A 57,671-nucleotide genomic window follows, 5' to 3' on the forward strand; every position below is an offset into this window, starting at 1 on the left:
TTGAGGTGGGAGTCTTACTGCCCGTTAAATGCGGGATAAAATAGGTGGTTTCTGATTACACAGAAACCACCTATTTCAACATTTGTTATATCAACTTCTTTACATTACTAAAATGTATTAACTAATACGAGTTTATATATTTTCACTGGATAATTGCTAATAAAAATGTGAGAGATAAGAAGGCACAAAGAGGAATATATAAAAGAGTGTCCATTTTAGCAAAAGGAGTATCCTTTTTACGTTTGAATATTCCAAAATAGTTAAACTCACCTACTACTCTAATGAAAAAAACAATCATACAAACCCATGTGCCAATTTGAATAATAACGTTTGGAACCGCAAAACTAATAACTTTCGCTTGTAGTAATAAAATTATTGCTGCTACACTTAATAGTAGCGCAATTAATAATGTCATTGCTGTACCGGGCGTAAACGTTTTTTCTCCAAATTCAGTTGGAATGACGCTATTTGTTCCCCACTTTCCTCCGAAAGCCCAGTATACATGTAAAAAGCTCACTAAGAATAATATACATACAGAAATAATTGTAAAAATAAGCATTTTGGCACCTCCATTATTTTGTTCAAGTCTCACTTTTTAAAGTATGCTACAAATTTCTTTAGAAATCTATTATCCATTCAAAGTATTAAAGAACTATATATAAAACCCCTTAATAATCTATCAATTCTACGATAAATCATTAAGGGGTTAACTAATTTTACTATGCATTATACCTATTTCTTCGACGTTCCATCCTTGTTTGTCCTTGTATAGCTTCTACTTTATGTTGCTGTTCTTGCTCTTGCTCTATCATTTGATATGTTTCAACTGGTTTATCATAATTACGCTCATAAATAGTTTCTGGCGTTTTTCGTTTTGGAGACTTTCCGCCAAACTTAAATAATTTAATCTTAAACTTTGGTAATCTAGGAATACGAATTTTAAATGTTGGCTTGTTGCGTTTCTTTTTTTGTTTAAATATATTTGTATTTTCTAAGCTAGTATCTTTTTCTTTGCGGTGCAATAGCATCGCAAGTAATCCACCAAATATAAGTCCTCCCATTAGCAACAGAAGATATGAATACTGTGTTGTCATTAAACTTGTAATACGCTCAAGAATTGCTAATGACTTTATTTCTTTTATATCCCATAACAATGCAGACCATAGTGAGAGTAAGCCTACTGTAAGCCCGTATGTACGAAAACGGAATATACATGGAATTAAAGCGATACATGCAGCGATTTTCGCGTTCGCTATTAACGAACTCATTGTAACATATTGATTCCAAATGACTAACAATAATGTAATAAATGAAGCGTATGCTATCCAGCTACATATTCGTGAGTACATCTTTTTTGCGTAATAACTACCAAAACTAGTGAAAAATAATAACCCTCCAATAAATAAAGATTGCTCTAGAGGGATTTGCTTCATAATGCCTGCAACTGGAAAGAGGCTGCTCAGTACCATTAATAGTACATCTAATTTTTTCACCATTCCCCATTCCTTTCAAATTCTTTTTCAGTTTTGTAAAGTAAATTTCATATTTTAAGGCAACTCTTCGTGATACAATAGTGGTATTTCTAAAAAACATCTTAATCCCGTATGTGAATAAAGTAAATATGAAAAAGAAAATATACATGACAAATCATATCTATATTTACATTGAAAAATGACAAATCCTGCTCATTATAACTAGCAGAATTTGTTTACTGATATTTAAATTAATAACAACGAATCTTCCTTTTCTAAGATCGTTATATCCACATCTAATTCATCATTAAATTCTTTAAATTCTCTTGCATCTATATCCGTAATATAATTTTTTATTAATTTAGCCATTTGCATCGAATACGTCTTGTGTATATTTCTTTCCGTGAGCGAGCTTGTTTTACAACACATGTAATGTATCAATTTGGCGATGTCGTCCCTCTCTTCGGGTTTTGCACCTAACGGGATAATTTCAAGTATGTACTGCTGTACAATCTCATCACACTCTAACACGTGCGCATTAGTGCTATAATACATTCCTTTTTGATCTGCAAATAAGCCACTCTCATCTATAACGTAATTATGTTCTCTAGTAATATAACTCGGTACATCAAAAGTTGTATTAATTCTTACTACTTTTAAATTTGAATATTCTTTTGAATTCGAGATTATATCGGGTAAAACATCTATATCAATGGTTTCATTTTGCAACTCTTTTATCCAATATTTTCTCATATTTGCATCTACAATAAAATAAACATCTTCATTTCGCTTTTGCGCATCTTGTAATATTTCAACTAACGTTTCGGACACGAATTGTTTAAAACGAACTCCCATATCATTCCTTTTAGATGGCTGGGGTACAACCGCATTATAATTATCTATATTTAATAATGTATGATCAATCGTGTTCCACTCTGCTTGTCCGTATAATTTATATGAAATTTCTGTCCCATTTATTTTTGAAAAAATAGGTAAGGAATCGAATTTATATATTTTCTCAATTGATAAATTTACATAAGTACCCGGTAATTCCATCTTATTCCAACTACACTTTAAGAAACCCTTTTGCTCTAACAAACTAAAAACTGCGGTTATTATTTCTTCTTTAGACACACTTTGTCCGATAAATAAATTAATAAATGTTGAAATACGTTTCGTTCGAGCGAATCCTTCACGAATAATTTGCTTCGGATCAATTTTCTCACGCCCGTCATAGTTTTTTATTGCGATTAATGCTAACGTCGTTTCATTTCGCTCTCCTGCTGTAGCGTGCACAGCTTTCACGACATCGTCAACAAGATTTGTTTTATATTTATGGCAATATTGCATGCGATATGGATTTTGTAACACTTTCTCAATATTACATCTCACTATCTTCAACAAAACTGGAGCATCTGCATTTAATAAATAAGTGGAATCATCATTCTGAGCCAGAACTATTTTACTTTCTAATAACGCTTGTTCTATCTCTATTAATATATCGTTCGACCATACTTCTAACGTAATTGTTTTTAATCCCTTTGGCGCAAATAAAGGTAATTGTTCATTTTCAGTATTAGTTAATATCTTTTCACATTCTGGAAGCAATGTGAAATATGGAAAACTTCGCTGGAATTCATTAAAAAGTTCCTCTTTATCTCTTACTCTTATACCAAATTTTATTTTTGTTCCTTGAACTTTATATATTTTTTCATTATATGGAAGTAGCACTCTTACATTCGTTCCCGCAATATACTCTTTCGGATATTGAAGAATATGATCTAACACTACTTCTCCTCCTATCTTAAAATCATCTTTTAAATTTCTATAAAGTTTAATCCACTTTATTCCTTTTTTCGCTTGTTGCACTTTTAACTTTACAAATCGCTGCTTTTTATTTTCCGATGCAAATTCAGGAGTTGAAACTAGTATTAATCCGCGTTTCCGACTCAAAAGTATAGACATATCTTTATGATTATATTGTTGATAAAATCGCCTAATCCCTATGGATACTTTCAAAAGTGGAATATTCTCGCCTCCACGAGTTATATATTCAAACCGATACACATAAGCGAAATAATCTTGTGTTTCTTCATCTATAATTGGCTCTGACATCGCTTCACAAATATTTTGTGATCGAAGTGGTGAAAAATATATTTCTTCTTCATTCTTATTATTCATACGTACAGGTTGTTCGCAAAAAACATGTGTAATTAATGCTGGAACCCATTTAGAATATGTTTCTTTATCATGTAATACTGGTAAATTACATATTAAATCATAATGCCATTCTAAACCTGGTGGATCTGTTAATTTATTCGGTTTCCAATCATGAATAACCGCATACCAACTTTGTAAAATATAGTCTAACTGTTCTTGTCTCATTGGTTCTTTTGAAACAATCCAAGGCGTATCTTCCTTTAATATATATGGATTATGCTGAATGAATAATATGTCAGAGAACATATCATACAATCTTTCATTTAAAAGTTTTAATTTGCTCGTTAATAAAAATGTTCTATAATGTATATCTACAATATCAAGCCATTCAATGGGAAAATATATATATGCTACTTTTTCATTAAAGAGGGGTTCTACTATATCATTAAATGTTAATAATTGTATTTTTTTCATACTATGAATACTTCCTCTCTTTATTAATTATCTTGATTATCAATAAAACAAAAAAAGCTCGCTAATTTTTATAAAGCCCAATCTTATTAATTTAAAACCAAGTACTTCAGAAAAAATATTTTAATCGTTTTATATGAATATAACATTACAAAAACCAACCTCATGAAAAATACCAATACTTTCTTATATTTCACGTATTACTTTTACCATATATATCCCTCCTTACATCGCCTAGTATAATACAAAACGATTATATGATAAATCGTTATATTCTGTATATATGATTTACGAAATGTTTACAGAAACTAAATATATTAAAAGGTATCGCCTCTTTATATAGCGATACCTTCACTATACTCTTTTTTAAAAAACACCTTTGACTTCTTCATTCACCGGCCATTTTTCTAATGTATATGCCATTTCCCAAAAGGAATATTCATATTGACTACTAATAATAAAGTGTTGTCTCATACGATTACGGTCTGCCTCTGTTACTTTTTCAGCGATAGTATCTAATCGTGTGATTTGCTCTTCTACTAAGGTACGGAACCAATCCGATCCATATGCAGAAATCCATTCTTGATAGATTGGTTCTTCTGGCTGACTTCCTTTTAAACGTTCACCAATTTCATAATATAGCCAATAGCAAGGTAGTATAGCGGCAATAATATCTCCTAAATGCCCCTCATAAGCAGCACGATACATATGGGATGTATACGCATATGCAGTTGGTGCTGGAACAAAATTGTCTTTTTCTTCTTTCGTAATTCCTAATTTCTTAGCAAAGTTCTTATGTAATGATAACTCAGCTTCATATGTATTTTGTGCATGATGCGCCATACGAGCCGTCGTTTCTAATTCAAGGGCCTTTGCAGCACCTAATGTTTGCACTCTTGCAAAATGACTTAAATAATATGAATCTTGGAGCACATAATAACGGAAACTAGCTAAATCTAGTGTTCCTTCTCCGAGTTTTTTCACAAACGGATGATTGAAACTCGATTCCCAAATAGAATTTACTTCATTACGTAATGACTGTGAAAAAGACACTTAAATCCCTCCAATAAATAAAAGTCTACTTTTGTAAACTATATAATAAGTACTTCTCCTGGTTTCTAGTGCTGTAAAATAAAAAAACTTTCTTTACAAGCGTAAAGAAAGTGAAATAGACATCAAAAACGTATTCGTTAATCATTATCCGTCTTCTCCACTTCCCTACGCTAGCATTAACCAGATCAGGTACTAAGAGTCTCAAAAACACTTTTGATCTCAGCCTATTATAGGCACCCCTAGTGGATAAATATATAGTTTTCGTATTCATCATAGCATACTTCTTGAAACTGTCAAACTTATTGGATTGTTCTATTAAAATAATAAACCAATCATTTTTTAAAAATTAAAATCCTTCGTTTTTCCTTACTTGTAAAGACGTTTCAACAATCATATCTAATAGCTCACTATAGCTAATTCCCGCTGCTTCTGCGCTTTTTGGCAACAAGCTTGATTTTGTCATTCCAGGTAACGTATTAACTTCCATTACATATGGAATTCCATCTTTTACAATCATATCAACTCTAGCGTAAACACTACATTTTAATGCTCTATAACAAGCAATTGACGCTTTATTTACAAGATTTTTAATTTCAGCTGGAAGTTCTATAACTTCTTCAATTGTACTAGCATCATCATATTTTGCATTGTAGTCAAAAAACTCAGCTGCATGTCGAATTGAAATGATAGGTAACTGTTTTCCATCAAAAATGGAACACGTAATCTCGTCACCTTTTATATACTTCTCAATTACTACTTCAGAATCCCATTCGAATACAGTTTCCAGCATAGAAATTAATTCATTTTTATTATAGACGATTTTTACTCCAACACTCGATCCGCCAGTGTTTGGTTTTACCACTAATGGAAAGCCTAACTTATCTAACTCTTCAAGCTTTAGATCCTCCATTTTTGTAAGTTCAATCCAATCTGGTGTTTCTACTCCTTCATAACGCAAAATCTTTTTCGAAATATTTTTGTCCATACATATACCGCTAGATAACATATTACTCCCGCTATAAGGGATACCTAAACTCTCAAGCGTACCTTGAATTGTCCCATCTTCTCCGTATTTTCCGTGTAATGCTAGCAATGCAAAATCAATGTCTTTCGCTTTTTCAATTAAATCAATTTTTTCATTTAACGTAATTGGAACTATTTCATACTTACTCTTATCTAAATGTGCAATCATTTCATTCCCAGTCATAATTGATACTTGTTTTTCAGAGGATACTCCTCCCATAATAACCCCAATTCTCATCTTCTCAACTCCAAATTTCATTTTTTAATGTATCACCAATTATTTGAATTCCGCTAACAATTTCCTTTTCTTTCAAACGTGAAAAGCCTAATCGGAAAGTGTTCGCTCCTCCTCCATCAGAGTAAAAAACATCTCCAGGAGAAAACGTAACTCCTTTCTCATAACATTTTTGTAAAAGTGTGCGGGCATGAATTTTTTCTTCCAATTCTATAAATAAATGAAGTCCACCATCTCCAGTCATTCTTTTAAACTGAATGTACTGATTACACGCCCCAACAGCTAACTCATATTTTTTCTTATAAACAGATCTTGCCTTTTTTAAATATTTTTCAAAATATCCTTCATGTAAATATTGAAACAGAACAGCTTGATCTAACGTTGATGTGTGAATGGTCCTTGCTCTTTTTACACTTTCTAAATAATGAATCAGTTCTTTGTCTGCAATGATCCAACCTACACGTAAACCAGGGAAAAGTACCTTTGAAAAGCTACTAATATAAATCACATTATTACCAGCCCCAGCAAAAGTTAATAATGGCGCTAAATGTGAACCTGAATAACGTAATTCTTCATTAAATCCGTCCTCTATAATAGGAATCTTATATTTTGAAAATAACCTCATCAATTCCGTTCTTTTCTCCGAACTCGTAACAATACCGGTTGGATTATGATAAGAAGGAATTAAATACGCGAAATCAAAATCCTTTTCACGTAAACTTTTTTCTAATTGATTTGTATCAATACCATCATCTTTCATATCCATCCCATGAACTTCAAGTCCATGTAAGCGAAAAAGCTTCAGTGCAGCATGGTGAGTTGGATTCTCACAAATAACACGCCCTGATTTCTTCGATAAAGAAGATAATACAATATCTAACCCTTCTGTAAATCCGTTTGTAATTAAAATATCTTTGTTCGAAATGTCTACACCTTTCATTTCCATGTAATGAAGTAGATAATTCATTAACGGTCGATAACCTTTTGCATATCCGTAGTTCAATACGATATTCCCTTCAATGGACATACGAGTAAGAAAAGCTCTTTTGAAATTTTCAACATCAAATAGCTTTTCGTCCGGGGCTATACTATTAAAAACAATCATTCCTTTTTCCCAGCGAACACCATGTTTCATTAAATCTAATTCATCCGCTAATGCGGTAACTGTATTGAGTTTATTTTTCCAATCTATTTCAACAGACGAAGTGTTACTTATATCCACCTTCGCAACAAAATTTCCTTTTCCTTTAACTGCATAAATTAGTCCTTCTTGTTCTAAATCCGCATAAGCAGCGAGTACTGTATTTCTGCTCACAGATAATAATTCACTCAGTTCTCGGGTTGATGGAATTTTCTGGTTCCCTAACAAATGCCCTTTCATAATCATCTTTTTCAAATAATCCTTCAATTGAATATAAACGGGACGATCTTTTACAACTTTAAAATCCTTAAACAATTCCTTACCCCCTGCAATTATTTTTGCATATTTATTTCATTCTCAAAAGGTCCACTACATATGTATTTTTTATTAATAGCGGTACGGTCTTACAAATCTTTACGATATAAGTTAATTACATCTTTTAAAGCAGCAGCTGCTGCTCCGCGTGGATTAGAAGCTCCACCAATTGTAGTGACTTGTCCCATTGTATCTGTAAAGAACGTAATTCCTTTTTCGGTACCATTTATATTTGCTAACGGGTGCTCTTTCTCTATATCACATGGTTGTACCTTTAAGTTTATCTTTCCATCATCATCTTTATATGCTGATGCAATTAATTTAATAGATTTATTTTGTTCCTTCACACTTTGAATTTGTTCTTTTGTAATGTCTTCTATTCCTTCGATATGTATGTCTTTAAGTGAATACTCTGTTCCCATTAAACTATTCGTCAAAAGTAATAATTTACATGCGCTATCCATCCCGCTAATATCTAATGATGGGTTAGTCTCCGCAATTCCTTTATTTTGTGCTTCATGCAACGCTTCTTCAAACGTTTTATCTTCTTCATACATCTTTGTAAGAATATAATTTGTTGTCCCGTTCAATATTCCTTCTATCTTTTCAATATGGCAACCTGCTAAACTTAGTTGTCCGATGTCTAATGTAGGTAACGCAGCCGCAGTTGCACCGCTATACCGAATACGTGAGCCTGAAATACGTGCTTCCTCATTCAGTTCACTCCAAGCTGTAACAAGTGCGCCTTTTGAAATAGTTACTACATCCATTTGATTTTCAATAGCTTGTTCCATGTACTGTTTCCCTGGATTTCCATTTTTAAGATTTGTAGCAGTTGATTCAACTAATACAGTACCATTTATATTAATAGTTCCACGATTCTCTGGATAATGTTCTATATATTTTTCAATTGCAGCAGTACCGCCACCATATAACAATAAATCATTAATAGACAAACCTTCCTCATTATGTATTGCAATATTTCTTCCTATCACTCCACTAACAACTAAATCAATTCCATATGTTTCATTTATATATAAATGTTTTTCGTTTAATAATTTTATAAACTCTCTTCCTACTGTCCCATACCCTGATAATACAACTTGAATTTTCATAATATCCCCCCATATTTTCTACCAAATCCCTCTTTCAATATAATATAAAGCGCCCTCGAATTCCATCGAGAGCGCTTTATTATTATCTATTTCGGTAACCGTGATAATTTTTCTGCAATTGTTTTATAAAACTCTTGAATATTAGAAAAACCTAATGTGTCTGAAACGCTTAATCCTACCATATCGAGATGGTCCCAATTCACTTTCGTTTCGATATGATTCCATTTTCCAATCTGTAAAGACTTATTATCATTTACAGCAATATTAGACGAAGGCGCAATCATAGAGTTTGTATTTACTACACCATCATTTTGCCACCAAGACGCATCAATTAATGGTCGGTTTTCTTCATACCTTGTATAGGAGCCTAAGAAAAATGCATTTCCCATTAATACTTTATTCATCGTAATATGGGGTAGATGCAAACCTGTTAAAGGCGTTGCTTGCGAAGCATGCCCACTATACGATAAGTAATACACATCTGATTGTGTTTTTACCCAATTGTTCAATTCATTTGCTCCATCAGTACTTAAATCCCATTGACTTATATCTTTTGTATTTTTCCAAATTGAACTATTTAGAATACGATCAGTATATTGCAAAAAGGGCTCTCCGGCACTCTTCTTAATACCCCATTGATCCAATTTAAAATCATATAATGATAGATTATTATTCCCTCCCATACTCGCAGCCGCAATAAGTAATTCTTTAACAAACGGTAACAGACGACTTCCATCCGCAAGTGTTGTACCATTATGAGGAGTTGCTAATGTTGTAACGCTATGAACATATGATTTTCCACCTTCAAATAAAGGTGAGATATTCATATTCGGATGATTTTTCACATAATTCTTTTCTTCAAAACTTCCTTCTTTTAACAACTGAACTAAAGTTCTCGTTGTTTGTCCACCCATGCTATGTCCAATTAGGTGAACTTTATTTGATTCACTCCAATTCGGTGCAAACCAGCTATAAGTTCGACCAAAACGATTATGTCCATGTTTTTCTGAATGTGCTGTCCCATAATCTACTGTTCCCCCCTTAATTTGCGCATATAATTCACATGCTCGGTCCCAGTTACTAGAAACAGGTCCCACAGCAGCTGTATGTACCGTATAACCATTTCGTTTTAAATCTTCCTGAATATCATTAGAACCACCCCAATATTTTATCCCTAGCATTTCCTCCCTACCCCATCCCGCGAATCCATTTACTAAAACGATAGGATAATTATTTTGTGGCCTCTCTTCAGCGTAAGTTGTTTTCGCTGTGAATGAACAAACAGCCACTAATGCGAAAAAACATATTTTAAAGAATAACTTCCCCATACTTTCTGCCCCCTAATAAAACGTTTACATTTTATTGTGAAAACAATCCACACAATTAGTTATTAACTTATACATAATGTAAAATATTTTATATACATTGTATATGTAGAAAACATACACAAATGTTGATAAATATTATTCCAAGTATGCATTTACTTTTTACAATACAACTTGTAAATCTGATTATTTGAATTTATAATTAAATATAGTTTCCTCATGTTAAACAAATCTATAAATTATAAGAAAGCTATCTTCATTACATAAAAAGGAGGAAAAGCAATATGCAAATAGGATTAAATATAAATACATTATCTCAACCTACTAAAATTACTCCCTCTAGTCTTGAGCATAATAATCTCTCTTCTACTAAAATTGAAGAAAAAAAATCAAATGATCCAATCAAATTTGATATTCGTTCATCTGAAAAAGAAATGAAACAACCTGAGCATAAATTTAACGAATTAGATTTATGGAAGATGTTGAAAGATAAAGGTGTTCCTTTGTGGATTATTCTTGAAATGCTACAAAAATCCCGTAAAGAAAAGGAAGCTCAAAATAGTTCGACTCAACAATCAAATGTGATTGAAGAAACGAGTGAGACCCGATTAAATGAAGTCATGTAAACTAAGCTATCTGAATAGTCTATAACTAAAAAGAGTTCAAGGCTGATAAGGTTTCTATCATCCTTGAACTCTTTTTTAAGATTTTTCTCCAATCGTTACAAATTGAACTGATGCCTCTCCCTCAAAATCTTTAATTAGCTTTCTTACTTTTACATTTTCGTTAATCAATGTATTATCTGTCGACATTTTAGGTTTTTCATCACCTAAAGATTTTTTTAGATGAAGAAGTTGCATTTTCGTTTCATTAGCTTTTATTTCTTTATATACACTATTTTTCGCTACAATCACATACTGCTGCGTTGGATAATTACGTGTGTTACCAATCCAGGCGTCACTATCATATTTAACAAAAATGTCTTTTCCTTCTAATTCAATACCTGCCTTAATCTTATCGTCTTCATTTGTATACAAAAGCGCGCCTTCTTTTGGGAAATTCGATAACGTATCTATAGGTCTAAAATCAGATCCATTTTCTCGTTTACGAAAAACCTTTGCTTTAATCAATGCTTGTGCTGTTGATTCATTTAAAATTAATGCTTGTGCTGTTCCAAATATACCAGTTTTCACAGGAAACACTTCTTTTTCTTTTGTGATTTCTTGATAACGATTAATAATTGGTAAAACATTATTTTCATCTCCAATGATTAATACACCGTTTGCTGGAAATGTGTTTTCTTTTTTAGAACATGCACTAAAGCTTATTATAAGTATTATAGTCAACATAAAAATAGTTAAAGTTCTTTTCATCACGGTTCCTTTCATAATTCAAATTGTTTTTCACATACTTTTTTGGAATCATACTAGTTGAAATACTTTATTGTTCCATAGTCTTATAAAGCTTTTGTAGATAACGCCAACGAGTTATGAAGAAATATAAAACTTGTATACATATAAATGAAATTAAAATAATGATAGAGCTATTTATAATAGAAAAATCGACTAATTGTTGTAATGCCATAAAAGCAACTACAGTATGAATCACTGCAACGACAATTGGTAAGAAGAACATTAATAATAACTGTCTCGTTACAACCTTTTTCAACTCTCGTTTACTTAATCCCATTTTCGAAATCATTTTATATTGCTGTTGATCGCGATCCAAATCTGTATATAATCGGAAATAGATAAAACTAGCAGCGAATGTGAAGAAGACTATTCCGACTAAAACACTTGCCATAAGTAATAATCCATTCGTTTGCTTTGCACTTAACAACTCTATTGTTAAAGCTCTGAATTCGAGATGTATTTCTCTCGGATCTTTATCGAATATATTTTTTAATTGGTTTGAAATCTCTTTCGTTTTTATCCAATCATCTACAACAAATCCATATGTACGAAAGTTAATGTCTACACCATCATTACCATCTTCACCAATAGGATGACTAATAAGCGGAATGCCATCATATACATGATCTTGAACAGCAATATAAATCCCATTTGTATCATGTGGTAAAACTAAATTATCTACAGTTTTTTTCACATGAAACGTCTTTGTCCAATCTCCTTGAATGACTTCAATATTCTTTTTATAATCACCATTTTTAAATTCTTGTTTTTGTGATACCATTCCAGGGATTAATAACATTTCATCTTCTTTTTCAATCGTTTCTTGTTGATACCCGAGCGCCCTCGCAAGCTCGTTATATTCACTTAACTTCATTACATATACATTACTTTCTGTATAAATATATGAAGATGAAGCCATTCGATACGGAATATTAGCATCAGCAAGATGTTTTTTTATAATAGAGAGGTGTTTATCTGCTATTTTGTTTTTATCAGGAGCTGTATACAGAAATGTATACGGATTTGTCATCCTTACCAAATCTTTATTTCCAAGAGCGGCTGTCGTACCAATTGCTGTAAATGCAACCGCTGAAATAATAGATACTATAAAAAACATCGTTGCATTATCTTTCATACGATAAATCAATTCTGAAAATGTTAATATATTTGTTCTCTTTAAAAAGAACGAATCACTCCTTTTAGCAAGATGCAATATATAAACGCTACACTGTGTATATAAAAAATACGTTCCTATAATTACTAGAAGTACACCCATTCCGAGCGTAATAAAATTATAGTTTGAGATAAAGCGGAATACTGAAAAATACCCATATCCTATACTAATTAAAGAAAATAGCGATAATAAAATTGAAGCTTTCGGTTCTGGCTTTGGCTTCGCCTCTGCTTGAATAAGTTCTACAAGTTCTGTTACTTTTACCATTTTAAAAGTAACAAGCGACACAATTAAAAATAATAAAAGAAATGTAATGACTGTTAAAAGTAGCGCTTGTACCGGTATATAGAAAGATAAGCCATTACTAATCATTAATACACTTGCACTTATCAATAAAACTAGTTTAGAAAATACGAGTCCAATGAGAATCCCTATGCAAATTGAACCAAATCCAATTAACATATTTTCAATTAATAATAATTTCTTAAGTTGTCTCATTGACATACCTTGCATCATTAATATGCCAAATTCTTTCTTACGTGTTTTTAAAAATGAACTTACTGAATATAGAATGAAGAAAAATGAAAATACAAAAATCAATCCTTGAGAAAAGGTAAATCCTAACGTACCAAATGCACTTATTGTTGCACTTGTCGATTTTAACTCCCCTTGTAAATCAGGATGGAATAATAAAAGAGCATACGTAAAGAAAATCATAATAGAAAATGCACTACTTAAGAAATGGGCAGCGTATATACGCTTATTACGAAAAATATTATTAAATGCGAATTGACGAAAAGTCATGCCTTTTCCCTCCTAACAAAGAAAGGACATCCATAATCTTTTGATAAAAAGTTTGCCTACTTTCACCACAATATATTTCATTATAGAGTTGACCATCTTTAATAAAAATTACTCTGCTGCAAAAACTCGCTGCATACGGATCATGTGTAACTAACATCATCGTTGCTTTTTCTTCTTTATTTAGAGTATCTAGCATCTCCATTACATCATTTGAAGATTTAGAGTCTAAATTTCCTGTTGGTTCATCTGCAAGTAATAATTGTGGTTTATGAATAATCGCACGAGCGATTGCTACTCTTTGAGCTTGCCCCCCTGATATTTCAAACGTTCTTTTACTCAATATATCTGTAATACTTAATTTCTCAGCAATGTCCTCAACTCGTTTGTTCATTTCCTGCACAGAAACACCATCTAATGTCATTGGCAATACGATATTTTCCTTTACTGTAAGTGTGCTAAGTAAATTAAATGATTGAAAAACAAATCCTAATTGTTTCCTACGGAATAAAGCTAAATTATCTGATGTTAATTGGAAAGGATTTGTACCATTTATTAATATTTCTCCCGAGGTTGGGGAATCAATCGTAGATACCATATTTAATAACGTTGTTTTCCCACTACCTGATGGCCCCATAACCCCTACAAATTCACCTTCTTGAATTGATAAATCAATATCTACCAATGCTTTAAAAGGTACTTTTCCTTTATATACTTTACTAATACTTTTTGCATGTAAAATTTCCATTTATATTCTCCCTTCATTTGTACCGCTCACTTTAAAGTGTAAATGAATTGTTTTATAGCTCATATTGATTCATCTTTCATTTATCTTACACGCTTGTAAGATTTCTAAAAAAACAGATAACAAATCTATTTTCAAACTATAATTACGTATAACTATCTTATAATATTTGCATAGTGGCATAAAATACAATGTTACTTCTAATCTTCATTATATTAATGAAAAAAGACCGATTGCTTTATCGGTCTTTTTACTTTCAAATATCATATTTTTAACTACTGCCTTTAGTTGAAACATATTTAAGTAACCTTTGTAATACTATTTCACTTGATAATAACCTCTGCAAAAAACTGAGTTCTTCGGTTTAATTGCAATTAAAAATGAATTGTAAATATCTGAGGCGGAAATAAATGTGTTTATCCAACATACAAATAATATGATTGATTTCATATTTCCTGATATATAAAACGACATAACGGCAGGGACTACCGATAATACAATAATGGGCAAACTCATAAAGACCCAAAATCTCGCTTTGGACAATATTGTATTTGTATTTAGCCAAAAAAATATTCCAGTACATGTTAAGCTAATATCACCTTTGTTTCTTATGACCAAAATATGTAGACATTCGTGAATGATGAAGACAAAGATACCAATTATGATGAGATAAAATATATTAATATGAGTAAAACCTACTCCAAAGAAATAAGGTATCAAAAAAATGATGATCTGAAGTAGATATACAAACTTCATATAATGTTTTTGATACCAATTATTCTTAATAAAAGGAGTCCATTCTGAAAAATCCATACTTATCTGTGGCAATTGACGAAACCAAATTATAATATGCGTTCCCCTCCCTCATTTAAACTATTTCATATCTTAAAACTTTTAATCCAATAACACTCAACTGTTAGTTTTATATGTAAACCTTCGCTCACCTTCACTTTTTCCGTACGTTCTTCTAATTGAGCTTAAAATGATTCATTTGTAGGATAATTTGAGTAAGAAAGTGGTGTTTTCATAATTAAATGCATTCGACAAAATTATCCAAATTCCTTTTCATATATGATTTTTTAAAATGATTATGACATTGACAGCTTGATGCCCTTGTTTTTAGTGAAAAGCAAATCCATCAAGAATCCATTTCAATCGTCGCATTGATATGTTAACTAGTACGCTGAATGTAAAAAAGCTCAGAGCTTCAGCTCTAAGCTTTTTTATAATTGCATTATAGCTCCTTTTATAGTGCAATATTTTTTATCCACTTTGATTTACTCAATAAATAATGATTATATAATTGGTTTTCTATCGTTTGTTGACTCATATAAGTAAACCCGCATTTTTCAATAACTTTATTTGATGGTACGTTGTTAATTAAAGCAATTGCATTAAGGACATCTACATTTGTATTTTCAAACAAATAGTCAATCAATCCCTTAGTCGCTTTAGTAGCGTACCCATTATTTTGATACTCGCTTGAAATGGCGTACATAATTTCTCTATTCGGTGAAGGTAGTTCTTCTTTAATACCTGTACAGCACCAACCAATAAACTCATGAGTATCCTTAATAAATACTCCTAGTTTTAAAAAGTGTCCATCTATACTCGGATGATTTTTAGCTGCCATTAGAAATGCTTTATTAGAAGGTATTTCATAATTTGTAACCCAATCAATCCTTTGTTCTTTCGTTGATTTCCAGTCTGGCAAAAACTTTTCTATTTCCGGTTGATTCGATATTTTATAAATACTCTCCGCATCTTTGATGGTAAACTCTTGTAAGTAAATATCACCACAATCTATTGTAAATAACTTAGTCAAGTTTCCTTCTCCCATGTTAATCCTCCTTAATCTTGTATAAAAATCGGTAATTATAGATACCTCCTAGCTAGAAGATACCCATAATTACATTAAAGCGCCTTTATTTGCTTAGTAAGTTCTATAAATCGTTCGTCAAGTTCTTTATATTCTTTGTCGTTAGAAGTTAAAAAGCTTAATTTACCTAATACTTCTTGTCTCTCTGTCTCTAACGTTAAACGTAGCTCTTCAATTTCATCTCTTGTTTTAGTAGACTTCTCTAATTGCTTTTGTATCGTATTATTTGAAAACACGAGTTTCGTGTTAGTTGTTTTCTCCAGAAAATATCGATCGTGAGAAACGATAACTAGTGTTCCATTATACTCAGCTAATGTATTTTCAAGCTGTTCACGTGAAGGAAGGTCAAGGTGATTCGTCGGTTCATCTAAAATAAGTACATCTTTTTCATCTAAAATATAAGTCATTAGCTTACATTTTACTCGTTCCCCCATACTCATATGCTGAATCGGCTCTTTCCATTGAGCAGCTTGGAACCCTAAATGTTTCATTAAATTTTGGACTTTTCCTCTTTCTTCAAAAGTTTCTTTAAAAAATAAATCTTCTGGTGTTTTATCAAGTGGTAAATCAAATACTTCTTGTGTTAAATAACCGATGTTTGCAGATGGTGAAATCCATACTTCTCCTTGAGCAGTTTCCGTTCCCATAATCATCTTCAGTAATGTTGTTTTCCCGCTACCGTTTGGGCCAATAATCGCAACCTTCTCACCGTGCTGGATTGTAAAATTAACGTTTTCAAATAATGTTCGTCTATTAAATTTTTTCCGCAATTGTTTCACTTCTAAGAAGCGTTTTCCTACTTTTTTATTCGCTTGAATAGAGAACTCAACTGAATACTCTTCTTTAACACGTTCTATTTTCGTTTTCTCAAGCTCTTTTTCGAGACGTTTTCGTTTTGACTTAACTTGTGCATCCATTCGCTTCGCTTTCACACGATAAAATTCTTTAACTCCTTCTTGTTTTGTAGACTGTGCATGTGCCTTTTGTGACCATGAACTTAATTCTTTTATATGAGTTTCTACTTGTTCTATCTTTTTTTGTTGTTTTTCATATTCACGCTGCTGCGTCATTCGTTTTTGCTCACGCACTTTCATATAACTCGTATAATTACCGCTATGTTCAATTAATTTCTTATCCTCAATTGACCATATTTTTGTTGCGACAACATCTAAAAAATATCGATCATGTGATACTACAATAACTGTACCTTTCATATTTTTTATTTGTTTAATGAGAAATTCCGTACTCATCTCATCTAAATGATTTGTCGGTTCGTCTAATATTAGGACATTAGGATTTTCGGCAAAACCTTTTGCTAGTCGAACTTTCAGTTTTTCACCACCACTTAACGTAATAAAATCGTTCGTTGGAACGCCCCATTTTGCAAGAAGTTCTGCTTCTTTTGCAATCACATCATTACTAATAAAAGATTCTTTTTCTTGTTCAACATATGCTGTTGTCATATTCATTTGCTGCCATTCAACAGTGCCTTTTGATGGCTCAATCTTCCCATTTATTAATTGAAGTAAAGTTGATTTACCAGCACCATTTTTACCAATTAATCCGATAACTTCCCCTTGTTTTACTGTAACATTCATTTTTTCTAATAAAGTATTTTCCATTATTTCAACATAAACATCATTTAATTTTAATAATTCTTTCATATTACCGATCCCTTTCATTAAGGGAGAACAAAAAAATCCTCCCAAATTAATTTGGCAGGATTAGTCGTTACATTATTTATACCCAAATAAGCTATTACGCGTAATAAATAGCAATACCGTTGTATGGAAATTGGGCAGACTAATCCTATTTTTTATAAATTGAAATTTATTGAATTTCAACATTTAAAAATAAGATTAGTTAATCATCGTCCACCCATCATTCCTTTCCGTCATTAGTAACCATATTGTACCATACTAGTACTGTATGAGTAAATGCAATTATATGTGCTGTTATAAAGATCACTTTTTTTAGGTCTATTTATCATTTCTACACTTCATATCGATTAAGCACAAACAACATTTGTTGTAATACTGGCTTTATATTTCCCTACCAGTAAACTTCTAAGCACTCCCTCTTATATAATTTTTATATAAATTTATCATTAATCATATATTATACATATTAAATTTCAGTTCTTATAATAAAGATATCATTTTTAAGGGGGGATTCTACAATGGAATTTAGTAAACTAGGATACAGTGGATTAACTGTAAGCAAGATTGCATATGGGAATTGGATAAACCATGGTGGAAAAGTAGATGAGGATACTGCAAATGATTGTGTGAAAACCGCACTAGATGTCGGTATTACAACGTTCGATACTGCTGATGTTTATTCGGACACTATAGCTGAGGAAGTCCTTGGCCGATCTTTGCAAGGTATACGCCGAGAAAGTATAGAACTATGTACAAAAGTGTGCCATCCGACTGGGGCTGGAAAAAATGATAGAGGCTTATCACGAAAGCATATTTTAGAAAATTGTAATGCATCTTTACGTCGATTACAAACAGACTACATCGATGTCTATTATGCACATAGATTTGATACAACAACTCCTCTTGAAGAAACGATGTTAGCTTTCTCAGATCTTGTAAGACAAGGAAAAGTTCTTTATATTGGTGTAAGTGAATGGACATCAGAACAAATCACCCGCGGTTCAGCACTTGCACGAGAATTGAAAATTCCACTCATTGCTAGCCAACCTCAATACTCGATATTGTGGCGAGTTATCGAAACTGATGTGATACCAACATGTCAACTTGAGGGACTTGGTCAAGTTGTATGGTCTCCCCTCGCACAAGGGATTCTCACTGGAAAATATCAACCTGGTAAACCAATCCCCACTCAATCACGTGCTAATTCAGATGCTGGTAAACCATTTTTCCACAAACTCGTGCAACGTTGGATGAGTGATGATGTACTCACTGCTATCCAGAAACTCAATCCCATCGCGCAAGAAAATAATCTTACCCTACCTCAACTCGCAGTTGCATGGGTACTACAAAATCCAGCTGTTTCCTCTGCGATTATCGGCGCTTCAAATCCGGAGCAAATAAGAGAAAATGCAGTAGCTGCTGGTGTTAAATTGCAACCTGAAATTATGGATCAAATTGATAGTGTACTAAAAGGTTTCATTGAGTACGATCCAAGCAAAACAGGCTGAAACATCAGTAATATACTTAATGAAAAGCATAAAAATAACTTTGTCGTCCTAATTTAATATAAAAGTTTCCCTTTCAAAATTCCCACTGCCCATCCCATCAAGATGGGCTTTTTCTCTTTAAATTCAAATTATGAAGTCGTATAAACCTCTCTAACAACTGTTAAGAAGTGCTCTAACACTACAGACTTTTCATCTTGTCTCCATCCAACATATAAATTTATTTTCGGTGTGTTTTCTTGAATTTCTTTATACATGACTCCCGATTTTTTATAACTTTCCACCGATGATGGAACGACAGAAATCCCTATTCCTGCAGCAACTAAATTCACAATCGTTTGCATTTGAATCGCTTCTTGAACAATATTTAAACTTACTCCATGTTCCCAAAAGTAACTAATAATTAAATCATAAAAGTTTGTACCAAAATGACGGGGAAATAAAATAAATGGTTCATCAACTAATGATTTGATTGAAATGTTAGGTAACGAAACCAAAGGGTGATCTTGATGCAAAACCAATTTTAAACATTCCTCAGAACAAACTTCGGAAGCTAATATTTCATTGTTCTGCTTGGAACGAATAAATCCAATATGAATTTGTTTTTCATAGAGTGCTTTTATTTGCTGGTCTGTTGTCATCTCGCGTAATATGAGCTGTATTTTAGGAAAACGTTCTCGAAATTTTTTTAATATATTTATAACAGTTTCTATAGAATCGACAAAACCAATTATTAAATGTCCTATCTTCCCTTCATCCGCAAGCTGTGTTTCTTTAATGATTCTATCTACTTGAAGCAACGTTTGCCGTGCACCTTCTAAAAATATTTTCCCCGCGCTGGTAAGTTCAACCATTCTTTTTGTTCGATGAAAAAGTTGAACCCCTAATTCTTCTTCTAATTTACGAATTTCTTGACTTAAAGGTGGTTGAGTCATCCTAAGCCGCTCTGCTGCACGACTAAAGTTTAATTCTTCTGCCAGCGTTATGAAATATCTCATTTTCCGAATATCCATTTCAATACACCTCTTTCATTAACTAGTAAAAAAGGATTCTCTTTTAATACTAAAAAGCATTAATGTATCTAGTATTTCTTTTATTTTTAACAAGATCGTTTTGCTTCACTTATGTAAATAATCTTTCATTCCGGAATTTTATCAACGGTATAAAACAGGGCTAAAAAACTTATCTCAAAAGTTCTTTAGCCTGAATCACTTTTTACACATTACAAAATTTAATTCGTACAACGGTACCTTTACCAACTTTTGAATGTATCTCTACACTATGTCCTAATTGTTTTGTAATTTCATATACAAGATATAGTCCCATTCCAGTTGATTCTTTAAAATCTCTACCGTTTTCTCCTGTAAAGAAAGGTTTAAATACTCTTGGTAAGTCTTGCTTCGGTATCCCTACGCCACTATCGATAATTTCAAGTACAACTGTATTACCTTCCTTACATGCTTTTACTTTAATCTTTTCTCTACTGCCTGATGAATATTTAATTGCATTCGATATAATTTGTCCAATTAAAAATTGTAACCATTTCGCATCACTTTCTACAATAATACCCTTATCAATTTCAAGCTCTGGATATACAAAATTCCGGATAAAGAAGCGTTTATGTTCATGTACAGAATCATTCACTATTTTATGTAATTGTACTCTTTCAACATAAAAATCTTGTGTAAATGCTTCTAAACGTGCGACATACAGAGCCATCTCTAACCCCTTTTTCAATCTATCTGTTTCCTCATTAATACTTTCAAAACGCGAATCCACTTCATCCTGTGTAATTAATTCTATTACAGATAAAGGTGTTTTCATTTGATGAATCCACTGATTCATAAAGGTTAAATGATCATTATTTTTTCTCTCTTGTAATTGCAGCTGATTTTGATAATGGCGATATTGCACCTCGAGCAGATCTTGGAGAGCAGTAGATAAAACTGTAAAATCAGATTTTTGAACAGATTCATCCAAAGATTGCATCGGATTTGCTAACCGTTCATAAAAAGATCGATGTGTAAAATAACGAAATAATATATAACTTACCATAAAAAAAGCACCTAAGAACATTGCATATAATGCCGTTGTAATATGATTATGCCCATCAAACCAATATACAAGGAATATGGCTAGGAGTTGGAAAACAGTAAAACATATAAGTGGTATATGATCACGTATAAATAGCCTTATCATTTTTCCATACCATTTCCCCAAGTAAAATGCAGTCTATATCCAACACTACGAATCGTTTCAATTGCTCCTTCAATATGTAACGTTTTTAACTTTTTACGTACACGTGTTGTATTTACACTTAATGTATTATCATCAACATAGGATTCACTATCCCATAATTTATTAAGTAACACTTCTCTACTCACAACGCGCGGATAATTTTTCATTAACATTTCTAATAAAATGGCTTCGTTTCTCGTTATATCAATCTCTTGGTTTCTAAGTTTTAATACAAGTCTTTCGGGATATAAACAAAGACCTTGTTGCTCAACCATTCGTTCTTCTAGTTTCGGTGCATAATCTCCATAAGCACGTCTTAAATGACTGCGAATTTTCGCCATTACAACTTCATAATGGAAAGGCTTCGGAATAAAATCATCGCCACCATTTTCTAACGCCATAACTTGATCCATAGTACCTTCACGGGCCGAGATAAATAAAATCGGACATGTAGAAACCGCACGAATTTGACGACACCAATAGTATCCATCAAAACTTGGTAAATTAATATCTAATAAAACTAACTCTGGTTGTTCTTCTAAAAATATGTCTAACACATTTTGAAAATCCGATACAATAATTCCTTGGTAACCATATTTCGCAACATAAGTTGATAATAGCTCCGCAATTTTCATATCATCTTCTACAATCATAATTTTAATCATTTTTTAACTCCTTTTCGATCCACAATCTCATATACAATTATACAAAATAAATACTATCTCTTTTCATTAAATCCGTAAATTAAAAAAGGATGCTTTTATACCAAAGTATCCTTTTTCTATTTTTTCTTATTTAATATGAAATTTAATCAAAGTAAATCCCAGTTTCTCCACATAATCCATCCCTAGTTCCATCCGCGCCGTTTTCAACGGATCCACAACTTGGCAAACTTTTAAATTACCTGCTGCTGATAATAAAAGAGTTGCATCAGCTTTAGGCATTTCTAATTCTTCATGTAAAAATGTCACCATATTATGTACGGCGCGACTAGCTGCATCATCTAACAATTTCTCTGAAGCAATCGTCATTATTTTTTCTTTTTGGATAGCCATTGGTAGTGGCCATTTCTTTCCTTTTATAGTTTGAACTGTTACAGTTACCTCTCCAGCAACTTCCACCCCACTAACACCAATTTCGCCATCACCCATTACAGCGTGTAAATCACCTAATGCTAAAAGAGCACCTGGAACATTTACAGGTAATAATAATGTTGTTCCTTCTTTTATCTCTTTACAATCCATATTCCCGCCGTGATCATGTGGAGTGCCACATGAAATACTCTCTTCTTTCGGTGCAGTACCAATTACACCAATCATTGGATTAATTGGAATTTGTAGTTCATTTGAAAATACAACATGTTTATTATGTATTGGGACAATTTTCACAGTATTTTCATTTAGCTCATCACCCATTACACCAAGGTTCACACCTGTAGTTAAAACACCCTGCTCTGCAATTTTAATATTTTCAATCGTTACGACTAATATATCACCAGGTTCTGCGTCTTTAATATATACAGGTCCAGTCGCTGGATTAATTCGATTCCAATCTAGTTCTTGAAACACAACATCTTCAGAATCAATTTGATTTTCAAAGCAGTCGTACGTTTCAAATATAATCCTGCTCCCAGGCTCTACTTCCATACATGGCTCATTATGTGGAGACATTGCGTAAATGATATGGTCTTTATGAATACGATGCATAGTACCTCTCCTTTTTCATTTTTATCTTCTATATAATAATTAGCTTTTAACCGTATAAGCTCCTTTTTAAAATTAGTAGTAATTTTAAAGAAAAAAGCACTTAGCTCATTTTGAAACATACACTCTTTACTATAACAGGTAAAGAAAGGTGGTATCACTATGCCCCTTATTCCATACAACGAAAGTGACGTTGAATTACTTGCACGTTTAATACGTGCTGAAGCTGAAGGCGAAGGTCGACAAGGAGAACAACTTGTTGGATGTGTTGTAGTAAACCGTGTATTTTGTGATTGCTTAGATTTCAAACAGATCCGTACAGTACGCGATGCTGTGTATCAAAGCCCTGGCGGATTTGAAGCGGTTCAATACGGATACTTTTATCAACGTGCTCGTGACTCAGAAAAAGAAATCGCAAGACGAGTTTTACAAGGTGAATGGCGCTGGCCAGCAAGATGGGCTCTTTGGTATTTTCGTCCAGTCGGAGCTTGCCCGCCCGAGTGGTATAATCAGCCGTTTGCTGGGCAATTTAAAAGCCATTGTTTTTATGAACCGAATGGGGATGAATGTCCAAAAATGTATTCAAGGTAGAGATATATTTAGCAACGCAAGTACTTATCTTTATAAGTACTTGCGTTGTTTTTGTATCTGACTCTAGAAATCTAATAATGAGACAAATTTTTCAACTCCGACAACATGTATAAGTAGTGGTATACGCGCCACTTGATTGATTCATAATGAGCCTATATATAATAATAAACAATTGTTTTTGATTTTCTTTCATTATTTTTTTATTTTCATGATGACAAATTGGATACAATTGTTCCATTAGGTTAGAATGATCGTTATTAGAACGAAGTACTTCACAAACTTCTACTACCCATTTTTTCTGCCTATCTTCTAATGTATTATAAAACTCTGTATTTTTCTCTTGATTTACCGTAATCAATTTTTCAGATTGAAAGTTTCTTATCCAATACTCTGCACGATTACATATCGCAATCATTTCAGGTAATGCATAACTCCTATCTATCTTTTCTAATATACCTTGTAAAATAGTTGAATCAAAATTTAATAACGGTAAAGTTCCTGCTACTTGATTAAACTTTGGATATTCTTTAAATCGACTATCTACTCTAGAAAGTTTAATTGCATCAAATAAATCTTCATTTTTGAGCGTTTTATTTTCATAACTGTCCTTCAATCGTTCATACTCTGTATAATTTCGAATCACATCTTCATCCAGTCCGATATGAAAAGCTGCGCCTGGCTTATATTTTGCAAACATAAAAAGAATCACTTCTGGTAAATACACTTTTAATAAGTCGTTAGGTGTAATACTATTCCCTGAAGAACTGGACATTTTTTCATGATTACCTTTAATTCCAATGAAATCATAAGCAACGTAATGAGGAGCCTCACGATTGAATACTTTCCTTGCAATTTCTTTAGATACATTATAACTACCCGTTTCCGATGAATGGTCTCTTCCACCTGGCTCGAAAATAACATCCTCTATCATCCATCTCATTGGCCAATCGATTTTCCAATTCAGTTTCATTTTATTTGTATTTAATACTGATAATTCATTTTGATTTCCACATTCACATTTATACCTTACTGTTTTTAATACTTCATCAAAATGTATAATAGTTGTTGCATCTTTCCCGCATCTCTCGCAATATAACGTAACTGGATAAAAGTTTTCTCTATCTTCCTCGCGGTGTACGCCTGTTTTAAAATCCATTAAAATATCATATATTTCTTTTCTTTTATACAGAGACTCTAATATGTTTCCGTTATACCTTCCCCTTCTATACTCAGCGTGTTGATAAATGAATTCCACTTCAATCCCAAATGCTTGGAGCGATTTCTCAAATTCTTTTTCAAAATGCTCTGCATATGAATTATGACCCCCAAACGGATCTGGAATATCACAGTATGGCAAACCAATATACCTTGCAAAAGATGGATCAATATTTTTTGGGACTTTTCTGAACCTGTCGTAATCATCCCATGAAAATATAAAACGAGTCTTTTTCCCTAAATCTTGAAGCGCCCTAACAACGAAATAAGTCGTTACTATTTCACGAAAGTTCCCAATATGAACCGAACCAGATGGACTAATTCCAGATGCACAAACAAAAGTTTCTTTGTTTGGATGTTTTCTAATTAATTCATGTGCTACTTCATACGCCCAATGCATATGTTACTCACCTCAATTGTATTTTTGTTTTCACATTTTCATTTTTATGCAATAAAAAAACTCCCACCCCCAAGATTATTCATCTTGAGGACGAGAGTTATTAGCTTCGCGATACCACCTCAGTTTGTTAATACGTCACCATATTAACCTCTTCAGGTACGGCAAAATATGCTTATACCCTATCTCTATAACGGGAGAACCCGTCGCACCATCCCTAAATAAATTAGTTCCTTGCGCAGCTCCAAGTCTTTTTTCATTAAGATGTTTACCGCTCCTTCTCAGCTACCGAAGCTCTCTGTATGTATTCTTTCTTAACTACTCTTCTCTTCAACGCCAATTTATATATAAGTTTTTTTCATATGATAATTTATAACATATGTTTTGTCAAATTTTTCTGAACAAAAATTGATAACACATATTTTCCCTTATCTAAAAAAATTTTTTATTGCTTCTAATTGAATTTTGTGGCTACACTCATCACAACAATATGCCCCTTTCGGTTTCTCTTTAAATCGCTTATACTTTTCACTTCCTTCATATACTCGAAATACATTTTTACAAGAAAAACAACAGATCTCATAAAACATCATATGTCTATTTCTCCCCACAGTTATATGCTATTTTCAAGTTACTTGAGAAGGTCTTCTTTTTTCATAGTACATCTTTATTCCAATCTAACAAAAGGTTTACCTCCATTTTTATCGAACTTTATATGTATCTTTTAATAAATCGAGGTGAAACATAGTGTACAGAAGTATTGAATTAGTCGTAGATGCTAAGGCTTGTTTAGGTGAAGGGCCTTGCTGGAATGAGAAGAAACAAATATTATATTGGGTTGATATTATCGAGAAGAAGTTATACCTTTATAATCCTGCTAATAATACGAACAGAGTGATAACCCTCGACCAGCAAATTGGTTGTGTTGTTCCATATTTAGATAATGTAGTACTTTTAGCTATGGAAAGAGGCTTTTATTCTCTTAATCTAAATACAGAAAAGCTTACACATATTTATGACCCCGAACCAAATTTATTAAAAAATCGTTTTAATGACGGGAAATGCGACCCAGCTGGTCGTTTTTGGGCAGGTACTACTGACTTATATGGTATAAGTGGGGCCGGTTCCTTGTATTGTTTGAATAATAATTACAGCGTAGAGAAAAAAGTTTCGCATGTAAATACTTCAAACGGACTAGCATGGTCCCCTGACTATACATACCTTTATTTTATTGATACACCTACTAAAAAAGTAGTTCGTTATCATTATGACATACAGACTGGTGTAATTAGCAATCCAACAGATGTTATCACCTTCCCTGAAAATGACGGTCTACCCGATGGTATGACAATTGATGAAGAAGGTTGTTTATGGGTTGCGCATTGGGGAGGTTCGAAAATTACTAGATGGAATCCCTTGACTGGAGAAAAAATATTAAGCATTCCGATCCCTGCGTTATATGTAACATCGTGTACATTTGGAGGATCTAATTTAACCGATTTATATATCACAACAGCCAGAACAAGAATGACGGATGAGGAATTAAAACAGTATCCACATGCTGGTGGTATATTTCGAATTCAAACGAACGTTAAAGGTTGTCCAACATATTCATTTCGCTGTGAAAACATTGGAGCTGAAACACTATGACCAGAATCGATTACATAAGACAAGAAGAGAAAAAATATCATGATTTATGCTATGAACAATACAAATTATTCGAAGCAGGATCATGGCTTTATAAACCTGTTAAAACAGTTTTGGATTTGATGGATTATTTTGAAGGACAGAACCCCCTGCAAGTACTTGACCTTGGCTCTGGTGTTGGTAGAAACAGTATTCCAATTGCACAAAAAATCATGAATACTGGCGGCACTGTTACTTGTGTTGATTTACTTGATTCGGCTTTAACGAAGTTACAAGTTTATAGTAAAGAATATGGTGTATTTGAAGTAATAAAAGCGGAGCAATCAGCAATCGAAAATTACTATATTCCTCCTAATAGTTATGACTACATCGTTGCAGTATCAAGCTTAGAGCATGTCAAATCTGAAGAAGATTTTAAAAAAGTACTTCATGCTATAAAAAACGGAACAAAGAGTGGCGGTATTATTTGTTTAATTGTCAACTCTAACATTCGGGAAGTAGACTTAGAAACAGGAGAAGAACTAGATGCGTTAATTGAAATTAACCTAACGACTGAAGAAATGTTGCATGTACTAAAAAAGATATATAGAGATTGGGAAGAAATAAAGGTTGAAATAAAAACCTTAGCATATAATATAGTTCGTAATGAAGAGCACATTCAACTTAAAACAAATGCGATTACTTTTGTCGTCCGTAAATGATATATATAAAAGAACTAATAATGATAAATAATCATTACTAGTTCTTTTGTATTTGTCTCACTAACTCCATATTTATTGAACTAAGCTACTAATTATCTCTGTTTTGTTCTATTATATTTATCTGTGATAATACCTCAAAAAACAAGTCTGGTTGATCTAACATAATTCTATGCCCAGCATTAGGTATTAAAAATAATTGTTTATACGGAGCTTTTATTTTTGGAAAGTATTCTTGAGCAATAACATATGGTGCTTGCCAGTCATCTTCACCTAAAATATAATAGATTGGCACTTCATAGTCTGCTAATTCAGTCATTAAATTAAAGTCTTGTAAATATTCAAGAATTTTTCTATTCACTTTTAGAATGTTAGAAAGTGCCAAAAGATCTGATAACTTAAAGATAGGACTTTTAAATGCAGTTATAAATACAGGAAATCACTTTTACCTGCTAATCCGTATTTCCCTTGAAGTTTTCGTATTTTCATACATTTCTTTAAAAACTCATTATCAAATGTTATCTTTTCACCCGGATAATCTCCAATAACTTCAAGTTTTTTTAAAGACTTTTTATCATTCGCCTTTTTAATTAATCCTTTCATTTTCTTATAAGCAACACGCTCATTTTCAAGCATTGAAATAACTGGTGCAACATTAATAAAATAAGTAAGTTCTTCAGGATACTGTTTTACAAACACACTTCCTAATACAGTACCCCATGACCGTCCCAGTAAAACTATCTTTTCTTTATTATATTTCCTCTTTAAGTATTGAATAATTTCATATAAATCCTTTATCATGGAATCGATTGCAGGATATTTATCACGATTTTTTATAAAGGTCTTTCCCGCGCCACGTTGATCCCATCTCTTCTAATCTATCTTGAAAAGCATGTGCAAAAAGAGATTCAACACTGCCAGGTCCACCATGTAAATATAATAAAACTGGGTTATCATACTTTTTACCTGAATGAAATAAATATTGATTAGCATCGTTAATAGGTACATACTCTTCCCCTATATTAATTTCAAATTGTAGCGGATGAAACAAAATTTATTTATCAATACTTTTTATTTGGAATGACAATAAGTATATCTTTAGGGACTGTTTATGTAATTTTGCACAAAAATTTTTATCTTTTAGATAAGAGAATCTTCTTCTAATATAAACAGCATCCATGCAACCTTATGTTTAATATACACACAGAGCTATTCTTTATATGTTAATTACCTTTAAATGAAATGGAGAGAAAACTATGAGCGAGAAAATTTTCAAAATAAATGGTATTGATATATGTACAGAAAGCTTTGGTAACCCTAATGACCCAACAACTTTATTAATTATGGGGGCTACATGCTCAATGGTTTATTGGGATGAAGAATTTTGTGAACGGTTGGCTAGTACAGGAAGATTTGTCATTCGCTATGATAACCGTGATGTTGGGCGCTCTTTTACATATGAGCCTGGGACTTCCAATTACACTGTAGCAGACATGGCTGAAGATGCCATTGGGGTACTCGATGCGTATCATATTGACAAGGCACACCTTTTGGGCATGTCATTAGGAGGTATGATTGCTCAAATCGCTGTAGTAAAACATCCTGACAGAATTTTAACATTAACCCTATTAGCGACGAGTGTTATTGGATCTGATAATAACACTCGCGATTTACCTCCAATGGACGAAAGAATTTTAACACATCATGCTAATAGCGTAAATATAGACTGGACAAATCAAAATGATGTCGCAGAATACTTAGTTTCAGGCTCTAGTCTACTCTGTGGATCAAAACGTCTATTTGATAAACAAAGGGTTTATCAACAAGTAAAACAAGAAATAGAGCGAGCTAATAATTTATTAAGTATGTTTAATCATGCTCTTCTTAAAGGTGATGATTCGTATGAAGGTGTACTTCAATTGATACAAGTACCTACATTAGTAATTCACGGTACAGACGATACCGCACTACCATTTGAACATGGTCTCGCACTTATTAATGAAATTCCGAATTCAAAACTATTAACCCTTGAAGGTGCAGGACATGAGATTCATTCTGATGACTGGGATGAAATTATTAAAGCACATTCAAAACTATAGAATAAAAACACCTATTAAAAGTGACGCAAATTACATTGCGTCACTTTTTTATGCAATAAAAACAAAAACCCATCACTGCATCCGTATGTATAGTGATGGGCTATACCTATGATTTTCTATGTTTAAAAGAATGGGCAATCTAATTGATCAACAGATTCCCACGATTTTTTTTTTATACTTTCAGTAGATTTATTGTTATCAACTGGTATATTTTTAAAAGGATTCACTTCAACCTTTAATAGCGGCGAAGGATCAGCATACAAAGAAAAAACATAGCTGTTAGTCAAAGTTTTTGACACATCAATATCTCCTACCTGCTTAAATAATTGCTGGGCTGCAAAGAAAAAGAAATTAGTTGGGTTGGACTGTTTATTAAGCCAAGCAATCATTTCAGGCGATACTGATTTATTAATATTAAGTTTCACTCGATCACCACGTTTATATCGCCTAGATCGCATACTTCCACCAACTAACTTATCGTTAAGTTTGTAAACCCTAACTCTTTTTGCTTATGCTCTCTATACTTTGGCGAACATGTATATACTAATAACCCACGTGCATTTGTAAATAACGGGTTATCTACAAAAATTACATTTTTCAAGCGTCCTTTTTGTTTTAAAATCATTTTCAAGCTATTTTTAATAATAACTGCGCCCCCACCATAAATAAATACATATGGATCGTCTTTCATATCATCAATTTTGTTAATAATATCTGTTGCGACACGTGCTGCTAAACCTAAAAGTGCTGGTTGCGATTCCTCAACTAGCAATGGATTTCTTGGGTGTTTTTCACTCAAATAAATTTGATTAAATTCTGTAATACTATCAATCGTTTTCGTAGGGTACTTCCTATTCCATCTCGTAATGATTTGTAGTAAAGTTTCTTTTACGCCGTATGATAATCCCTTACTTAATTGCGGTCTAAAGTTTACACCTAACGAAACAACCTCTTCTGTCGTCCCCGCGCCAATATCAAATGATAATAATGTTTTATCTACAAAATCAATTTCAGACACTTTATTTTGTTCACATTCGATTTTATGTTTCACTACATTTCCTTCTTCATCGTATACAATGCCCCACGTTCCAGACGCGCCTTCAGGTAGGCACTTACAGAACTCAATAGAAACATTAATTGTAACATCGCGTCCGTTCGGATAATGAAAAACAACCTTATGATTTCCCATATAACGTTTCGCATTTTCAGCAGCAATTTCTTGTGTAATTAGTTGCATAGGAAGAGCAACAGATAAATCATAACGAATATTAATATGACTTGAAGTTGGACTTTGACGCATAGCGCTTATAGCTAAACCCGAAAGGATTGTAATAACCATTAATTCATCAGTCGATTTATTTGATTTTTTCTCCACTTCAGTACCTTTTAATTGATCTTCAATCACTTTTTCTCCAACGATGTACCGTACGTTATTTAGCATTAGCGATGGAGAACTAATGGTCACATCAATATGATTCTCTAATTCGGTTAATGAAACATCTTCCTCATCCAACAATCCTGTAGGCTCACCTATATATAAAGAATAAATACTCGGAATAAAAATAGGGTCCTGCCCTTTCACCATTAACTTCAAACCGTTATTTCCTGCATCTGCACCAGCTTTCAAAAGAATAGACATAACTACCCCCTAATTTAATCTGACATCCCTTCCAAATATATGCGAGCCTATTCTTTTACATTCAAATGTAATGTAATTTTTTATTTATCATAAAAACAAAATATTATATGCTTACATATCTTGTGTAAAAAGTGTTTGACATGAAAGTTTCCCAATTTTATACTATAGTTGTAAAGAGTTTTTTACATTCGTGGAGGTGCAATCATTTATTGAATACTAAAAAAACTATTTTTATAATCATTGTTTTAGCGTTAATTGCAATACTTGTACATGGCACATACAAATACATAACTGAAGGTTCAATTTTAGGCGGGACGATTTTCGCTACTTCTTTAATACTTAGTAATTTAATTAATCATATTACATGGGGAGATCCAAACGGAGTATCAGAAGAAAGTCAAGATGAGATGGGCCAACAAATTACATATAAAAGCTTTAAAATCTCGTATTTTGTGCTTGTAGTTGTAATGTTCCTTATATTACTCTTCTCGGAAGGGTTTTCTATGGGGGCTAATTTAGATGGGGTTAGAAACCTTCCTCTTTTTATCGCACTTTGCTCTTCATTCTTTATTTATCCTATCGTTGAACTCATTATCGCAAAACAATATAAATAAAAAGATGAGGTTTTCTAAATAAAGAAAACCTCATCTTTTTATATTTACATCTCCTCAGCTATTGCTTTTAACTTATTCACAGTACGCCAGTTCCTTACTGTAGCTGGCGTATGAAATCTTTGAAATTGATTCATTAATTTAGAATTCCGTATGCTTTTCTTAAATAATAAATACACTACTCTTCCTTCGATTTGGAATTCTTCTATTTCACTTTTATACATAAGTAACTGCTTACTATCTTCTTCAGAAAGTGGATTAGCTAAAAAGGCCACATGTACACTTTCACCTTCTAACAGTGAATTGGTTTCGTAAGGACACTTTTTAATAATATTAATTAATTCATCATTTGTTCTTAACATGACTGGAACATCGAAATCAAAAACGTTCTTAATTTCACTTTCAATACGTTCGTTTAAATAACTTATATCTTCCTCTGATTCAAACACTACATTCCCACTTTGAATATATGTTTTCACTTGTTTTACACCAATTGATTCAAACATTTTTTTCAAATCTGCCATTTTGATTACTTTATGTCCACCTACGTTTATTCCCCGCAGTAGTGCAATATAAATTGTCATATGATTCCCCCTCACGTATTTAAGTGCATAACAATCGGTTTGTTTTGCACCTTCATATTTCTCGGCTACTGGCTTTAATTCTTCTAACATATCATGCATGGACAATATCTCAAACAAAAAAGCTTACTGCATGATTTTTCAAGGGTAAGCTTTTTAAATTATTTGGTTATCGGTAAATGTAAAAATTAATTGTTGTCCAATCGGTCCCATTCTTCTATACCCTTTATCTTGAAACCCAACTTTTTCATATAACTTTTGCACTGGAATATTCTTTTTATTTACAGCAAGTATAACTTCATTTTTAATTGGATAATAATATTTTACAAAGTCTTGTAATAAAGCCAATGATTTTTTAGAATATCCTTTTCTTTGTTTATTGTGATTAATAGAAAAAGAAGTTAAAAATATGGCATCATTATTATCTGTGAACTCCTGTACTATATCACCAGTTTGTAATACGAATACACCGACAGGTACTCCGTTATAGTCTAAAATAACAACTACATTTTTAGTACGATCATTTTTTTGCTTTCTCCAGTAATTCTCCTGGATTCGATGTGAATTGAACTTGTTCACTTGGTAAAGTAAATGCTTGTATGTTCATGCTTAACTCTCCCATTCCTTCAAGTTATTAACTTAAACCTTGCTGTGTTTTGGAATGAACCTTTCCATCCAAAAATGTAATCTCAACAAATGATTTTGGATCGCTACCTTTCCAAGCAAAAATTTGTTTAATTTGTGTAGAATCTTCTTCCCCTTCTTCTATGAGTAACTCCCCTTCAAAACCGATTAAATCTTTCACTTCTAAATAAGTCATTCCTTCATTAATATTTGAAAAATGATTTATATTAATGGGCTCTTTCTTTATATTTTCCGTTATAGTAGAAGAAGTAGCAGTTTTCTTCTTCACTTCTTTCTTCTGTTCATACGCTGTCATACTAAAACCTATGCATAAACTACAAAATATGAGTGTGCTTTTTTTCATCATAACGGTTGTCCCTCCCCTCATTATTAAACCATATTTTCCCCGGAAAATAAACTGAATATTTAATTTTATAAAGAACATCCCGTACAGTTTAGTACGGGATGTTCACTATTTTTTCAAATGATTATTTGATTGATCTTCTTGTTCTTTTTTTAGTTCTTGTTCTTCATTTTTTGGTAATTGTTTATTGTTATCTTTAATCGGATTCGTTTCTCTATTTTCAATTAGATCGTTTGGAACTTGTGGCATTACTCGGCCAACAATTGCTGCTAATTCATCAAGTATACCTTGACCAGTTTTACCTTTTTTAATTTGCTTACCTATTTGTTTTAATCGTTCATACGTATCAACATCTGCTACAACAACGGCATTAGCACCATTTGGGTCATTCTTCAAACTTTCTGCAACAGAATACTTAATTGACTCAACACGAGTTCGATCAAGTTTCGCCTTCACATCAATACCTACAACTGCATACTTACCAACTACTACCGCTGTCGCATCGTTTACACCAGGTATACTTGCAGCTAATGATGCTAAATGATCAGCTGCTTTTTCATTCGGCTTATTTGATTTGTTTGTATAATTAACATTTTTCATCGAGACATTTTTTTGTTCTGGCTTTTCATTAGGGTTATCTTTTTTTCCAATGCTACAGCCAGTAATAACGAAGCAAAGCATTAACATATATATAAGGATTTTCATTATTTTCACCACTTTATCATAAATGTTTAATCATAAATTTTTTCAACAGCTTGCATCTTCTTCACTTTTTCTTCTGCACCGCTATTTGCGTTAATAAAAATTTGGTACGTATCTTTCCCTAAAGTACCAACAAACTCATAGCAAAGTACTTCATTATGCAAGTCATTTACTACTAAAGCTTTTCGCTCTTCCATTACTTTTACATCTGGATTAATTTTCTTCCTTGCCTCAGCAGCAGTTAGCTTCGCACTTGGTATTGTTCGTTTTTGATGTGATGCTAAATATTCCTTCGCTGAAAACCCAACAATCGATCCATCATCTAAAGCAATTTTCATTTGAATTGCTTCTGGATACATACGCACTCCGTTTTCATTTACAACGTACGTAAACACACCAATATTATCATATTGAGAACTATCAAATAGCTCCATATTTGTAAATTTGTGATCCTTTAAAAATGTTAACCCTTTACTTCCAGCATCATTTAAACTAATTTTTTGTTCTTTAATTTCTCGGTTATTCATTACCCAAATTGGATATCCACCTTTCTCGGTAATATCCATATAAAACTCATTATTTGTCGCTGGGTCTTGAATCTTTACACTATAAAATGATTCTTTTGCACCTTTTCCGCTTTTCTCAACTTCTACTTTTTCATTACCTTTTAAATTTAAAAATGATCTAGCAATTTTTTCAGCTTCTTCTTTCGAAATTGCTTTCCCTTCTGCTTCAAATCCGCCCTTTTTCTTCTTTTGTGCACTTGTAAAAGTTGGTCCGAAATTAGTAGACGAATATGATGTTACATTCTTTTCTACGGTATTTAATCCATCGATAATTGTGTTATCTGCTGGATCTCGATTTGACGCAAGAGCCATTTCTACATCCATCCAGCGCAGATTGTTTTTCAAAACAAGATGTTGCACTTTTCTTAGTTCATCTTGTATATTGCCTGCATTTGAATATAAGGTTTGCAATGTTTTATACTCTTGATCATTTAACGGTTCTTTTTCTAAATCACGAATCGCTGCACGGTAGCTGAAATCACCGATATTCGCTAAAAATTCTTCCGTTTTATTAAATGGCATTAATGTTAATGGTAGTTGCCCTACATCAGAACGAGCTTCAGATGTTAAACGCCATACATCTGCTAACGCTGGTGATAAAGATGAACGTGAATTCATCGCAAGTGTTGTCCCAATTTTATCGTGTAATAAGTCAACCTCATACGCTAAATCATGAAACGCACGCTGATAACTGTTTTCAGCTCTAATTAATACTGCATTTTTCTCTTGATGCTCTTTATAGCCCCAATATCCCGTTCCAACTACCCCTACTGTTAACAATACAATAATAATACCTCGTAACATGTTTCCACCTCCGCTCTATTTACAGAAAATATGTTTACCGATTTTTTTAATTTGTGGACGAGACCAAATCCATTTACTTGTCGCGGTATCTGGGTTGAAATAATATAATGCATTTCCTGTAGGATCCCAGCCATTGATCGCATCTAGTACAGCTTTTTTCGCTGTTTCATTTGGTGTTAAATATATTTGTCCATCTGCTACTGCTGTAAAGGCTCTCGGTTCAAAGATTACTCCTGAAATAGTATTTGGGAATGATGCACTTGTGACGCGGTTTAAAATAACCGCAGCTACTGCTACTTGTCCTAAATACGGCTCTCCACGTGATTCTCCGTATACAGCATTTGCCATTAGCTGTATATCATTTTGAGAATAACCGTTTGGAACATTTGTCCCTGTACTTTTTGGTGGCTTATTTTCTTGTGTACCTCCACCGCTATTCCCTTTATTAGTTGTAGTACCTTTATTAGCAGTCGATTTTTCATACTTCGTTGCTTTTACAAGCATTTGCTTCGTTTTAGCACCCGCTAACCCATCAACAGGTAATCCGAATTTTTCTTGAAAATTCCGAAGTGCCCAATATGTACCCCATCCGAAAACACCATCTACTTTCCCTGTATAAAATCCGTTATTTTTCAAACGAGATTGCAGTTCAATGACGTCTTCTCCAGATGCTCCTCTTTGAATCACTTGATTAGAAAAAGCTTCTACATTTTTCATTTGTATACTACTTACCATTACAGATAGCCCGATAAAGACCAGCAAAATCACTATCTTAAAAACAGCTTTTTGACGCATGTATTTCCCTCCTTAATTACGGAAATGATTTCATGGTTATGTTTTGTAAAACACTCGCTTTTATGTAAAGAAGACAAAAAAAGCCAAACTTATATGCTTAAAGAAATATGTAAACAATATACAAAAAGAATAAAGGAGCTTATTTATGAAGCAATTCATTACACGTACAGCATTTATAATTTTTTTAATCACAACTTGTGCAAATATATATACTGGTCCATCTATTGTTCACGCACAACCACCATATGCAAAATGGGGTAAACTGGCCGTTGAAAAAACGAAAGAACAATATCCAAAAGCAGAGATTATTGATTACCTTCATATAGGTAGAAAACCAAAAACTGTACAAATAACAGTGGAAAAGTTTAAATTGTGGCTACGTGAGGATGGAAAAGAATATGGTGTTTTTGTTGATGTAGAGTTTGATACGAAAACAGAGAAGTTTCTAAAGATGTCCTTTCATAAAACAAATCGGTAAAACAAAGAAACCTCTATCTTTAATACAGACAGAGGTTTCTTTATATACAAAATCTTTAATAAGGAGGATTGTTTTTTATCTTCAACGACCGATTTCCTAACATTTTTACCAACCCACATATAGCCCCAATGACAACAGCTATTCCGATACTATATAAAAGCACTCTACCATAGCCACCTATTCTCGGATCTAAAAACGGATATGGGTACCAATTCACAAATGGACCACGTATTAAGCTATATACAACATATAAAAGCGGGAAAACAAGCCAACTCGCAGCCTGTTTCCATGTAATCGTCTTCGTTGGTGGATTTATAACCCAATCTAATATCATTGCAATCGGCATGATGTAATGAAGCACGGTATTTACCCACGGTATCGGTGTTTGAAGTGACTCTTCTAATCCTCTTAATAACAAAAAATAAATGAGTCCTGTTGTTAGTATGTATACTGTTGCCGCACCGCGAAGAACTCCAAACTGCTCCGAACGTCCGAATGTGGCTGTTCCAAAACTGCTTAAAAGTAGAATTATCGCCACTAAAATATTACTTTCAATTGTGAAGAAACTAAAAAAGTTAACTGGATTGAACGGTTTCACTTGTGCCCTTGTAACAAATTGAGTAATAAGTGCACTAAACGCTAGAAGACTTAAAAACAGCCTATAAATCGCTATCATTTTCGCACTTTTCATAACGCATATCCCTCCTCTTCTTATTTATGATTGGAATTCTCTTTTATATGCTCAATTAATAACTTTAATGGTACGAGTCCACGTTTGGGCATGTGACTACTAATAACAGCTACGAGCTCTAACTGCGGAATGATAATAATGTATTGCCCTCCGTACCCCATAGCAAAATATATACAATACGGTATGTGAAATCTTTCGTTATTTAATACCCACCAGTGATATCCATATGCTCCGACGTGTTCATACGTTTCAAATAGTGCCTCCCTTGAATCTTCTAACCATTTCGATGATACAATTTCATTCCCCTGCCAATATCCATTCTGCAAACATAATTTTCCGACCTTTAATAAATCTATAGATTTCATTTTTATGCCGAATCCGCCGACATATACACCTTGCGGGTCTTGTTGCCACTCGTATTCCTTAATGTCTAGCGGCCCAAATAAATATTTTTTGGCAAACTGCTCTGTCGACATACCAGTTTCTTCTTGGATAATATAACTAAGTAAATGTGAAGAACCTGAATTATAATTCATTTTTGTACCCATTTCTTCAATGAGCGGCTTTTCTATAATGAATTGTATCCAGTCTTCTGAATCCACAAAGTCATTTGGAAAAACGACCCCATTCCCAAACTCTTTCCACTCTTCTCCTGTTGTCATCGTTAATAAATGATAAAGCGTTAATTCTCTCTTTTCCTCTGGCACATTTGGAATCCATGTTGTAATTGGTGTATGTATATCGTTTATTAACCCTTTATCAATTGCGATACCAATTAATATAGATACGATACTTTTTGTAATTGAATTAATTTTATATAAGTCATGTGCACAGTCTATCGTTTTATAGTATTCAGTCGTTAATTCCCCCTTTTGATAAACAAGGAATGTATTAACTTTTTTCTTTTTAAATTTATTTTCTAGTTGTTCGAAATTCAAAGAATCTTCCTCCATCTTAATGATCATTTGATTATTTAGTATTTGTGGTTTATACAATTTTATATTTCTTTCTCTATTAAAACACATGCTTTTATTGTATGTTTAAATTTAGAAAGGAGATTTTATATGATGACAAATAAATTAAACCAAATCATCAAAAAATATAGTTATCCTAGTATAAATGGCGTGTATTTACGCCCTGGCCTCTATTCAAACAATGACACAAATCCAAACATATTTCTTGTCGGATATAATCCAGCTACTCCAATTCATATAGACGATTTGAAGCAAAGTGCATATCAAAACTTAATTTTATCCCATAAAAACTTTATCTCTTATTATGAAGCACTACGAGTAAAGAAAGGTAAAAGAAAACAATCTCCAACTCGGAAAAGAATTAATGATTTGGTTACAAAAGTTTTTACAGAAACAAATGAAGTAATGTTCGAAACTAATATTTTCTCTTATCCAACATCAAAAGAAAAAGAATTGCGAGCATTACCTAAAGACGTCATAGAAGAAGTGAAACAACCATTTATTGAGATGTTACATACAATACAACCCTCTATAATCCTAGTACACGGAAAAAGAGCATTTATAAACCTAATTTCAATATTACAAAACTTAAATTTCCTTTCAAAAGATTTCATTTTTCAGAAGCAACCTACATTTGAATTCTTATATCCTAATTCAAATAAAACTTGTACAATCATTCCTTACCGCCATTTAAGCCGAATTGAAAACCAGTCTTATCAACAATTTCAAAAATGTCTAATACACGAAATTAACTATAAAAAATAAAACCTGACAGCTTTAGTAGCTATCAGGTTTTATTTTTTATAACTTAGTTCGAACGCTCCAAAGCTCTGGGAAGAAACGTTGATCAAGCACTCGCTTTAAATAAGATACACCAGAAGATCCACCTGTTCCCATTTTATGACCAATAATACGTTCTACCGTTTTCATATGACGGAAACGCCATTGTTGTAGCCAATCTTCAATGTCAATTAATTTCTCTGCAAGCTGATATAAATCCCAATATTTCTTAACGTCCGCATATACTTCTATCCAAGCCGCTTCTACAGTTGCATCCTCTTCGTAAGGCTGTGTAATATCACGATTTAACACATCTTTATGAATTGGGAAACCTTCTTTAACAAGCGCTTGTATCGCAACGTCATACAAACTTGGCGCATGAAGCGCTTTATGAAGACGAGCATGTAATTCTGGATCTTTTTCATAAATTTTTAACGCATGTGGTGTTTTATAGCCAAGTGCATACTCAATCATTCGATATTGATACGATTGAAAACCTGAGGCCTGACCAAGTGAATCGCGAAACTCAATATATTCTGATGGCGTTAATGTCGCAAGAATATCCCAAGATTGAATAATTTGTGACTGAATTTTTGATACACGTGCTAACATTTTAAATGCTGGTGCCAATTTATCATTTTTAATAGATTCAATTGCTGCGTTCAATTCGTGTAAAATAAGCTTCATCCAAAGTTCACTCGCTTGGTGAATGACGATAAATAACATTTCATCATGATGATCGGACAATCTCTTTTGAGAAGATAGTAAACTATCTAATTGTAAATACTCTCCATACGTCATATTTTCCTTAAAGTCCGTGTGAATCCCTTTTTCCATAATTACTTTTTCGTTTTCTTTCATATTAGTCAAACGCCCCTTTTAACATTTCTATTTATATTGGTCTAATAACAGCGCGAACTGGACTTCCATCTGCATCTGTTAATGCAAGTGGTAATGCAATAAGTTCGTAATCGCCATCTACTACGTCATCTAGTACGACATTTTCTAAAATATGAATTCCGTGTTTAAATAATTGATGATGCGCTGCTAGTTCTTTATCATCTAAAGGATCAACAGAAGGTACATCTACCCCAATTAAACGAATACCTTTACTTGAAAGAAAAGGGGCAATATCGGCACGTAAATACGGGATTTCGTCTGGAAACTCTTGCGCTTTACCGTGTGAGGATGTACGTAATAATAATCGTTCTACACCTTCTAAATTAATAGTTTCTAATTCCTTTTTACCGATACTCTCCAACCCTGAAACATCGATAATTCGTACTGCACCTACATATACGTCTATATCTAGATCTAACACCTTCTTACCGTCATTATCGAAATGAAAAGGTGCATCAATATGAGTACCAGTATGAATACTCATCGTTAACTTTCCGACATTGACTGAACCACTGTCTTCTTTTGACCATGAAACTTCATACGAGAACGGTGTATCCCCTGGCCACGTTGCGATATCATTATTTAGTGGTTGCGAAATATCAATCCACTGCGATGTTTTCATGCTTATGCCACAACCTCTCGCTTATTTTCAAACTTTTTATATTCTTCTTCTTTCATAATTTCCTTTAAAATTTGTACAGAGTTCCATACTTCCTCATACGTATTGTATAAAGCAACCGGTGCAAGTCTAACTCCATTCGGAGCTCTAAAATCAGGAATCACTCCATTTGCTTTTAACGCTTTACATATACGTGCCGCCTCAGCATGTTCTAAATAAATATGCCCGCCTCGTTTTTCATCCTCTAGCGGATTTCCAATTGTAAATCCAAAATCTTTTAATTCATATTTAATTAAATTAAGCATGTATCTCGTAATATGTAATGATTTTTCACGTAACCTTTCAATGCCAGCTTCTTTAAAAATTTCAAGTGAACCGATTAACGGCGCCGTACTTAATACGTGAGGTGTCCCTATTTGATAAGCTCCAGCATGGTCTGCCGCAGTTAATGAATGTTCCATATCAAACTGCTTATCTTTTCTAGAACTAAACCAACCGGATAATCCTGGCAGTCTATTAAAATGTTTTTTATTCACATATAATCCTGCAACTCCACCAGGCCCTGCGTTTAAATATTTATAATTACACCATACAGCGAAATCAACATCCCATTCTTTAAAATGATGCGGAATGGAGCCTATTGAATGACATAAGTCAAAACCGATATGAATACCACGTTTATGTGCTTCTGTTGTTAATCGCTTCATATCAAGAATTTGTCCGCTTCTATATAGTACAGAAGGCAATAAAATTAAAGCGATATCATCAGTCATCGCATGTATAATATCTTCTTCTAAAAGTGTTCTACCATCTCTACTTTTCACTTGAATTAGATGCTCATCTGGATCTAATCCTTTTAAACGAATTTGACTTTGAAGCGCGTATATATCTGACGGGAACGTTAATTCATCCGCAAGAATTTTTGTACGAATCCCTTTCGGTTCATAGAAGGTTGCGATTACTTGATGAATATTCGTCGTCGTGGAACCGGTTACAATTGTCTCTTCTGGTAAAGATCCAATAAGAGGTGCAGTCAATTCCCCTAGCTTTTCTGATAAGAAGAACCAAGGATGTTCTCCTTCAGTCCATCCATCAATTCCATATTCTTTCCATGAATCTAGCAAAGTAAGTAGCGATTTCTCTGCCCTTTTTGAAAGTAAACCTAATGAGTTCCCATCTAAATATATTGTTCCTTCTTTTTTATAAAATTCAGTTTGAAAATCTTTCAGTTCATCATGTTTATCACATTCAAGCGCATACTCATAAGTTGGTTGAAATGGTTCTTTATACATGGTGTCACCTTCTTTTAATTTTCTTTTTATTCTAACTAATTGAAATATATCATTTAAGTTGATATAACGTCAATGATATTATGTCAGTTGACTTTATATACAAATTTCTTTTACAATACAATTATATTTTCAGATATTTCAGTATAAAGAGGTGATTCTTTGAAAAACTCTGCTCTTTCAACAAGAAAACACCGCTCCTTAGAAACCAAAAAGAAACTATTACATTCCGGTTTCACAATCTTTATAAATAACGGATTTCAGAAAACGACAATCACGCAAATTATTAAACATGCGAAAACTGGTTACGGAACTGCATATGTATACTTTAAAAACAAAGATGATCTCCTTATCATTTTGATGGAAGATGTTATGAATCGCTTTTATGATATTGCTGAACGTTCGTTCACACCTAACACAAAGTCCGAAGCTCAACAAATGATACAAAATCAAGTGCGTGCCTTTTTGCAGCTGGCGGAAGAAGAACGGGCTATTTTGCAAGTTGTGGAAGAAGCAATAGGGTTATCAAAAGAGATACGTCAAAAATGGGATGAGATTCGCGAACGCTTTATAAAAAGTATTACCCAGGATATTACTTACTCTCAAGAAAATAAATTGGCACACCCTGAATTAAATAAAGAGATTGTAGCACACGCTTGGTTTGCGATGAATGAAATGTTTCTTTGGGCAATTGTGCAAAATGATAAAAAACTAGATTTAGAAGAAGTTGTACATACGTTGACAATGATGTATACGACAGGGCTATATAAATAGCACACCCCTTATTAATAAGGGGTGCTATTTTACATCTATAAAAATATTTTATCGGGATACGATAATGCTAATGGTGGCTTTTCAGATAAGGGGAAATATTGTAGTTTTAAGGTTTCTTCATCTATCGCTTTCAACTCTCCCCCGACAACTTCACACTCAAATACAATAACAATATATTCTACTTGATCTCCATTCGAATATGTATGACGAAATTCTTTCCCTCCAAATACCCCTTTTTCCTTTTTCACTTTTACTTTCAATCCTGTTTCTTCCCACACTTCTCTAACAACCGCTTCTTCTGGTGTTTCTCCTGGTTCGATTGCCCCTGCTGGCAAACTCCAGTATTCTCCTCCAGGATATTGAAATAAGATTTCCCCCTGCTCGTTTTTAATAACAGCAGCTATACTCGGCATAAAAATTAGTTCAGATCCTAATTTTTCACGAAGTCTTTTATAATATAATGACATCGGCATTTGATTTTCTCTCCTTTGATAAATACTGAAATTTTTAATGAGAAACCTTCAAAAAAATAAACCAATACTCAATATGTTAAGTAATGGTTTATTTAAAATATTTTATGAACGATATAATGATACAAAATAGAGATGTAAGTAAAAGCAAAAGCCCCATATTCTTATTCTCTTTTTCATCCTTCTTAACGTTTTGTATCCCCATACTAGCAAGCATAAAACCTAATAGTAATTGTAAAATGAGTATACTTTGCTTTGAATCATCATTCCAACTATAAATGGAATAGCCCAATACAATAATTGCGAGTATGAAGGTGATAATTCTAATCATAAGAACACACCCTGTTTTATTCTATTGTTTTAACCTACTGACAATTCCAACAATAAACTTATACTCATCTCTACTTTTTCTTACTTTCTTAAAACCTTCTTTCGTATCAAAAATAAAACACGTTTTTCGAAACCAAACTCGTACATATAAAGACTCAAAGTAAATGGGTTTTACAATTCCTCGTTCCTCAAATTCAGTCCCATCCTTATTCTCCGTTTCCGTCCGAACGAACCATCTATTTCCGATCCCAACTTCAATATACTTCACTTACTAACCTCCTTTAGGGAATCTTTTTTCTAACTATTCTATTATTTCCCTGGTAAGCGCACATTCCGACAGAAATTGAGCACATAAAGAAAAAGTAGATTACAAAAATCTACTTTTATAGCCTAAATTTTTGCATTCGCTTATAAAACGTACTCCGAGGCACATCTAATAACTTTGCAGCTAAAGATACATTCCCATTCGTCTTTTGTAATGCTTCAATCATGCTATCGCACTGTATTTTTTCACGAAAATTCAGCGTATGCTCCTCTTTATTTTCAGCTTGCAACTCAAGTTGTTTTTGCTTTCCCATCATCGTTTGTAATAAAAATGATATTTGTTTTTCGCATATTTCCCGTCCTTGCGACAAAATGTAAATACGTTCTAGTATATTTAATAATTCCCTTATATTTCCTGACCATTTATGCTGTGAAAATTGATTACAAATAACAACTTGTTTATCACTATCAATTACATCTAAAGTGCGGTGAATTAAATGTAGTTCGTTTTGATGTATTTGAATGCTACACTCACGTTCAATCGTATAGGCAATTGAAGCAAGCATATACGGATGTAACAACTCAACCGAACATGAGAAATAGCGTTTTCAACACAATTAGAAAGACAACACAACTATTTTATTACTTTGAATATCTTAATGAATTTCTTTATATTTTTTAAATAAAACTATATTTTGTATTATTGATCCTAGTAAAATACAAAACCAAAACCACTTTATCGGATTGTTATTAAAAAAGAATATTACTACCGCGACCATAAATAAAATAGTAGATGCTAGGCTAATATATAATTTCATTTTAATTCCCACTAAAATTCCTCCTCTACCTCTTTACAGTACATCGTAACTCCTCATTTTTCATCTCTAATATATACTCGTTTAAAACATATTCTTTCCCGCCATGTTTTTCATACCATTCATGTATTCTTTTCACGTGCACCTCATCATTTTTAATTTCCGCTTCAATTTCTACATAATCTTCATAACTATCATATTCCCATATAGCAAACACTTCAGTCGTACCATCATTGTTATCTTTCATCCAACGCCCAATTAAACGGGAACCATATTTTAATTGATTCGGTAAATTTGTATCATTGAAATGGTTATTAAAAATTTCGATAAATTTATTTTTCACTTTATAATATTTTCTTCTGTAAAACATATTTCTTCACCTCTTTTATGAGAAGTATCATTAAATCTGCCCATGATAACCGTATTGTAATACTTACCGTCCGACAGCCTCTTATCATTTTTTAGAACGCCCTCTACTCCAAATACAAACTTTTCATAAAGCTGAATAGCTTTCTCGTTTGTTTCTAACACTTGTAACACTATCTTTTTTACTTCATTTGTGTCAACCCAACTAATTGATTCTTGTAAAAATTCCTTACCAATCCTGTATCCCCAAAACTCTTTTAAAATACAAACACCAAACTCTACTTTATGAGACAATCTGTTTAAATCGGATCCCTCACATCTTGAAAATCCAACGATACGGTTATGCACTTCCGCAACTAAAAAGAGATTTTTTGTTTTTTCACTATCCGTTTCTATTATTCCCTGAAATCCTTTCGTATCTATAAATCCCTCACCTTGTTCCCTATCCATATTTTCAGTTTCTCCGTCGATTTGTACTCTTATTTTCGATAACTGTTCTGCATCTTGCTTTATTGCAGAGCGAATCGTATACTCAAGTCCATTTATACTAAACTTTTGCTCTTTTATAATCATAGTAAACTCCTTTTGTTATATAGTAGATTGAGCTATTACTATTTTATTACCCTGCCTCTCTAACTCTTGAATTACTTCTTTACGAGCTTCTTCATCTGTTATAATAAGATCAATTTCTTTAAGGGATTCCCCTTTTATAAAACAATCAATTCCAAGTTTATTATGGGGTGCTAAACAAATATTTTTTCGAGCAATTTTGCTTACTGTTTTTCCGAAATAAGCAACTTCCGGTGTTGCAGTACTTATACCCTTTAATGAAATGCCGCCACCTGTAGAGAAATAAAGATCAATAGTAAAACTATTAATCAATTCTGAGGCAAGTGTATCCGTCATATTTCCTGAAGGCTTTACCTTGCCACCAATTAAATATGTATCAATGTTCTTACATTCCCGCAACTTACAAGCTATTTCGATTGAATTCGTAATAACTGTAAATGATATTTCGGGTAAAAATTTTAACATGGCGTAATGAATAGTAGCGCCGCCAATAAATATTGCATAACCTTCTTGTATATATGAAGCTGCGATTTTCGCAATTGCGTCTTCATATATAGAACTATTACTACAACGTTTAGATGGTGTCTCCGCTAAGTTCCTCACTCGAGCAAACTCTACTGCCCCTCCATGCGTTCTTTTTAATAAACCATCCTTCTCCATAATAGACAAATCTCTTCTTATAGAATCGATAGACATATCGAATATTTCAGCAAGATCTTTTGCGATTACTCTTCCATCTTTCTTAAGTAGCTCTAAAATTTTCTCTCTACGCTCTTCAGTGAACATGTTATCACCTCTCGCTATCTAAGATTCAGAAAATTAGCATTTATGTTTAATTATATGCAGTTATTTTCTGCTTTACAATATTTCTCATTCTTATTCCTTCTGCTTTATGCAAGTTTTTTCTAATATTCTTTAAATTATTATGTTCAATAATACGAATTCTAGATAAATGCATATTTGCATATTCCACAAAAAGACTTCCATTTATTTTCCTTATGATGTAAAATTATTCCTATGCTTTACTTTTTAATACAGAAAGGAATTACTATGAAATCTTTAATTAAAGTAACTTGTACAGCACTATTATTTACAGGGATAATGGCAGGATGTAATGCAAGTGCAACACCAAAACAAGAAAAGAGCGCTCTCGAAAAGAACGCAATGCACTATGGGGAAATTGTTAAAAACGAATACTATAGAGCAACAGTTGAAAATGCAAAATTTGAAAAAATAGACAAAGAGTGGCGCCTTACAACTCGTGTTATGATTAATAATGTTCGAGCCGACGGACAAACTATTGACCTTTCAGAAATAAAATATTTCATAAAAGATGAAAAAACTGGTCAAAAATATGAAGGTGAAGTTCATCCAGTAGATGATGAGAAATATAAAAATGTTCCACTCGAATTCTCTTTAACTACTGACGTTGTATTTGAAATGAAAACTTCGCCTAAAGACTTAAATAACATGTATTTGTATATAGATAGTAAAGCTGCTCCATTAACAAATACATATTGGAAGCTTGATAATTTAGTATCTAAATAAAAAGACCAGTCATTTAAGACTGTTCTTTTTATACTCCCCCTTAAAATCCAATTTAAAGATACCACATTCTTTTTATTATTTTTTTATCGTGTCAAACATTTGCAATGCACCATACAGGATTATTCCTTTTCAATCTGTAAATCTTCTGCACAAATCGTTACTTCCAAAAACGGACAATCATATAAAACACCCAATTCAAATCCATCTCCATTAAGATCTAATTCATGATAAAGCCACCAAGCACCTTCAAAATTTTTCGGCATAGAACATTTCTTCACACCTGTAAAAGTTACTTGAAGTTTATCGAAATCGCTAAAAGTACCACTACAATCCAAAATTATGGTTAATACATCTTTTGATTTCCACTCCAATGAAAGAATCACACTATCATGTAGAGAGAACTCGTGTAATTGAACGACATTTGGTGGGAGATTTTTCTTAATAGAATTAAAGTGCTTTATGTATGATTGATCTAAATGAGTCATTCTTTTCTCATAATCATCTGTCCACTCTTGCATAAGTTTCTTTAATTTATCCGATGGGTATTCCGAATTAATTGTATTGTTATGAATATACGGGTGTAGTGATACAGTAAGAAACTTTAATAAATCTTCTTTCCTTTCTTCTACATCATCTTTTAAACTTTGTATATAATCCTGCTCCATCTCTTCCCATTCTTCCATTGATTCTATGAAATTTACAAATCCTGAAACTTGCATTTCTTTATACCAATCTTTTGTGAAATATTTCAATGAAATCTCTCCTAAAATATATTTATATCCAGAAAAAGAAGTTAATCTATTTAATATATCATTCTAATAAATGTTTTTTTAAAAGGAAATGTACAGTTGATAATATTCCGTTTAGAATGATTACAACAACAAAGAACAAGAATAAATATTACTTCAGCGAGTGAAATCAAAAAGTAACGAAGCATTTCGATTAAACTATAAACCTTGGTTTAATAGGTTTTCTCTTTCCTTTAAAAATAAAAAGTGGACAAAACGAGACAGCTGTCTCGTTTTGTCCACTTTTGTTCACTCTGTTAGAGAATCCTTACCTTATTCACTATCAAAACTCTTCTGTAATTTCCGAATGTAAATAATTTGACCTATATGATAAGCATTATGAGTAGTTACATTACTTATCACTTCCCACCACTTCGCACATACAGGAAATCCAATTACATCACTTTCAACCTTGTCTTCATTTATGAGATTTTGCCATTGTAACAATTTCTCTAGTAGTTTTTCTCTTAACTCTTCAAATGTTTGATTATCTGAAAGCATAAAACTTTTGTCATTATCACCGATAGCGGGCACGGCATTAACATTTGATTCTTTATACCTTGTTTGCCACGTCGAGTTCCAATACAGTAAATGTTGTACAATTTCAGCTATACTATTACTCTCTTCATTCGGCTTCCAGAAAGCTTCTCTCTCAGATAAATCTTTTACTGCATCTGAAAATGGAATATACCAACTCGGATCATTCGCATTTGCTAATAACTGATCTGCTAATATATCTTTCACATGGACCATTTTTCTTCCCCCGTTTCATTAATTTATATAATGCTTACTTCTCTATATACGCTGAGTCCACAAAATTCCCTTTTTAGAACCATTTCCATACATATGCAAATAAAGAATTTGAAAACACTTAATCCGTATATAGCCCCATAGAATATAGGAATAACACAAATTTCTATCATAACGAATATATGTATAGAAACTATATGTAAGAGTAATAGATTTTCTCCTTATTACTCGTTATGATAAAAGAAAAAGAAAGCGAGCGGACAATGAATAAAAAAATTGCGGTTATTACAGGAGCATCAAGTGGATTCGGACTATTAACAACTCTTGAATTAGCAAAAAAAGATTATTTTGTTATCGCTACTATGCGAAATATTGATAAACAAATAAACTTAATATCTCAAGCTACTGTACTTAACTTACAACATAATATAAAAGTACAACAATTAGATGTAACAGACCAAAATTCCATACATAGCTTCCAATTATTTTTAGAAGAAATAAACAGAGTAGATCTGCTCATAAATAATGCAGGATATGCAAATGGTGGCTTTGTAGAAGAAATTCCAACTGAAGAATACCGTAAACAATTTGAAACGAACCTTTTCGGAGCTATATCAATCACGCAACTCGTCTTACCTTATATGCGTAAACAAAAAAGCGGAAAAATCATTAATATAAGCAGCATTAGCGGACAAGTTGGATTCCCTGGTCTATCCCCTTATGTTTCTTCAAAATATGCATTAGAAGGCTGGAGTGAATCTCTTCGCTTAGAAGTAAAACCATTCGGGATAGATGTCGCATTAATTGAACCTGGTTCTTATAACACAAACATATGGGAAGTAGGCAAACAATTAGCTGAAAACAAATCTAATACAACCTCTCCTTACAAAGAATATATGGATAAAATACAAAAACATATTAATAGCGGCAGTGATACATTTGGTAATCCGATAGATGTAGCTAATAAAATCGTTGAAATTGCCGAAGCAAAACATACTACATTACGATACCCAATCGGAAAAGGGGTAAAATTTATGATCTTCGCGAAGAAGATTCTTCCGTGGAGATTGTGGGAGTTTCTTGTTTTGAGGAGTTTTAGAAAGATGTAAATAAAAAGAGTAGCCATCAAAATAAATAATGGTAGCTACTCTTTTTAAACTTTTATCATTGAAAGTTATTCCAATATCACTATGTGTAAAGAGGATCAAAATAAAATAACATTGAAACCATAAAAATAAATGCAAAAAATCCGATTATAGAAAGAATATATTCTTTTGTCTCTCTGTTATATTTCCACTCCATCCATACGCGTATTAGGGATGTTGTTCCGCAATAAGTAAGTACAGCAATTCCTATATTAGCATTTTCTGCTTTGAACAGATAAATAAAACTTACTATAAGATATACGATAAACAGACCTATTTCCAATTTTACATGTAGGCTATTTACATGCTTATATATCCAAGAATTCCCCTTCGGCATATTCAATTTTTTTCTTAAAAACTTTTCTATAAAGTATCCAGCAATAATTAGTCCTATAGCTATAATCCAAATAGTAGAGTTGCCCAATGCTTTCCCTCCTATTTATTTATATTTTCGAAACAAAGTTGACTATATTATTTTTATTATTCTCTAAATAATTTATTATCCCCCTTAATTCCACATTTTCTCCAAAATAGATTAAATCCAATAGCTATAAAAGAAAAGATTAAGTATAATTCCTGTAATTATTAATGTTGGAACCGTTCCTAAAGAAATCACATATTCCCTCGATTCTTTATCGAATTTCCACTCCATATATGATTGAAAGCAGTATAGAGTTATTAAAAATAAAATAGGTAAATTACTAATATATATGGGATTTAAAAAAGAACATATCATCGTAACAATTATATAAGAAATGATGATAGCTCTAGTTCCCCATTTATGAGACTTGTTTACATATTTACTATTCCATCCTGTTTGTTTCGGTATATTTAGTTTTTTTCTCACTACATTTTCCAAAACAACTAAGAATATGATCCATAATACCAATACAATTCCTTTCACTAAAACCAGTGATGTCTCCTCCTTTACCTTTTCTCCGGCTGATCACTCGGATACGTAGTATTTCCTTTATTTTCAACATCCCAACTAATAATTGTCGCACTATCTCGCCCTAATTGGTGATGAACGTGTTCTAAAACATTGTGAACATTTTCTTTAAGCTCTATATTATTTCTATTCATATCATTATACAGATTTAATGGCGTTTCATAACCACGTTCCCCGCATTCTAATACCCCATCTGTCACCATCACAATTCGATTCTTTCCAGTACGTAATTCACGAATACCCGATGAATAACAAGGAACGGGTAAATCAAATGTGTTTACATTTCCAATCCATTCGTAAAAATGACGTTGATTCAATGCAAATTGTCCTAATTTATGTAACTCTTCATGCAATACATAAACTAGACAATCGCCAATAGATAGCCACCATATATAATTTTCTTTTCTTACACATATTAAACAAGCTGTCTCACCTTTAATTTTTTTACATTCTTCTTTAAATGACTGTGATTGAAAAACTGTAAGTATATGATTTTCAACAGATCGAAATACTGTTTCAATTGATTCATTCATAATCACTTTTATATTTTCATATTCTTTTTCGATTGTATTTACTACTAGATCAACACTTTCTGCGCTATTATGTCCATCTAATATTGCCGTAAATTCCCAATCACCATTTGACCAAACTAACGCACCATCTTCATTCTTTTTCGCTCCAGCACTTATATTCCCGCCGTATTTACCAAGTACAATGTCACCATATTGCTTAACTGACACTTCTCCTAAACACATTTCCGTATTTCCAACCCATGAATATTGTGTATTATTTGTTGTATACATACTTATTTACCATATACTTTCGTATTCTTTCGCATAGTTTTTTAATTTCCTCTGAGTCACCATGCGGTGCACCTGCCCATTCCGCTACTTCAGTTGGTGACCAATATTCTTTTGGTGTATTCGGATAACGCGGGATAATGTGCATATGCATATGAGGTACACCATTGCCTGAAACGAAAGTGTAAATATGTTCTGCGTCTTCACACTCTTTCAACGCCTTACTTACTCTACTTGTTATCAGTCCGAACGCTTTCGCTTCTTCATCTGTTAGCTCAGCAAGGCCAGGTACATGCCTCTTTATATCTATCATTACATAACCAAGATATGTTTCTTCGTCATCCCAATGGACATGTCCAACGTATACAAGATCATCTTCATAAATTGCCCCGCCTGAAACTGCTATGTTTCCTTCATGTTTTTGACAAATGAAGCAGTTTTCATCTGCTTGATTATTTATTGACATACCCATCCCTCTTTCCTTAAATTTACATTATATAATATCATAAAAATAAGATTTATAGTTTGATTTTTCAGTAAAATGCTCCGAAAAATAAGATTGTTTGTCCTTTTTATATCTTAATAATCTATATTAAAAGGACAATCTATTTCTGATTTCTATATAAAACTATCCCCATTCCAACTGCAATCCCTATTGCAATTCCTATTACTAGATTGTCTGCAAATAAACCGGGAGCTAATCCAATAAAGATACCTATACCGATTCCTGTTGCCATTGCCTCATTACTTTTTTATTACTAGCCAATAAAAATCCCCCTTTGTTCATGGCTATCAATAATATTAATGAATACCATAGAGGCTAAATTAACAACATTTCCACTCATACACAACTTTGTTATAGCTAAACTCGCTAATACATCCAAATAATTATAATAATACAAACTAATTGCAGTTATAATACTACTTATCCATAGTCTTTACAATATCCTCTTCTAATGAAATTTTTTTATAAGTCACCATTAAATATGTATAGGCATTTACTATAAGAAAGATCTGTAATTCATTTAAGGAGGAACAATTCATATGCATCCTCATTGGAATCCAAATTTAAATCAGCAATATGTTTATCCCCCCCACACTACGAGGAATACACTTCATCATGATTCTCAATACATGATGCAACGCATTGCAAGCCTTGAGAGCCAATTAGCAAAATTAATCTCTTTAATCGAAGAAAATAATCATTTAATTAAATCAATGGAACAACAGCAAAACCAAGTTTGTGCACCAGCTGGAGGTTCAGTTATCGTTCGGATGTAATCTTTCCGAACATAATTAAAAACACACTTTGAAGTATAAAGTGTGTTTTCTTTTTTATTTTCTTTTTTGATGAAACCCTTGTGTAATTCGGTCTAATACAATCGCAATTACTACAATAGCTAGTCCAGCTTCAAATCCCATTCCGATATTTACTTGTGTAACGGAGCGGTAAACATCGACTCCAAGTCCTGGTGCCCCTACAAGCGAAGCCGTTACAACCATTGATAACGAAAGCATAATACTTTGGTTCACTCCAGCCATTATCGTACCCGTTGCGAGTGGTAATTGTACTTTAAATAATTTTTGTGATGCGGTAGAGCCAAATGCATTTGCTGCTTCAATTAAATCTTCTGGAACTTGTCTAATTCCTAAGTCTGTAAATCTGATTGTCGGTGGCATTGCGAAAATAACGGAAGCAATAATACCCGGCACAACGCCTACTCCAAAAAATGTTATTGCGGGAATGAGATATACGAATGCCGGCATTGTTTGCATAAAATCTAATGTCGGTTTTAAAAATTTTGAAAAACGTTCATTTTGTGATGCTAAAATACCAATTGGAATGCCGACTATAATGGAAATAATAACTGAAGTGAGAACGAGCGCTAATGTTTGCATCGTTTGTCCCCAATAATTAATGTTTAAAATGAACAATAAACCGATAAGAGTAAAAATGACTAAAGATACTTTTTTCGTTGTGTACCAAATGAGGAAACATACGATAATAATCATCAATATGGATGGTATTATTGTTAAAAAATTAGTGAGTAAATCAACGAATCCGCCAATAATATAGGAGAACCCTCGGAACAACCCTTCAAAGTGATCATATAAACTCGCAACAAATGTATCAACCCATTCGCCTAATGGAATACGTGGAATTTTATTCATCGTCTTTCACCTCTTCCTCGATATTACCTGCAAGAGCTTGAATGACACTTTCACGTTTAATAATTCCTCTTAACCTTTTCTTTTCATCAATTACTGGTAATGGAAATTTCATCTCCGCCATTTTTGCATACGTTTCTTCAAGTAAAGTATCTAAATAAACGTGCGGAATATCATTAAGTAATAAATCAGCAATTGGCCACTGTTTTTGCACAGCTTTACTAGCATCATCCGCTGTTAAAATACCTAAAAACTCATACTTTTTGTTCACAACATATACAGTAGAAACACCCGCATTTCTCATAATTTGTAGAGCTACACGAGGCCCACGGTCGATTAATAACGTTTCTGGTCTTTTTAAAATCGATTCTGCCGTAATGACTTTTCCTAAATTAACATCTGCGACAAATCTCTCTACAAATTCATTCGCAGGGCTCATCATTATTTCTTCTGGTGTTCCAATTTGAACTACTTCTCCATCTTTCATTAATGCAATTCGATCACCAATTCGAAGGGCTTCATCTAAGTCATGCGTAATAAAAATGATTGTTTTCTCCATTTTATCTTGTAACTCTAACAATTCATCTTGCATTTCTTTTCGAATAAGCGGATCTAACGCACTAAACGACTCGTCCATTAATAAAACATCCGGATCATTCGTTAACGCCCTTGCAATTCCAACACGTTGCTGCATACCACCACTAAGTTGACTAGGATAATTATCTTTATGATGTTCAAGTCCTACTAACTTCAACGATTCTAACGCTTTATTTTCTCGTTCTTCTACTGGAACTCCTTGTATTTCTAAACCATACGCAACGTTTTGTATAACTGTACGATGCGGAAATAAAGCGAACTTTTGAAATACCATGCTCATCTTCGTTCTTCTCACTCTTCGCAATTCTTCTTTTCCCATCGTTGCAATGTCTTCACCATCTATGTATATATGACCTGCTGTGGGTTTGATTAATTGATTTAGCATTCGAACTAACGTTGATTTTCCGCTACCGGATAATCCCATTATGACAAATATTTCTCCCGTATACACATCGAATGTTGCCTTTTTCACACCAACATTCATTCCCGTTTCTTTTAATATTTCAGATTTACTCTTTCCTTCCTTTAATAAAGCAACCGCTCTTTGAGGATTTTTCCCGAAAACTTTTGTTACGTTCTCGACACGTACTTTCGTATTTTTCATACAGCTACTCCTTTCCTACCCATCTATTCACATAGTGTTGCGATTTTACAAATAAATATTACATAAAAATGACATTCATAAGTTTCCTTTAAAATTCTCGTTTCCGTTCATAATAAGAGTGTTCACTTATAGATTTATTTATATGAGTTAAGGTTTCATAGGAGGTTTTTTAATGCGAAAAAAAATATGGATATTAAGTCTTTTATTATTTATTAGTATGATTTTCACTTCTTGTAATGCAACAAATGCAAATTCGAAAGGAAAAATTAAACTTGGTGTAACAAGTTGGAAAGAAAATATTGCAACCGCAAATATGTGGAAAGTTTTATTAGAAGAAAAAGGTTATAAAGTAGAGCTTATGTATTTAGAAAAAGCTGCGATTTGGACTGGAGTCGCTCGCGGTGATGTTGATGCTAATTTAGAAGTATGGCTTCCTGTTACGGATAAACCATTAAACGATCGTTATAAAAATGACATTGTCTTAAAATCAAAATGGTATGAAGGTACTGGACTTGGTCTAGTTGTTCCTTCTTATGTGAAAAACGTTAACAGTATTGAAGATTTAAATGCGCATAAAGACGAGTTAGAAAATAAAATTGTCGGGATTGAACCTGGCAGTAGTCTTATGAATTTAACGAATAAAGCAATGAAGGAATATGATATAAAACTAAAACTTGTCCAATCTTCAGAAGCTGCGATGATGAGCGAACTAAAAAAGGCATATACGAAAAAGAAACTAATCGCTGTTACGCTTTGGAATCCACATTGGGGTTTTTCAGAATTTGACTTGAAATATTTAAAAGACCCTAAGAAAGTATATGGTGAAAAAGATGACATTTATTACTCAGTTCGTAAAGGTTTCGAAAAAGATCATCCTGATATTGTGAAATACTTTGATAAATGGAAAATGAACGATGAGCAGCTTGGTACGTTAATGGTCATGTTAAATAAAACGAAAGACCCAGAAGAAGCTGCACGAAAATGGATTAAAAAAAATCAAACATTAGTTGATGGATGGATAAAAGATTAAAAAGCAGGCTAGAGAATAAATTATAATCTCTAGCCTGCTTTATTTTATTTTTTCGTAACGACATCATCTAAAATCCCGTATTCCTTCGCTTCTTCTGCAGTCATAAAATAATCTCTTTCTGTATCATGTGCTACTCTTTCAATTGGTTGCCCTGTTTTTTCTGCAATCATTTTATTAATATCACGCTTTAACTTTAATATTCTTTTTGCTGTAATTTCAATTTCCGTCGCTTGCCCTTTCGCACCACCGAGCGGTTGATGAATCATGATTTCACTATTAGGTAACGCAAAGCGTTTTCCTTTTGCACCTGATAATAATAATAGTGCACCAAATGATGCCGCTAAGCCCATACAAAGCGTTTGCACATCTGGTTTAATAAGATTCATCGTATCTAATATTGCAAATCCCGCTGTCGTTGAACCACCTGGACTATTGATATACAGGAATATATCCTTTTCTGCATCTTCCGCTTCTAAAAACAATAATTGTGCTACGACACTACTTGCAACTTGATCGTTAATTTCAGAACCAATCATAATAATTCGGTCTTTTAATAACCTTGAATATATATCATAGGAGCGCTCTCCTAACTTCGTTTGTTCTACTACGTAAGGAATTGCATTCATTATAAATCCCTCCATCTATTTTATGCCGCACTAAGCATACAACTGTAAGAAGAAGTTTTTTTCATATTGAATAATAACACCGGTTGTATTGATGGTAACTTAGTGAAATCTATTGTTGGGAGAAGTTTTGTCAACAATTCAGGTCTTTCTTCACGAATAGAAGTTACAACGACTTCAACATCATCCGTGTACTCCACTATTTCAATGCCTTCTTCACTTACAGTTTTCAGCCTATTTCTACTCCTAAATAACGATGCTTTAACCGCACCTTCTGATACAGAGCATATTTTTGCAATATCCGCGATACTATACTGAAAAACATCCTTTAATAATAAAATTACGGATTGTTGCACATTTAGCGAAAATAGTACTTTTCCTACCATCTCATGCAAATCTGCAATCTTTTCATGTGGTTCTTCAAATGTAATTTTCTCTTCCATTTTCTCTTGAACTGACTTTACTTTTACTTGGTCTAGCCACCGGTTTCTAGCTATTTTATATAGAAGCGTCATACAAATATCTTTATCACTATACTTTTGAAGAACTTTACATACTGCTTCTTGGGCGAGATCTTCTCCATCCCA

64 protein-coding genes, 4 pseudogenes, 1 riboswitch and 1 other annotated feature (1 of these 70 running past the window's edge) are annotated in these 57,671 nt (G+C 32.9%); of the genes and pseudogenes, 14 read left to right on the forward strand and 54 right to left on the reverse strand.

All coding sequences use genetic code 11. The annotated features are described in order from the left end of the window. Positions 1-142 precede the first annotated feature (142 nt). From VK90_RS04875 to VK90_RS04910, 8 genes are all read right to left on the reverse strand, one after another. Positions 143-559, reverse strand: a complete 417-nt coding sequence (locus VK90_RS04875; protein WP_025149125.1) for a DUF3995 domain-containing protein — start codon at positions 557-559, stop codon at positions 143-145. Positions 560-719: 160 nt separating this feature from the next. Further along, entirely contained in the window at positions 720-1,493 is a 774-nt protein-coding gene (locus VK90_RS04880) for a DUF3959 family protein (RefSeq protein WP_048371243.1), read from the reverse strand. A 225-nt stretch (positions 1,494-1,718) separates the two neighbouring features. Further along, positions 1,719-4,106, reverse strand: coding sequence for an RNaseH domain-containing protein (locus VK90_RS04885; RefSeq protein WP_048370848.1), 2,388 nt, complete (start codon positions 4,104-4,106; stop codon positions 1,719-1,721). A gap of 363 nt (positions 4,107-4,469) precedes the next feature. Next, a complete protein-coding gene (gene tenA / locus VK90_RS04890) occupies positions 4,470-5,156 on the reverse strand; it encodes a thiaminase II (RefSeq protein ID WP_048370850.1) in 687 nt (228 codons plus the stop codon). Positions 5,157-5,301: 145 nt separating this feature from the next. Then, positions 5,302-5,407, reverse strand: a riboswitch (TPP riboswitch). 95 nt (positions 5,408-5,502) lie between these two features. Then, complete coding sequence (locus VK90_RS04895) at positions 5,503-6,417, reverse strand: D-alanine--D-alanine ligase (protein WP_048371245.1); 915 nt, start codon at positions 6,415-6,417, stop codon at positions 5,503-5,505. Positions 6,418-6,421: 4 nt separating this feature from the next. Continuing rightward, positions 6,422-7,870: a MocR-like pyridoxine biosynthesis transcription factor PdxR gene (pdxR, locus tag VK90_RS04900; RefSeq protein ID WP_048370852.1), complete on the reverse strand. Its 1,449-nt coding sequence runs from the start codon at positions 7,868-7,870 to the stop codon at positions 6,422-6,424. Positions 7,871-7,959: 89 nt separating this feature from the next. After that, positions 7,960-8,985, reverse strand: coding sequence for a homoserine dehydrogenase (locus VK90_RS04905; protein ID WP_048370854.1), 1,026 nt, complete (start codon positions 8,983-8,985; stop codon positions 7,960-7,962). Between the two features lie 86 nt (positions 8,986-9,071). Next, the gene (locus VK90_RS04910) at positions 9,072-10,313 is read right to left on the reverse strand and encodes an esterase/lipase family protein (RefSeq protein WP_048370855.1); all 1,242 of its coding nucleotides are present in this window, start codon (positions 10,311-10,313) and stop codon (positions 9,072-9,074) included. Positions 10,314-10,594: 281 nt separating this feature from the next. Between VK90_RS04910 and VK90_RS04915 the strand changes: the two genes are divergently transcribed. After that, positions 10,595-10,936 (forward strand): DUF3914 domain-containing protein, encoded by a 342-nt coding sequence (locus VK90_RS04915; RefSeq protein ID WP_048370856.1) that lies wholly within the window; start codon positions 10,595-10,597, stop codon positions 10,934-10,936. A gap of 75 nt (positions 10,937-11,011) precedes the next feature. Here VK90_RS04915 and VK90_RS04920 read toward each other — a convergent pair whose 3' ends face one another. The 6 genes from VK90_RS04920 to abc-f form a co-directional block, all read right to left on the reverse strand. Beyond that, positions 11,012-11,683, reverse strand: a complete 672-nt coding sequence (locus tag VK90_RS04920) for a lipoprotein BA_5634 family protein (protein WP_048370858.1) — start codon at positions 11,681-11,683, stop codon at positions 11,012-11,014. Between the two features lie 67 nt (positions 11,684-11,750). Further along, on the reverse strand, positions 11,751-13,700 hold the full coding sequence (locus VK90_RS04925; RefSeq protein WP_048370860.1) for an ABC transporter permease: 1,950 nt from the start codon (positions 13,698-13,700) through the stop codon (positions 11,751-11,753). Next, entirely contained in the window at positions 13,675-14,445 is a 771-nt protein-coding gene (locus VK90_RS04930) for an ABC transporter ATP-binding protein (protein ID WP_048370862.1), read from the reverse strand. The genes VK90_RS04925 and VK90_RS04930 overlap by 26 nt, the downstream gene beginning before the upstream one ends. A gap of 315 nt (positions 14,446-14,760) precedes the next feature. After that, complete coding sequence (locus VK90_RS04935; protein ID WP_048371246.1) at positions 14,761-15,255, reverse strand: DUF3267 domain-containing protein; 495 nt, start codon at positions 15,253-15,255, stop codon at positions 14,761-14,763. Between the two features lie 433 nt (positions 15,256-15,688). Beyond that, on the reverse strand, positions 15,689-16,282 hold the full coding sequence (locus VK90_RS04940; protein ID WP_048370864.1) for a GNAT family N-acetyltransferase: 594 nt from the start codon (positions 16,280-16,282) through the stop codon (positions 15,689-15,691). Between the two features lie 74 nt (positions 16,283-16,356). Next, a complete protein-coding gene (gene abc-f / locus VK90_RS04945; protein WP_048371248.1) occupies positions 16,357-17,985 on the reverse strand; it encodes a ribosomal protection-like ABC-F family protein in 1,629 nt (542 codons plus the stop codon). Between the two features lie 515 nt (positions 17,986-18,500). Between abc-f and VK90_RS04950 the strand changes: the two genes are divergently transcribed. Continuing rightward, complete coding sequence (locus VK90_RS04950) at positions 18,501-19,490, forward strand: aldo/keto reductase family protein (protein ID WP_002172210.1); 990 nt, start codon at positions 18,501-18,503, stop codon at positions 19,488-19,490. Between the two features lie 128 nt (positions 19,491-19,618). On the opposite strand, the gene VK90_RS04955 is transcribed toward VK90_RS04950, so the two are convergent. The 4 genes from VK90_RS04955 to VK90_RS04970 all read right to left on the reverse strand — a co-directional run bounded on the left by VK90_RS04955 (position 19,619) and on the right by VK90_RS04970 (position 23,431). Next, entirely contained in the window at positions 19,619-20,500 is an 882-nt protein-coding gene (locus tag VK90_RS04955; RefSeq protein WP_048370868.1) for a LysR substrate-binding domain-containing protein, read from the reverse strand. Between the two features lie 202 nt (positions 20,501-20,702). Next, the gene (locus VK90_RS04960; RefSeq protein ID WP_048370871.1) at positions 20,703-21,686 is read right to left on the reverse strand and encodes a sensor histidine kinase; all 984 of its coding nucleotides are present in this window, start codon (positions 21,684-21,686) and stop codon (positions 20,703-20,705) included. Next, positions 21,683-22,390, reverse strand: coding sequence for a response regulator transcription factor (locus VK90_RS04965; protein ID WP_048370873.1), 708 nt, complete (start codon positions 22,388-22,390; stop codon positions 21,683-21,685). Before VK90_RS04965 ends, VK90_RS04960 begins: the two co-directional genes overlap by 4 nt. 126 nt (positions 22,391-22,516) lie before the next feature. Next, positions 22,517-23,431, reverse strand: coding sequence for an acetamidase/formamidase family protein (locus tag VK90_RS04970; protein WP_048370875.1), 915 nt, complete (start codon positions 23,429-23,431; stop codon positions 22,517-22,519). Positions 23,432-23,590: 159 nt separating this feature from the next. Between VK90_RS04970 and VK90_RS04975 the strand changes: the two genes are divergently transcribed. Then, a complete protein-coding gene (locus VK90_RS04975) occupies positions 23,591-24,019 on the forward strand; it encodes a cell wall hydrolase (protein ID WP_002172215.1) in 429 nt (142 codons plus the stop codon). Positions 24,020-24,082: 63 nt separating this feature from the next. Here the strand turns inward: VK90_RS04975 and lysS are convergent. Both lysS and VK90_RS28045 read right to left on the reverse strand, forming a co-directional pair. Beyond that, positions 24,083-25,634: pseudogene (gene lysS / locus VK90_RS04980) on the reverse strand (lysine--tRNA ligase). A gap of 83 nt (positions 25,635-25,717) precedes the next feature. Continuing rightward, positions 25,718-25,974: a binding site (T-box leader), on the reverse strand. An 85-nt stretch (positions 25,975-26,059) separates the two neighbouring features. Beyond that, on the reverse strand, positions 26,060-26,224 hold the full coding sequence (locus VK90_RS28045; RefSeq protein WP_156185359.1) for a DUF2197 domain-containing protein: 165 nt from the start codon (positions 26,222-26,224) through the stop codon (positions 26,060-26,062). Between the two features lie 154 nt (positions 26,225-26,378). On the opposite strand from VK90_RS28045, the gene VK90_RS04985 reads away from it, so the two are divergent. Together VK90_RS04985 and VK90_RS04990 are read left to right on the forward strand one after the other, a co-directional pair. Beyond that, positions 26,379-27,281, forward strand: a complete 903-nt coding sequence (locus VK90_RS04985; RefSeq protein WP_048370878.1) for an SMP-30/gluconolactonase/LRE family protein — start codon at positions 26,379-26,381, stop codon at positions 27,279-27,281. Further along, positions 27,278-27,979: a class I SAM-dependent methyltransferase gene (locus VK90_RS04990; protein ID WP_048370880.1), complete on the forward strand. Its 702-nt coding sequence runs from the start codon at positions 27,278-27,280 to the stop codon at positions 27,977-27,979. Before VK90_RS04985 ends, VK90_RS04990 begins: the two co-directional genes overlap by 4 nt. An 88-nt stretch (positions 27,980-28,067) precedes the next feature. Here VK90_RS04990 and VK90_RS30500 read toward each other — a convergent pair whose 3' ends face one another. From VK90_RS30500 to VK90_RS30510, 3 genes are all read right to left on the reverse strand, one after another. Next, complete coding sequence (locus VK90_RS30500; RefSeq protein ID WP_231595825.1) at positions 28,068-28,295, reverse strand: alpha/beta fold hydrolase; 228 nt, start codon at positions 28,293-28,295, stop codon at positions 28,068-28,070. A 104-nt stretch (positions 28,296-28,399) separates the two neighbouring features. After that, positions 28,400-28,813, reverse strand: coding sequence for an alpha/beta fold hydrolase (locus VK90_RS30505; protein ID WP_331457083.1), 414 nt, complete (start codon positions 28,811-28,813; stop codon positions 28,400-28,402). Further along, the gene (locus VK90_RS30510) at positions 28,800-29,027 is read right to left on the reverse strand and encodes a hypothetical protein (RefSeq protein ID WP_231595826.1); all 228 of its coding nucleotides are present in this window, start codon (positions 29,025-29,027) and stop codon (positions 28,800-28,802) included. Before VK90_RS30510 ends, VK90_RS30505 begins: the two co-directional genes overlap by 14 nt. A 205-nt stretch (positions 29,028-29,232) precedes the next feature. Between VK90_RS30510 and VK90_RS05000 the strand changes: the two genes are divergently transcribed. Then, a complete protein-coding gene (locus VK90_RS05000; protein ID WP_048370883.1) occupies positions 29,233-30,075 on the forward strand; it encodes an alpha/beta fold hydrolase in 843 nt (280 codons plus the stop codon). A gap of 122 nt (positions 30,076-30,197) precedes the next feature. On the opposite strand, the gene VK90_RS05005 is transcribed toward VK90_RS05000, so the two are convergent. After that, positions 30,198-30,533, reverse strand: a complete 336-nt coding sequence (locus VK90_RS05005) for a hypothetical protein (RefSeq protein ID WP_048370885.1) — start codon at positions 30,531-30,533, stop codon at positions 30,198-30,200. A gap of 11 nt (positions 30,534-30,544) precedes the next feature. Beyond that, complete coding sequence (locus VK90_RS05010) at positions 30,545-31,714, reverse strand: ParM/StbA family protein (RefSeq protein ID WP_048370887.1); 1,170 nt, start codon at positions 31,712-31,714, stop codon at positions 30,545-30,547. A 209-nt stretch (positions 31,715-31,923) separates the two neighbouring features. Here VK90_RS05010 and VK90_RS05015 point away from each other — a divergent pair, with 209 nt between their 5' ends. After that, positions 31,924-32,328: a hypothetical protein gene (locus VK90_RS05015; protein ID WP_048370890.1), complete on the forward strand. Its 405-nt coding sequence runs from the start codon at positions 31,924-31,926 to the stop codon at positions 32,326-32,328. Between the two features lie 44 nt (positions 32,329-32,372). Here the strand turns inward: VK90_RS05015 and VK90_RS05020 are convergent, their stop codons facing one another. From VK90_RS05020 to sleB, 6 genes and pseudogenes are all read right to left on the reverse strand, one after another. Then, positions 32,373-32,909 (reverse strand): DUF1697 domain-containing protein, encoded by a 537-nt coding sequence (locus tag VK90_RS05020; RefSeq protein WP_048371249.1) that lies wholly within the window; start codon positions 32,907-32,909, stop codon positions 32,373-32,375. 158 nt (positions 32,910-33,067) lie between these two features. After that, a pseudogene (locus VK90_RS05025) lies at positions 33,068-33,528 on the reverse strand (GNAT family N-acetyltransferase). A 12-nt stretch (positions 33,529-33,540) separates the two neighbouring features. Next, positions 33,541-33,897 (reverse strand): hypothetical protein, encoded by a 357-nt coding sequence (locus VK90_RS05030; RefSeq protein WP_048370892.1) that lies wholly within the window; start codon positions 33,895-33,897, stop codon positions 33,541-33,543. A 105-nt stretch (positions 33,898-34,002) separates the two neighbouring features. Beyond that, positions 34,003-34,599, reverse strand: a complete 597-nt coding sequence (locus VK90_RS05035; protein ID WP_048370893.1) for a YhcN/YlaJ family sporulation lipoprotein — start codon at positions 34,597-34,599, stop codon at positions 34,003-34,005. A gap of 26 nt (positions 34,600-34,625) precedes the next feature. Further along, positions 34,626-35,966 carry a germination protein YpeB gene (ypeB, locus tag VK90_RS05040; RefSeq protein ID WP_048370895.1) on the reverse strand — a complete coding sequence of 447 codons (1,341 nt, stop codon included), beginning with the start codon at positions 35,964-35,966 and terminating at the stop codon, positions 34,626-34,628. Between the two features lie 15 nt (positions 35,967-35,981). Then, positions 35,982-36,761, reverse strand: coding sequence for a spore cortex-lytic enzyme (gene sleB, locus VK90_RS05045; protein WP_048370897.1), 780 nt, complete (start codon positions 36,759-36,761; stop codon positions 35,982-35,984). Between the two features lie 145 nt (positions 36,762-36,906). Between sleB and VK90_RS05050 the strand changes: the two genes are divergently transcribed. Further along, the gene (locus VK90_RS05050; protein WP_048370899.1) at positions 36,907-37,239 is read left to right on the forward strand and encodes a DUF3889 domain-containing protein; all 333 of its coding nucleotides are present in this window, start codon (positions 36,907-36,909) and stop codon (positions 37,237-37,239) included. Between the two features lie 55 nt (positions 37,240-37,294). Here VK90_RS05050 and VK90_RS05055 read toward each other — a convergent pair whose 3' ends face one another. Further along, positions 37,295-37,930 (reverse strand): Pr6Pr family membrane protein, encoded by a 636-nt coding sequence (locus VK90_RS05055; RefSeq protein WP_048370901.1) that lies wholly within the window; start codon positions 37,928-37,930, stop codon positions 37,295-37,297. Between the two features lie 20 nt (positions 37,931-37,950). Continuing rightward, positions 37,951-38,868 (reverse strand): serine hydrolase domain-containing protein, encoded by a 918-nt coding sequence (locus VK90_RS05060; protein WP_048370903.1) that lies wholly within the window; start codon positions 38,866-38,868, stop codon positions 37,951-37,953. A 126-nt stretch (positions 38,869-38,994) separates the two neighbouring features. Between VK90_RS05060 and VK90_RS05065 the strand changes: the two genes are divergently transcribed. Next, entirely contained in the window at positions 38,995-39,669 is a 675-nt protein-coding gene (locus tag VK90_RS05065) for a hypothetical protein (protein ID WP_048370905.1), read from the forward strand. Positions 39,670-39,705: 36 nt separating this feature from the next. Here the strand turns inward: VK90_RS05065 and kynA are convergent, their stop codons facing one another. The 3 genes from kynA to kynU are packed head-to-tail and all read right to left on the reverse strand — an operon-like array spanning position 39,706 to position 42,495. Beyond that, positions 39,706-40,545, reverse strand: coding sequence for a tryptophan 2,3-dioxygenase (gene kynA / locus VK90_RS05070; RefSeq protein WP_048370906.1), 840 nt, complete (start codon positions 40,543-40,545; stop codon positions 39,706-39,708). Positions 40,546-40,576: 31 nt separating this feature from the next. Next, positions 40,577-41,206: an arylformamidase gene (kynB, locus tag VK90_RS05075; RefSeq protein WP_048370908.1), complete on the reverse strand. Its 630-nt coding sequence runs from the start codon at positions 41,204-41,206 to the stop codon at positions 40,577-40,579. 2 nt (positions 41,207-41,208) lie between these two features. Continuing rightward, positions 41,209-42,495 (reverse strand): kynureninase, encoded by a 1,287-nt coding sequence (gene kynU / locus VK90_RS05080; protein WP_048370910.1) that lies wholly within the window; start codon positions 42,493-42,495, stop codon positions 41,209-41,211. 159 nt (positions 42,496-42,654) lie between these two features. Here kynU and VK90_RS05085 point away from each other — a divergent pair, with 159 nt between their 5' ends. After that, positions 42,655-43,266: a TetR/AcrR family transcriptional regulator gene (locus tag VK90_RS05085; protein ID WP_048370912.1), complete on the forward strand. Its 612-nt coding sequence runs from the start codon at positions 42,655-42,657 to the stop codon at positions 43,264-43,266. A 35-nt stretch (positions 43,267-43,301) separates the two neighbouring features. On the opposite strand, the gene VK90_RS05090 is transcribed toward VK90_RS05085, so the two are convergent. The 7 genes and pseudogenes from VK90_RS05090 to VK90_RS05125 all read right to left on the reverse strand — a co-directional run bounded on the left by VK90_RS05090 (position 43,302) and on the right by VK90_RS05125 (position 46,867). Next, positions 43,302-43,739: an NUDIX domain-containing protein gene (locus VK90_RS05090; protein WP_048370914.1), complete on the reverse strand. Its 438-nt coding sequence runs from the start codon at positions 43,737-43,739 to the stop codon at positions 43,302-43,304. Between the two features lie 88 nt (positions 43,740-43,827). Continuing rightward, on the reverse strand, positions 43,828-44,067 hold the full coding sequence (locus tag VK90_RS05095; protein WP_048370916.1) for a DUF3953 domain-containing protein: 240 nt from the start codon (positions 44,065-44,067) through the stop codon (positions 43,828-43,830). Between the two features lie 21 nt (positions 44,068-44,088). Further along, positions 44,089-44,334, reverse strand: coding sequence for a DUF3977 family protein (locus VK90_RS05100; protein ID WP_025148507.1), 246 nt, complete (start codon positions 44,332-44,334; stop codon positions 44,089-44,091). A gap of 115 nt (positions 44,335-44,449) precedes the next feature. Continuing rightward, a pseudogene (locus VK90_RS05105) lies at positions 44,450-44,779 on the reverse strand (helix-turn-helix domain-containing protein); the annotation flags it as partial. 394 nt (positions 44,780-45,173) lie between these two features. Beyond that, the gene (locus VK90_RS05115) at positions 45,174-45,515 is read right to left on the reverse strand and encodes an NIPSNAP family protein (RefSeq protein WP_048370920.1); all 342 of its coding nucleotides are present in this window, start codon (positions 45,513-45,515) and stop codon (positions 45,174-45,176) included. After that, the gene (locus VK90_RS05120) at positions 45,485-46,084 is read right to left on the reverse strand and encodes a GNAT family N-acetyltransferase (protein WP_048370922.1); all 600 of its coding nucleotides are present in this window, start codon (positions 46,082-46,084) and stop codon (positions 45,485-45,487) included. Before VK90_RS05120 ends, VK90_RS05115 begins: the two co-directional genes overlap by 31 nt. A 15-nt stretch (positions 46,085-46,099) precedes the next feature. Continuing rightward, complete coding sequence (locus VK90_RS05125; protein ID WP_048370923.1) at positions 46,100-46,867, reverse strand: DeoR/GlpR family DNA-binding transcription regulator; 768 nt, start codon at positions 46,865-46,867, stop codon at positions 46,100-46,102. Between the two features lie 264 nt (positions 46,868-47,131). Here VK90_RS05125 and VK90_RS05130 point away from each other — a divergent pair, with 264 nt between their 5' ends. Next, on the forward strand, positions 47,132-47,629 hold the full coding sequence (locus VK90_RS05130) for a hypothetical protein (protein ID WP_048370926.1): 498 nt from the start codon (positions 47,132-47,134) through the stop codon (positions 47,627-47,629). 119 nt (positions 47,630-47,748) lie between these two features. Here VK90_RS05130 and VK90_RS05135 read toward each other — a convergent pair whose 3' ends face one another. Next, positions 47,749-48,381, reverse strand: a complete 633-nt coding sequence (locus tag VK90_RS05135) for a DUF4085 family protein (protein WP_048370928.1) — start codon at positions 48,379-48,381, stop codon at positions 47,749-47,751. 309 nt (positions 48,382-48,690) lie between these two features. After that, positions 48,691-49,170, reverse strand: a complete 480-nt coding sequence (locus VK90_RS05140; RefSeq protein WP_048370930.1) for a DinB family protein — start codon at positions 49,168-49,170, stop codon at positions 48,691-48,693. A gap of 260 nt (positions 49,171-49,430) precedes the next feature. On the opposite strand from VK90_RS05140, the gene VK90_RS05145 reads away from it, so the two are divergent. Further along, positions 49,431-50,276 (forward strand): oxidoreductase, encoded by an 846-nt coding sequence (locus tag VK90_RS05145; protein WP_048371252.1) that lies wholly within the window; start codon positions 49,431-49,433, stop codon positions 50,274-50,276. Positions 50,277-50,355: 79 nt separating this feature from the next. Here VK90_RS05145 and VK90_RS05150 read toward each other — a convergent pair whose 3' ends face one another. The 5 genes and pseudogenes from VK90_RS05150 to VK90_RS30125 all read right to left on the reverse strand — a co-directional run bounded on the left by VK90_RS05150 (position 50,356) and on the right by VK90_RS30125 (position 52,848). Beyond that, positions 50,356-50,736: a DUF4181 domain-containing protein gene (locus VK90_RS05150; RefSeq protein WP_048370932.1), complete on the reverse strand. Its 381-nt coding sequence runs from the start codon at positions 50,734-50,736 to the stop codon at positions 50,356-50,358. Positions 50,737-50,847: 111 nt separating this feature from the next. Beyond that, on the reverse strand, positions 50,848-51,171 hold the full coding sequence (locus VK90_RS05155; RefSeq protein WP_082147811.1) for a DUF4181 domain-containing protein: 324 nt from the start codon (positions 51,169-51,171) through the stop codon (positions 50,848-50,850). A gap of 68 nt (positions 51,172-51,239) precedes the next feature. After that, on the reverse strand, positions 51,240-52,064 hold the full coding sequence (locus VK90_RS05160; RefSeq protein ID WP_048370935.1) for a PP2C family serine/threonine-protein phosphatase: 825 nt from the start codon (positions 52,062-52,064) through the stop codon (positions 51,240-51,242). Then, positions 52,048-52,527: an HIT family protein gene (locus VK90_RS05165; RefSeq protein ID WP_048370937.1), complete on the reverse strand. Its 480-nt coding sequence runs from the start codon at positions 52,525-52,527 to the stop codon at positions 52,048-52,050. The genes VK90_RS05160 and VK90_RS05165 overlap by 17 nt, the downstream gene beginning before the upstream one ends. Before the next feature lie 139 nt (positions 52,528-52,666). After that, positions 52,667-52,848 (reverse strand): annotated as a pseudogene (locus tag VK90_RS30125) (septum formation initiator). Between the two features lie 257 nt (positions 52,849-53,105). On the opposite strand from VK90_RS30125, the gene VK90_RS29755 reads away from it, so the two are divergent. Next, the gene (locus VK90_RS29755; protein ID WP_048370939.1) at positions 53,106-53,342 is read left to right on the forward strand and encodes a hypothetical protein; all 237 of its coding nucleotides are present in this window, start codon (positions 53,106-53,108) and stop codon (positions 53,340-53,342) included. 54 nt (positions 53,343-53,396) lie between these two features. Here VK90_RS29755 and VK90_RS05180 read toward each other — a convergent pair whose 3' ends face one another. Both VK90_RS05180 and VK90_RS05185 read right to left on the reverse strand, forming a co-directional pair. Next, on the reverse strand, positions 53,397-54,233 hold the full coding sequence (locus tag VK90_RS05180) for an ABC transporter permease (protein WP_048370941.1): 837 nt from the start codon (positions 54,231-54,233) through the stop codon (positions 53,397-53,399). Next, complete coding sequence (locus VK90_RS05185) at positions 54,226-55,431, reverse strand: quaternary amine ABC transporter ATP-binding protein (RefSeq protein ID WP_002172263.1); 1,206 nt, start codon at positions 55,429-55,431, stop codon at positions 54,226-54,228. Before VK90_RS05185 ends, VK90_RS05180 begins: the two co-directional genes overlap by 8 nt. Positions 55,432-55,603: 172 nt before the next feature. On the opposite strand from VK90_RS05185, the gene VK90_RS05190 reads away from it, so the two are divergent. Further along, positions 55,604-56,461: a glycine betaine ABC transporter substrate-binding protein gene (locus VK90_RS05190; RefSeq protein ID WP_048370943.1), complete on the forward strand. Its 858-nt coding sequence runs from the start codon at positions 55,604-55,606 to the stop codon at positions 56,459-56,461. Positions 56,462-56,505: 44 nt separating this feature from the next. Here VK90_RS05190 and clpP read toward each other — a convergent pair whose 3' ends face one another. Continuing rightward, entirely contained in the window at positions 56,506-57,087 is a 582-nt protein-coding gene (gene clpP, locus VK90_RS05195; RefSeq protein WP_048370945.1) for an ATP-dependent Clp endopeptidase proteolytic subunit ClpP, read from the reverse strand. 20 nt (positions 57,088-57,107) lie between these two features. Continuing rightward, positions 57,108-57,671, reverse strand: the 3' portion of a protein-coding gene (locus VK90_RS05200; protein ID WP_048370947.1) for an RNA polymerase subunit sigma-70. The gene runs 123 nt beyond the window's last position; 564 of the gene's 687 nt are visible here — the last part of the coding sequence; the start codon falls outside the window, past its right edge — the gene reads right to left on this strand; its stop codon occupies positions 57,108-57,110.

Origin of the sequence: Bacillus sp. LK2 (genome assembly GCF_001043575.1) — a bacterium.
GTDB lineage: Bacteria > Bacillota > Bacilli > Bacillales > Bacillaceae_G > Bacillus_A > Bacillus_A paramycoides.

Excerpts from the sequence above, each read along its gene's own strand:
- VK90_RS04875 (WP_025149125.1), bottom strand. The coding sequence starts at position 559 with ATGCTTATTTTTACAATTATTTCTGTATGTATATTATTCTTAGTGAGC.
- VK90_RS04885 (WP_048370848.1), bottom strand. The coding sequence starts at position 4,106 with ATGAAAAAAATACAATTATTAACATTTAATGATATAGTAGAACCCCTC.
- VK90_RS04895 (WP_048371245.1), bottom strand. The coding sequence starts at position 6,417 with ATGAGAATTGGGGTTATTATGGGAGGAGTATCCTCTGAAAAACAAGTA.
- VK90_RS04905 (WP_048370854.1), bottom strand. The coding sequence starts at position 8,985 with ATGAAAATTCAAGTTGTATTATCAGGGTATGGGACAGTAGGAAGAGAG.
- VK90_RS04910 (WP_048370855.1), bottom strand. The coding sequence starts at position 10,313 with ATGGGGAAGTTATTCTTTAAAATATGTTTTTTCGCATTAGTGGCTGTT.
- VK90_RS04915 (WP_048370856.1), top strand. The coding sequence starts at position 10,595 with ATGCAAATAGGATTAAATATAAATACATTATCTCAACCTACTAAAATT.
- VK90_RS04920 (WP_048370858.1), bottom strand. The coding sequence starts at position 11,683 with ATGAAAAGAACTTTAACTATTTTTATGTTGACTATAATACTTATAATA.
- VK90_RS04925 (WP_048370860.1), bottom strand. The coding sequence starts at position 13,700 with ATGACTTTTCGTCAATTCGCATTTAATAATATTTTTCGTAATAAGCGT.
- VK90_RS04930 (WP_048370862.1), bottom strand. The coding sequence starts at position 14,445 with ATGGAAATTTTACATGCAAAAAGTATTAGTAAAGTATATAAAGGAAAA.
- VK90_RS04935 (WP_048371246.1), bottom strand. The coding sequence starts at position 15,255 with ATGGATTTTTCAGAATGGACTCCTTTTATTAAGAATAATTGGTATCAA.
- VK90_RS04940 (WP_048370864.1), bottom strand. The coding sequence starts at position 16,282 with ATGGGAGAAGGAAACTTGACTAAGTTATTTACAATAGATTGTGGTGAT.
- abc-f (WP_048371248.1), bottom strand. The coding sequence starts at position 17,985 with ATGAAAGAATTATTAAAATTAAATGATGTTTATGTTGAAATAATGGAA.
- VK90_RS04950 (WP_002172210.1), top strand. The coding sequence starts at position 18,501 with ATGGAATTTAGTAAACTAGGATACAGTGGATTAACTGTAAGCAAGATT.
- VK90_RS04955 (WP_048370868.1), bottom strand. The coding sequence starts at position 20,500 with ATGGATATTCGGAAAATGAGATATTTCATAACGCTGGCAGAAGAATTA.
- VK90_RS04960 (WP_048370871.1), bottom strand. The coding sequence starts at position 21,686 with ATGATAAGGCTATTTATACGTGATCATATACCACTTATATGTTTTACT.
- VK90_RS04965 (WP_048370873.1), bottom strand. The coding sequence starts at position 22,390 with ATGATTAAAATTATGATTGTAGAAGATGATATGAAAATTGCGGAGCTA.
- VK90_RS04970 (WP_048370875.1), bottom strand. The coding sequence starts at position 23,431 with ATGCATCGTATTCATAAAGACCATATCATTTACGCAATGTCTCCACAT.
- VK90_RS04975 (WP_002172215.1), top strand. The coding sequence starts at position 23,591 with ATGCCCCTTATTCCATACAACGAAAGTGACGTTGAATTACTTGCACGT.
- VK90_RS28045 (WP_156185359.1), bottom strand. The coding sequence starts at position 26,224 with ATGATGTTTTATGAGATCTGTTGTTTTTCTTGTAAAAATGTATTTCGA.
- VK90_RS04990 (WP_048370880.1), top strand. The coding sequence starts at position 27,278 with ATGACCAGAATCGATTACATAAGACAAGAAGAGAAAAAATATCATGAT.
- VK90_RS30500 (WP_231595825.1), bottom strand. The coding sequence starts at position 28,295 with ATGACTGAATTAGCAGACTATGAAGTGCCAATCTATTATATTTTAGGT.
- VK90_RS05000 (WP_048370883.1), top strand. The coding sequence starts at position 29,233 with ATGAGCGAGAAAATTTTCAAAATAAATGGTATTGATATATGTACAGAA.
- VK90_RS05005 (WP_048370885.1), bottom strand. The coding sequence starts at position 30,533 with ATGCGATCTAGGCGATATAAACGTGGTGATCGAGTGAAACTTAATATT.
- VK90_RS05010 (WP_048370887.1), bottom strand. The coding sequence starts at position 31,714 with ATGTCTATTCTTTTGAAAGCTGGTGCAGATGCAGGAAATAACGGTTTG.
- VK90_RS05020 (WP_048371249.1), bottom strand. The coding sequence starts at position 32,909 with ATGACAATTTATATTGCACTACTGCGGGGAATAAACGTAGGTGGACAT.
- VK90_RS05030 (WP_048370892.1), bottom strand. The coding sequence starts at position 33,897 with ATGATGAAAAAAAGCACACTCATATTTTGTAGTTTATGCATAGGTTTT.
- VK90_RS05035 (WP_048370893.1), bottom strand. The coding sequence starts at position 34,599 with ATGAAAATCCTTATATATATGTTAATGCTTTGCTTCGTTATTACTGGC.
- ypeB (WP_048370895.1), bottom strand. The coding sequence starts at position 35,966 with ATGTTACGAGGTATTATTATTGTATTGTTAACAGTAGGGGTAGTTGGA.
- sleB (WP_048370897.1), bottom strand. The coding sequence starts at position 36,761 with ATGCGTCAAAAAGCTGTTTTTAAGATAGTGATTTTGCTGGTCTTTATC.
- VK90_RS05050 (WP_048370899.1), top strand. The coding sequence starts at position 36,907 with ATGAAGCAATTCATTACACGTACAGCATTTATAATTTTTTTAATCACA.
- VK90_RS05055 (WP_048370901.1), bottom strand. The coding sequence starts at position 37,930 with ATGAAAAGTGCGAAAATGATAGCGATTTATAGGCTGTTTTTAAGTCTT.
- VK90_RS05065 (WP_048370905.1), top strand. The coding sequence starts at position 38,995 with ATGATGACAAATAAATTAAACCAAATCATCAAAAAATATAGTTATCCT.
- kynA (WP_048370906.1), bottom strand. The coding sequence starts at position 40,545 with ATGAAAGAAAACGAAAAAGTAATTATGGAAAAAGGGATTCACACGGAC.
- kynB (WP_048370908.1), bottom strand. The coding sequence starts at position 41,206 with ATGAAAACATCGCAGTGGATTGATATTTCGCAACCACTAAATAATGAT.
- kynU (WP_048370910.1), bottom strand. The coding sequence starts at position 42,495 with ATGTATAAAGAACCATTTCAACCAACTTATGAGTATGCGCTTGAATGT.
- VK90_RS05090 (WP_048370914.1), bottom strand. The coding sequence starts at position 43,739 with ATGCCGATGTCATTATATTATAAAAGACTTCGTGAAAAATTAGGATCT.
- VK90_RS05095 (WP_048370916.1), bottom strand. The coding sequence starts at position 44,067 with ATGATTAGAATTATCACCTTCATACTCGCAATTATTGTATTGGGCTAT.
- VK90_RS05115 (WP_048370920.1), bottom strand. The coding sequence starts at position 45,515 with ATGTTTTACAGAAGAAAATATTATAAAGTGAAAAATAAATTTATCGAA.
- VK90_RS05120 (WP_048370922.1), bottom strand. The coding sequence starts at position 46,084 with ATGATTATAAAAGAGCAAAAGTTTAGTATAAATGGACTTGAGTATACG.
- VK90_RS05125 (WP_048370923.1), bottom strand. The coding sequence starts at position 46,867 with ATGTTCACTGAAGAGCGTAGAGAGAAAATTTTAGAGCTACTTAAGAAA.
- VK90_RS05130 (WP_048370926.1), top strand. The coding sequence starts at position 47,132 with ATGAAATCTTTAATTAAAGTAACTTGTACAGCACTATTATTTACAGGG.
- VK90_RS05140 (WP_048370930.1), bottom strand. The coding sequence starts at position 49,170 with ATGGTCCATGTGAAAGATATATTAGCAGATCAGTTATTAGCAAATGCG.
- VK90_RS05145 (WP_048371252.1), top strand. The coding sequence starts at position 49,431 with ATGAATAAAAAAATTGCGGTTATTACAGGAGCATCAAGTGGATTCGGA.
- VK90_RS05160 (WP_048370935.1), bottom strand. The coding sequence starts at position 52,064 with ATGTATACAACAAATAATACACAATATTCATGGGTTGGAAATACGGAA.
- VK90_RS05165 (WP_048370937.1), bottom strand. The coding sequence starts at position 52,527 with ATGTCAATAAATAATCAAGCAGATGAAAACTGCTTCATTTGTCAAAAA.
- VK90_RS29755 (WP_048370939.1), top strand. The coding sequence starts at position 53,106 with ATGCATCCTCATTGGAATCCAAATTTAAATCAGCAATATGTTTATCCC.
- VK90_RS05180 (WP_048370941.1), bottom strand. The coding sequence starts at position 54,233 with ATGAATAAAATTCCACGTATTCCATTAGGCGAATGGGTTGATACATTT.
- VK90_RS05185 (WP_002172263.1), bottom strand. The coding sequence starts at position 55,431 with ATGAAAAATACGAAAGTACGTGTCGAGAACGTAACAAAAGTTTTCGGG.
- VK90_RS05190 (WP_048370943.1), top strand. The coding sequence starts at position 55,604 with ATGCGAAAAAAAATATGGATATTAAGTCTTTTATTATTTATTAGTATG.
- clpP (WP_048370945.1), bottom strand. The coding sequence starts at position 57,087 with ATGAATGCAATTCCTTACGTAGTAGAACAAACGAAGTTAGGAGAGCGC.